This window comes from Nocardia alba NBRC 108234, assembly GCF_001612665.1.
In the GTDB taxonomy this organism is placed as follows: domain Bacteria; phylum Actinomycetota; class Actinomycetes; order Mycobacteriales; family Mycobacteriaceae; genus Nocardia; species Nocardia alba.
The window spans coordinates 1-57,671 of record NZ_BDAX01000021.1 but is presented as its reverse complement, the minus strand read 5'-3'; the positions used below and the strand labels follow the sequence as shown (position 1 = coordinate 57,671).

Annotated in this window: 52 protein-coding genes; 31 read left to right on the top strand and 21 right to left on the bottom strand. The window is 67.5% G+C overall.

Annotation, left to right across the window (positions count from 1 at the left end):
• Positions 1-78 precede the first annotated feature (78 nt).
• Together NA12_RS22795 and NA12_RS22790 are read left to right on the top strand one after the other, a co-directional pair.
• Positions 79-1,248 carry a thiolase family protein gene (locus NA12_RS22795; protein WP_067454924.1) on the top strand — a complete coding sequence of 390 codons (1,170 nt, stop codon included), beginning with the start codon at positions 79-81 and terminating at the stop codon, positions 1,246-1,248.
• Positions 1,249-1,308: 60 nt separating this feature from the next.
• Complete coding sequence (locus NA12_RS22790) at positions 1,309-2,283, top strand: o-succinylbenzoate synthase (protein WP_165914781.1); 975 nt, start codon at positions 1,309-1,311, stop codon at positions 2,281-2,283.
• 11 nt (positions 2,284-2,294) lie between these two features.
• Here the strand turns inward: NA12_RS22790 and NA12_RS22785 are convergent, their stop codons facing one another.
• Both NA12_RS22785 and NA12_RS22780 read right to left on the bottom strand, forming a co-directional pair.
• Positions 2,295-2,819 (bottom strand): TIGR04338 family metallohydrolase, encoded by a 525-nt coding sequence (locus tag NA12_RS22785; protein ID WP_067454918.1) that lies wholly within the window; start codon positions 2,817-2,819, stop codon positions 2,295-2,297.
• 69 nt (positions 2,820-2,888) lie between these two features.
• A complete protein-coding gene (locus NA12_RS22780) occupies positions 2,889-3,689 on the bottom strand; it encodes a DUF2786 domain-containing protein (RefSeq protein ID WP_067454915.1) in 801 nt (266 codons plus the stop codon).
• A gap of 269 nt (positions 3,690-3,958) precedes the next feature.
• On the opposite strand from NA12_RS22780, the gene NA12_RS22775 reads away from it, so the two are divergent.
• The 6 genes from NA12_RS22775 to NA12_RS22750 all read left to right on the top strand — a co-directional run bounded on the left by NA12_RS22775 (position 3,959) and on the right by NA12_RS22750 (position 10,642).
• Complete coding sequence (locus tag NA12_RS22775; RefSeq protein WP_067454912.1) at positions 3,959-5,236, top strand: ABC transporter substrate-binding protein; 1,278 nt, start codon at positions 3,959-3,961, stop codon at positions 5,234-5,236.
• 45 nt (positions 5,237-5,281) lie between these two features.
• Positions 5,282-6,259, top strand: coding sequence for a carbohydrate ABC transporter permease (locus tag NA12_RS22770; RefSeq protein WP_067454909.1), 978 nt, complete (start codon positions 5,282-5,284; stop codon positions 6,257-6,259).
• Complete coding sequence (locus NA12_RS22765; protein ID WP_371856015.1) at positions 6,259-7,158, top strand: carbohydrate ABC transporter permease; 900 nt, start codon at positions 6,259-6,261, stop codon at positions 7,156-7,158. Before NA12_RS22770 ends, NA12_RS22765 begins: the two co-directional genes overlap by 1 nt.
• A 98-nt stretch (positions 7,159-7,256) precedes the next feature.
• Entirely contained in the window at positions 7,257-9,578 is a 2,322-nt protein-coding gene (locus NA12_RS22760) for a transglycosylase domain-containing protein (RefSeq protein ID WP_067454907.1), read from the top strand.
• A gap of 177 nt (positions 9,579-9,755) precedes the next feature.
• Complete coding sequence (locus tag NA12_RS22755; protein ID WP_067454904.1) at positions 9,756-10,211, top strand: GyrI-like domain-containing protein; 456 nt, start codon at positions 9,756-9,758, stop codon at positions 10,209-10,211.
• Positions 10,211-10,642: a GyrI-like domain-containing protein gene (locus tag NA12_RS22750; RefSeq protein ID WP_243654778.1), complete on the top strand. Its 432-nt coding sequence runs from the start codon at positions 10,211-10,213 to the stop codon at positions 10,640-10,642. The genes NA12_RS22755 and NA12_RS22750 overlap by 1 nt, the downstream gene beginning before the upstream one ends.
• 75 nt (positions 10,643-10,717) lie before the next feature.
• Here NA12_RS22750 and NA12_RS22745 read toward each other — a convergent pair whose 3' ends face one another.
• The 4 genes from NA12_RS22745 to NA12_RS34205 form a co-directional block, all read right to left on the bottom strand.
• On the bottom strand, positions 10,718-11,827 hold the full coding sequence (locus NA12_RS22745; protein ID WP_067454901.1) for an inositol-3-phosphate synthase: 1,110 nt from the start codon (positions 11,825-11,827) through the stop codon (positions 10,718-10,720).
• Positions 11,820-12,377 (bottom strand): PadR family transcriptional regulator, encoded by a 558-nt coding sequence (locus tag NA12_RS22740; RefSeq protein WP_067454898.1) that lies wholly within the window; start codon positions 12,375-12,377, stop codon positions 11,820-11,822. Before NA12_RS22740 ends, NA12_RS22745 begins: the two co-directional genes overlap by 8 nt.
• Before the next feature lie 147 nt (positions 12,378-12,524).
• Entirely contained in the window at positions 12,525-13,301 is a 777-nt protein-coding gene (locus NA12_RS22735) for a DUF1707 SHOCT-like domain-containing protein (protein WP_067454894.1), read from the bottom strand.
• Between the two features lie 8 nt (positions 13,302-13,309).
• The gene (locus NA12_RS34205; protein WP_067454891.1) at positions 13,310-14,368 is read right to left on the bottom strand and encodes a DUF1707 SHOCT-like domain-containing protein; all 1,059 of its coding nucleotides are present in this window, start codon (positions 14,366-14,368) and stop codon (positions 13,310-13,312) included.
• Between the two features lie 123 nt (positions 14,369-14,491).
• Between NA12_RS34205 and NA12_RS22725 the strand changes: the two genes are divergently transcribed.
• From NA12_RS22725 to NA12_RS22715, 3 genes are all read left to right on the top strand, one after another.
• Positions 14,492-14,908: a DUF5318 domain-containing protein gene (locus NA12_RS22725; protein WP_165914764.1), complete on the top strand. Its 417-nt coding sequence runs from the start codon at positions 14,492-14,494 to the stop codon at positions 14,906-14,908.
• 144 nt (positions 14,909-15,052) lie between these two features.
• Positions 15,053-17,974 carry a transglycosylase domain-containing protein gene (locus tag NA12_RS22720; protein WP_424453532.1) on the top strand — a complete coding sequence of 974 codons (2,922 nt, stop codon included), beginning with the start codon at positions 15,053-15,055 and terminating at the stop codon, positions 17,972-17,974.
• Positions 17,975-17,995: 21 nt separating this feature from the next.
• Entirely contained in the window at positions 17,996-19,735 is a 1,740-nt protein-coding gene (locus NA12_RS22715) for a glycosyltransferase family 87 protein (protein WP_067454888.1), read from the top strand.
• A 41-nt stretch (positions 19,736-19,776) separates the two neighbouring features.
• Here the strand turns inward: NA12_RS22715 and NA12_RS22710 are convergent, their stop codons facing one another.
• Positions 19,777-21,321 (bottom strand): TerD family protein, encoded by a 1,545-nt coding sequence (locus tag NA12_RS22710; protein WP_067454885.1) that lies wholly within the window; start codon positions 21,319-21,321, stop codon positions 19,777-19,779.
• Between the two features lie 19 nt (positions 21,322-21,340).
• A complete protein-coding gene (locus NA12_RS22705; RefSeq protein WP_067454883.1) occupies positions 21,341-22,711 on the bottom strand; it encodes a TerD family protein in 1,371 nt (456 codons plus the stop codon).
• 174 nt (positions 22,712-22,885) lie between these two features.
• On the opposite strand from NA12_RS22705, the gene NA12_RS22700 reads away from it, so the two are divergent.
• Genes NA12_RS22700 through NA12_RS22690 form a run of 3 tightly spaced genes read left to right on the top strand, consistent with a single transcriptional unit; the run spans position 22,886 to position 24,986 of the window.
• On the top strand, positions 22,886-23,509 hold the full coding sequence (locus tag NA12_RS22700; RefSeq protein WP_067454880.1) for an AIM24 family protein: 624 nt from the start codon (positions 22,886-22,888) through the stop codon (positions 23,507-23,509).
• Positions 23,510-23,518: 9 nt separating this feature from the next.
• Positions 23,519-24,217 carry an AIM24 family protein gene (locus NA12_RS22695; protein ID WP_067454877.1) on the top strand — a complete coding sequence of 233 codons (699 nt, stop codon included), beginning with the start codon at positions 23,519-23,521 and terminating at the stop codon, positions 24,215-24,217.
• Positions 24,218-24,221: 4 nt separating this feature from the next.
• On the top strand, positions 24,222-24,986 hold the full coding sequence (locus tag NA12_RS22690; protein WP_067454874.1) for an AIM24 family protein: 765 nt from the start codon (positions 24,222-24,224) through the stop codon (positions 24,984-24,986).
• Positions 24,987-25,032: 46 nt separating this feature from the next.
• Here NA12_RS22690 and NA12_RS22685 read toward each other — a convergent pair whose 3' ends face one another.
• Genes NA12_RS22685 through NA12_RS22670 form a run of 4 tightly spaced genes read right to left on the bottom strand, consistent with a single transcriptional unit; the run spans position 25,033 to position 30,866 of the window.
• Complete coding sequence (locus NA12_RS22685) at positions 25,033-25,827, bottom strand: HAD family hydrolase (RefSeq protein ID WP_067455345.1); 795 nt, start codon at positions 25,825-25,827, stop codon at positions 25,033-25,035.
• A gap of 38 nt (positions 25,828-25,865) precedes the next feature.
• Complete coding sequence (locus NA12_RS22680; RefSeq protein ID WP_084473016.1) at positions 25,866-28,412, bottom strand: phosphoribosyltransferase; 2,547 nt, start codon at positions 28,410-28,412, stop codon at positions 25,866-25,868.
• Complete coding sequence (locus NA12_RS22675) at positions 28,409-29,620, bottom strand: HpcH/HpaI aldolase/citrate lyase family protein (RefSeq protein WP_084473015.1); 1,212 nt, start codon at positions 29,618-29,620, stop codon at positions 28,409-28,411. The genes NA12_RS22680 and NA12_RS22675 overlap by 4 nt, the downstream gene beginning before the upstream one ends.
• 34 nt (positions 29,621-29,654) lie before the next feature.
• Positions 29,655-30,866 (bottom strand): hypothetical protein, encoded by a 1,212-nt coding sequence (locus tag NA12_RS22670; RefSeq protein ID WP_243654779.1) that lies wholly within the window; start codon positions 30,864-30,866, stop codon positions 29,655-29,657.
• A 193-nt stretch (positions 30,867-31,059) separates the two neighbouring features.
• Between NA12_RS22670 and NA12_RS22665 the strand changes: the two genes are divergently transcribed.
• On the top strand, positions 31,060-31,635 hold the full coding sequence (locus NA12_RS22665) for a TerD family protein (RefSeq protein ID WP_062990541.1): 576 nt from the start codon (positions 31,060-31,062) through the stop codon (positions 31,633-31,635).
• Positions 31,636-31,704: 69 nt separating this feature from the next.
• Entirely contained in the window at positions 31,705-32,814 is a 1,110-nt protein-coding gene (locus NA12_RS22660; RefSeq protein WP_067454868.1) for a DUF475 domain-containing protein, read from the top strand.
• 60 nt (positions 32,815-32,874) lie between these two features.
• Here the strand turns inward: NA12_RS22660 and NA12_RS22655 are convergent, their stop codons facing one another.
• Complete coding sequence (locus tag NA12_RS22655; protein ID WP_132369736.1) at positions 32,875-34,251, bottom strand: glycosyltransferase family 87 protein; 1,377 nt, start codon at positions 34,249-34,251, stop codon at positions 32,875-32,877.
• Positions 34,252-34,421: 170 nt separating this feature from the next.
• Here NA12_RS22655 and rpsF point away from each other — a divergent pair, with 170 nt between their 5' ends.
• The 5 genes from rpsF to dnaB all read left to right on the top strand — a co-directional run bounded on the left by rpsF (position 34,422) and on the right by dnaB (position 38,095).
• Positions 34,422-34,709 carry a 30S ribosomal protein S6 gene (gene rpsF, locus NA12_RS22650; RefSeq protein WP_056823926.1) on the top strand — a complete coding sequence of 96 codons (288 nt, stop codon included), beginning with the start codon at positions 34,422-34,424 and terminating at the stop codon, positions 34,707-34,709.
• A 90-nt stretch (positions 34,710-34,799) separates the two neighbouring features.
• Positions 34,800-35,375, top strand: coding sequence for a single-stranded DNA-binding protein (locus NA12_RS22645; RefSeq protein WP_067454864.1), 576 nt, complete (start codon positions 34,800-34,802; stop codon positions 35,373-35,375).
• A 32-nt stretch (positions 35,376-35,407) separates the two neighbouring features.
• Complete coding sequence (gene rpsR, locus NA12_RS22640; RefSeq protein ID WP_056823934.1) at positions 35,408-35,659, top strand: 30S ribosomal protein S18; 252 nt, start codon at positions 35,408-35,410, stop codon at positions 35,657-35,659.
• 17 nt (positions 35,660-35,676) lie between these two features.
• Positions 35,677-36,129 (top strand): 50S ribosomal protein L9, encoded by a 453-nt coding sequence (gene rplI / locus NA12_RS22635; protein ID WP_067454861.1) that lies wholly within the window; start codon positions 35,677-35,679, stop codon positions 36,127-36,129.
• A gap of 583 nt (positions 36,130-36,712) precedes the next feature.
• Positions 36,713-38,095 (top strand): replicative DNA helicase, encoded by a 1,383-nt coding sequence (gene dnaB / locus NA12_RS22630; RefSeq protein WP_174551121.1) that lies wholly within the window; start codon positions 36,713-36,715, stop codon positions 38,093-38,095.
• 91 nt (positions 38,096-38,186) lie between these two features.
• Here the strand turns inward: dnaB and NA12_RS22625 are convergent, their stop codons facing one another.
• Positions 38,187-38,690 carry a hypothetical protein gene (locus NA12_RS22625; RefSeq protein WP_132369737.1) on the bottom strand — a complete coding sequence of 168 codons (504 nt, stop codon included), beginning with the start codon at positions 38,688-38,690 and terminating at the stop codon, positions 38,187-38,189.
• A 421-nt stretch (positions 38,691-39,111) separates the two neighbouring features.
• Here NA12_RS22625 and NA12_RS22620 point away from each other — a divergent pair, with 421 nt between their 5' ends.
• The 3 genes from NA12_RS22620 (at position 39,112) to NA12_RS22610 (ending at position 42,685) form a co-directional block, all read left to right on the top strand.
• A complete protein-coding gene (locus tag NA12_RS22620; protein ID WP_067455338.1) occupies positions 39,112-39,489 on the top strand; it encodes a hypothetical protein in 378 nt (125 codons plus the stop codon).
• On the top strand, positions 39,486-40,631 hold the full coding sequence (locus tag NA12_RS22615) for a cation:proton antiporter (RefSeq protein WP_067454855.1): 1,146 nt from the start codon (positions 39,486-39,488) through the stop codon (positions 40,629-40,631). The genes NA12_RS22620 and NA12_RS22615 overlap by 4 nt, the downstream gene beginning before the upstream one ends.
• A 344-nt stretch (positions 40,632-40,975) precedes the next feature.
• The gene (locus NA12_RS22610; protein WP_067454853.1) at positions 40,976-42,685 is read left to right on the top strand and encodes a cutinase family protein; all 1,710 of its coding nucleotides are present in this window, start codon (positions 40,976-40,978) and stop codon (positions 42,683-42,685) included.
• Between the two features lie 64 nt (positions 42,686-42,749).
• Here NA12_RS22610 and NA12_RS22605 read toward each other — a convergent pair whose 3' ends face one another.
• Positions 42,750-43,928 (bottom strand): MFS transporter, encoded by a 1,179-nt coding sequence (locus tag NA12_RS22605; protein ID WP_067454851.1) that lies wholly within the window; start codon positions 43,926-43,928, stop codon positions 42,750-42,752.
• A 106-nt stretch (positions 43,929-44,034) separates the two neighbouring features.
• On the opposite strand from NA12_RS22605, the gene NA12_RS22600 reads away from it, so the two are divergent.
• The 4 genes from NA12_RS22600 (at position 44,035) to NA12_RS22585 (ending at position 48,232) form a co-directional block, all read left to right on the top strand.
• Positions 44,035-44,484 (top strand): MarR family winged helix-turn-helix transcriptional regulator, encoded by a 450-nt coding sequence (locus NA12_RS22600; RefSeq protein WP_067454849.1) that lies wholly within the window; start codon positions 44,035-44,037, stop codon positions 44,482-44,484.
• Between the two features lie 67 nt (positions 44,485-44,551).
• Positions 44,552-45,430 carry a hypothetical protein gene (locus tag NA12_RS22595; RefSeq protein WP_067454847.1) on the top strand — a complete coding sequence of 293 codons (879 nt, stop codon included), beginning with the start codon at positions 44,552-44,554 and terminating at the stop codon, positions 45,428-45,430.
• A gap of 286 nt (positions 45,431-45,716) precedes the next feature.
• Positions 45,717-47,069, top strand: a complete 1,353-nt coding sequence (locus NA12_RS22590) for a WS/DGAT/MGAT family O-acyltransferase (RefSeq protein ID WP_067454843.1) — start codon at positions 45,717-45,719, stop codon at positions 47,067-47,069.
• A 44-nt stretch (positions 47,070-47,113) separates the two neighbouring features.
• Entirely contained in the window at positions 47,114-48,232 is a 1,119-nt protein-coding gene (locus NA12_RS22585) for an NAD(P)H-dependent flavin oxidoreductase (RefSeq protein ID WP_067454840.1), read from the top strand.
• A 91-nt stretch (positions 48,233-48,323) separates the two neighbouring features.
• On the opposite strand, the gene NA12_RS22580 is transcribed toward NA12_RS22585, so the two are convergent.
• The 6 genes from NA12_RS22580 to NA12_RS22555 form a co-directional block, all read right to left on the bottom strand.
• On the bottom strand, positions 48,324-49,097 hold the full coding sequence (locus NA12_RS22580) for a GntR family transcriptional regulator (protein WP_067454837.1): 774 nt from the start codon (positions 49,095-49,097) through the stop codon (positions 48,324-48,326).
• Positions 49,098-49,343: 246 nt separating this feature from the next.
• Positions 49,344-51,716 carry a lysylphosphatidylglycerol synthase transmembrane domain-containing protein gene (locus NA12_RS22575; protein WP_067454834.1) on the bottom strand — a complete coding sequence of 791 codons (2,373 nt, stop codon included), beginning with the start codon at positions 51,714-51,716 and terminating at the stop codon, positions 49,344-49,346.
• Positions 51,717-51,858: 142 nt separating this feature from the next.
• Positions 51,859-52,800 carry an MBL fold metallo-hydrolase gene (locus NA12_RS22570; protein WP_084473014.1) on the bottom strand — a complete coding sequence of 314 codons (942 nt, stop codon included), beginning with the start codon at positions 52,798-52,800 and terminating at the stop codon, positions 51,859-51,861.
• 194 nt (positions 52,801-52,994) lie between these two features.
• Positions 52,995-53,375, bottom strand: coding sequence for an RNA-binding S4 domain-containing protein (locus NA12_RS22565; RefSeq protein WP_067454831.1), 381 nt, complete (start codon positions 53,373-53,375; stop codon positions 52,995-52,997).
• A 3-nt stretch (positions 53,376-53,378) separates the two neighbouring features.
• Entirely contained in the window at positions 53,379-53,945 is a 567-nt protein-coding gene (locus tag NA12_RS22560; protein WP_067454828.1) for a C40 family peptidase, read from the bottom strand.
• A 327-nt stretch (positions 53,946-54,272) separates the two neighbouring features.
• A complete protein-coding gene (locus NA12_RS22555; RefSeq protein WP_067454825.1) occupies positions 54,273-54,545 on the bottom strand; it encodes a hypothetical protein in 273 nt (90 codons plus the stop codon).
• A gap of 108 nt (positions 54,546-54,653) precedes the next feature.
• Here NA12_RS22555 and NA12_RS22550 point away from each other — a divergent pair, with 108 nt between their 5' ends.
• The 3 genes from NA12_RS22550 to NA12_RS22540 all read left to right on the top strand — a co-directional run bounded on the left by NA12_RS22550 (position 54,654) and on the right by NA12_RS22540 (position 57,524).
• The gene (locus tag NA12_RS22550) at positions 54,654-55,835 is read left to right on the top strand and encodes an ATP-binding protein (RefSeq protein WP_067454823.1); all 1,182 of its coding nucleotides are present in this window, start codon (positions 54,654-54,656) and stop codon (positions 55,833-55,835) included.
• Between the two features lie 263 nt (positions 55,836-56,098).
• A complete protein-coding gene (locus NA12_RS22545) occupies positions 56,099-57,043 on the top strand; it encodes an alpha/beta fold hydrolase (RefSeq protein WP_067454820.1) in 945 nt (314 codons plus the stop codon).
• Positions 57,044-57,233: 190 nt separating this feature from the next.
• On the top strand, positions 57,234-57,524 hold the full coding sequence (locus tag NA12_RS22540; RefSeq protein WP_067454817.1) for an Rv0250c family protein: 291 nt from the start codon (positions 57,234-57,236) through the stop codon (positions 57,522-57,524).
• Positions 57,525-57,671 lie beyond the last annotated feature (147 nt).

The following is a 57,671-nucleotide window of genomic DNA, read 5'->3' as shown; positions in this document are numbered from 1 at the left end:
TCTGACTTGAGCCGATGATAGCTAGGGACTAGTCTGGCTATTGTCAGATAGAGCCAGCGTTGGCGAAAGAGGACTTCCATGCGAGACGCGGTCATCGTCGAAGCGGTACGCACCCCGATCGGGCGGGGCAAGCCGAACGGCGCACTTCATGACGTTCATCCGGTCGACCTGCTGGCACACAGCCTGCGGGCGGTGGTCGAGCGCAGCGGGATCGATCCGGCGCTCATCGACGACGTGATCGGCGGCATCGTCACCCAGGACGGGGAGCAGGGGGCGAATATGACGCGGCGCGCCGTGCTGGCCGCCGGATATCCGGAATCGGTGCCGGCCACGACCGTGGACCGGCAATGCGGCAGCAGTCAGCAGGCGATCCACTTCGCCGCGCAGGGAGTCATCGCCGGCGCCTACGACATCGTGGTCGCCGCGGGCGTGGAATCGATGGGACGAGTTCCCATGGGCGCCAACCTCGTCGGCACCGACGACCTGTCGGGCGTCGCCTTCGCCCAGCGGTATCCCGACGGGCTCGTCTCCCAGGGCATCAGTGCCGAGCTGATCGCCGCGAAGTGGGGTCTGACGCGGACCCAACTCGACGAATTCGCCCTCGGCAGCCACGAAAAGGCCGCCAGGGCAACCAAAGACGGTCTCTTCGCCAGCGAGATCGCACCGCTCAACGGACTGCGCGCCGACGAGGGAATCCGGGTGGGCAGCACCATCGACACCCTCGCGAAACTGAAGCCCGCCTACTACGACCCCGCCATGGCAGCGCGATTCCCGCAGATCGGCTGGGAGATCACCGCCGCGTCGGCCAGCCAGGTCAGCGACGGCAGTTCCGCGGTACTGATCATGTCCGGCGAACGCGCCGAGCAGCTCGGCCTGCGGCCGCTGGCCCGGCTACACAGCTTCTCCGTGGCGGGCGACGACCCGTTGCTGATGCTCACCGCCGTGATCCCGGCCACCGAGAAGGTACTGCGGCGGGCGGGTCTGGAGATCGGCGACATCGACCTGTTCGAGATCAACGAGGCGTTCTCGCCGGTCGTGCTGGCATGGGCGAAGGAGACCGGTGTGGATATGAGCCGGGTCAACGTCAACGGTGGGGCGATCGCGCTCGGGCACCCGCTCGGCGCTTCCGGCGCGCGCTTGATGACCACGCTGGTCCACACGATGCGGCAGCGTGGAGCGCGCTACGGGTTGCAGACCATGTGCGAAGCGGGCGGCCTGGCCAACGCCACCATCATCGAACGATTGTGAGAGGAAACGGCGGCGCTCACCGCGAGCGCCGCCGTTCGTCTCGCGCGGGCGAGACCTACGATCGGTCGGGTGAGCGCCGAACTGTTTGTCTATGCGATTCCGTTGCGAACACGGTTTCGGGGGATCACTGTGCGCGAGGGGATGTTGATCCGGGGAGAGTTGGGATGGGGCGAGTTCTGCCCTTTTCCCGAGTATGACGATCGAGAAGCCGCCGGTTGGTTGGCCACCGCTGTCGAACAGGTGACCGTAGGGTGGCCGACCCCCGTACGCGATCGAATTCCCGTGAATTGCACTGTGCCCGCCGTGGATGCCGAGCGGGCAGGCCGAATTGTTCGAGAATCCGGTTGCGCGACCGCGAAAGTGAAAGTGGCCGATCATCCCGACTCCCTGGCCGAGGATCTGGCCCGAGTGGCGGCGGTGCGCGAAGCGATCGGGGATTCGGGGGCGGTACGGGTCGACGCGAACGCGGTGTGGGATGTGGAGACCGCGGTCCGGCAGATCGCGGAGATCGACCAGGCTGCAGGCGGTGTGGAATACGTGGAACAGCCGTGCCGAACCGTAGCGGAATTGGCCGAGGTACGTCGGCGGGTTTCGGTTCCGATCGCTGCGGACGAGTCGATTCGCCGAGCCGAGGACCCGATGCGAGTAGCCGTGGCCGGGGCCGCTGATATAGCGGTGCTCAAGTGCACCCCGCTGGGTGGAGTACGACGAGCATTAGCGGTCGCCGGAGCAGCCGGCCTCCCGACCGTCGTCTCGTCTGCACTGGAGACCAGCGTCGGCCTGGCGGCGCAGCTGGCGTTGGCGGGCGCGCTGCCTGATCTCGAATTTGCTTGCGGGTTGGGCACTCTCGCCTTGTTCGACGGCGATCTGGTCGCACAGTCCGCACTGCCGGTGGACGGATGGTTACCGGTCCCGACTTCGCCACCGGAGCCCGACCCCGCATTGCTGGACAAATACCGCCACCCTGACCCCGACCGTGTCGACTGGTGGTTGCGACGCTACGAGCGAGTCAGCGCACTGCTCGAGGACCACTGAGCGCCGAACTCCTAACCGAACCGAACACCGCACCCGGCGAAGGTCGTCCGGATCAGCAAAGCGGCCTCCGGACCGATCGCCCCATCGACCAATTCGGCATAGCGGGTGCAGAATTCGGGACCATGCGGCGCTTGTTCCGGATCGGGCGCCAGGTGGTGGGCGATTTCATGAAGAACCACCAATTCACGCAGGGCCCAAGCGGTGGCGCCGGTGTGTAGCGGAACGGCCAGGACGGCGGCCGTGGGCTCGTAGTGGGCTGCCGCGGCACCACCACGGGCACGGACCCGGATCGATACGGCGGCCCGTTCCCATTGCGCACGAACCCAATTCAGCGCCAGTACCTTGTCCACATAGGTCTGCACCGACTCGACGGAGGCGAAGCGGCGCTCCACCGGCAGGGTCAGCTGAGAACCGTAGACCTCCACCGTCCGATGCCCGAACTCGTCGGCACGATCGAATGCCCCGCGCACCAACTGCTCACCGTCATAGACCTTGGCGCGCTGGCTGTCACGCCGACCCGACTCAGACCCGGACACGAATTGTTCCGATCCGACCGGCCGCCGCGTGCGACCGCGTGGTCGCTGCCCGGAGACACCGCGCGGTCGTCATCGGCCAGTGAGCTTTCCGCGGGCGGCCGGTAGCTCGGGCGAGGCGCCCAAGCGCGCGGTGCGGCCCGCGCGGTCGCCCGCGCGGCGGGCCGCGGCGGAATGACCCGTGGAAGTCTGGGGGCCACGCCAGGTGCCGCGTGCTTCGGAGGTGGCGGTGTAGAAGTCGGTGAGCGCGACCTCCTTGTCACGCAGAGCCAGGGCGGTGCCGGTCGATTCGACAACGGATTCCTCGGCGACGACTTCGGCTTTCACCTCGGCAAGGCGAGCGCCGATTCGGGCGGCGAAGGCCATCTGGAAGTTCAACCGGGCTGTCACCCCCGCCACCGGCACCTCGACGCGACGGCGGACGGTGCGGCCGAGCCTCTTCTCGGCGACGACTTTGACCACCGTGGCCTCGCGGTAGGCGCCGGATTTGATGTAGTGATCGGAGGCTCGGACCATCTGAACGAGCAGGCTCGCGTAGAGCGCTTCGCAGGTGTCGATGTCGGCGGCGAAACCGTAGGCGTAAACCTGGGCCGAGGATCGGGCGACATCGCAGCGAACATCATTGGCGGTCGCGATCGCGACGAACAGCTGGACATAGGTGCGCAGACCTTTGCGGCCCGGTTCGCCGATCGGGATGATCCGCTGCACCGGCGCGGACCTGCGCTCACGCGAGGCCACATGTGAGCGCGCCACCGCGAGATCGATCGAGGACTTCGTCGCCAGTCGCTGGGCCGCGGCGAGGAAGGCCTCGGCCTCGTGCACATTGTCGGTGGCCTCGGCCTTGCGCAGCAAACCACCGATGCGAGTGAGCATCCGATCCGGGGAGGGGTCGTTCGCAGGACTTGTCACAACAATCAACCCTAAGCCCCGCATCTGACACAGAACTGTGTAAGTCTGTGCCCGTTCTCGGCCGCCTCGATCTGGACCGACCGAAGGGTGCGACGAAGGAGTGCCCGTAGGAAGGCAAGATCGAGGCCTCGAGGCCGAGAACACGCGGGCCCCGGCCCGCCACGAATACTGTATGTTGCCTGTTGCACCGCACGGTGTGCTGCTGCTCACGTCTTGACCCTGGAGTGTCTGCGATGGCCTTGAAGTTTGTCCCCAGAGCGACGATGGCTGCTGCCTCGATCGCCTTGCTCACCGCAACGTTCGCCAGTGGTTGCTCCAGTGACGAAGGTGGCAACGCGCTCGACCAGAACCTGACGGGCCGTGGCCCGATCACCTACGTCGAGGGCAAGGACACCACCGAAACCGGTGTGGTCAAGCAGCTCATCGACCGCTGGAACGCCGCGCACCCGAACGAGCAGGTGACATTCAAGGAGCAGTCGGCCGACGGCACCCAGCAGCACGACGACCTAGCCGAGCACTTCCGCGCCAAGCAGGACGGCTACGACGTGGTCGCCCTCGACGTGCCGAACACCGCCGAATTCGCCGCCAAGGGCTGGATCCAGCCGCTCGAGGGCAACTTCGCGATCGACACCGCGCCGCTGCTCGCGCCGACCGTGGCCAGCGCCACCTACAACGGCAAGCTGTACGCGGCGCCGAAGAACACCAACGGCGGCCTGCTGTACTATCGCAAGGACCTGGTCCCCAACCCGCCGAAGACCTGGAGCGAGATGCTCGGTCAGTGCCAGGTGGCCCGGGACAACAACATCGGCTGCTACGCCGGTCAGCTGTTCCCCTACGAGGGTCTGACCGTGAACACCTCCGAGGTCATCAACGCCTTCGGTGGCAGCTTCGTCGGCGCCGACGGCAAGACCCCCACCGTGAACAGCCCGGAGTCGAAGGCGGGCCTGAAGGTCCTCGTCGACGCCTACAAGAACGGTGACATCCCCAAGGAAGCCATCACCTTCAAGGAAGGCGAGAGCGCCAGCGCGTTCGAGTCGGGCAAGCTGCTGTTCCTGCGCAACTGGCCCTACCTCTTCGCGCAGGCCTCCGCCGAGGGCTCCGCGGTGAAGGACAAGTTCGGCGTCGCCCCGCTGCCGGGCAACACCGGCGTCGGCGCCTCCACCCTCGGCGGTTACAACGCCGCGATCAGCGCGTTCTCCAAGAACAAGGCCACCGCCGCCGACTTCGTTCGCTACCTGATCAGCGAAGAGGCGCAGCAGATCATCGCCTCGGGCTCGCTGCCCTCGGTGCGCTCCTCGCTCTACGACGACCCGGCCCTGATCGCGAAGATGCCGTACCTGCCGACGCTGAAGGAATCCATCGCCAGCGCTGTGCCGCGTCCGGTGACCCCGTTCTATCCCGCGGTGTCGAAGGCCATCCAGGACAACGCCTATGCTGCCCTCAACGGCACGAAGTCTGTCGACGACGCGGTCGCCGGCATGCAAAAGGGCATCGAGACCGCCGGTTCGTAGCGGTACGCGCAGCGGACCCGACCAGACCGTAGGAGAGTAGTAACGGTGTCGGATCCTTCGGGAGCCAAGCAGCGCGGGCTAGCGCTGCAACTGCGACAATCCGGCAAGGCGTGGCTGTTCGTCGCGCCCGTGCTCGTCGCCCTGGCCGTGGTCATCGGATATCCGGTGGTCGAGGCGATCTGGATGTCCACGCAGAAGGACTCCGGCATCGACCCGGCCACCGGGATGTTCGTCGAGGGCGGCGGCGCCGGATTCAGCAACTACACGCACTGGCTGCTGCAGCAGTGTGGGTCGCTGTCGGGCACGGTGTCGTGCCCCACGGGCACCCTCGGCTCGCAGTTCTGGTCGGCGGTCGGGGTCACGCTGTTCTTCACCGTGATCACCGTGTCACTGGAGGCCCTGCTGGGGCTCGGCATGGCCATGGTGATGGGCAAGACCTTCCGCGGCCGTGCGCTGCTGCGTGCCGCCGTGCTGATCCCGTGGGCGATTCCCACCGCGGTCACAGCGCGGTTGTGGGAGTTCATGTTCCAGTACGACGGCGTCGTGAACCGCGTGCTCGGCACGCACATCCTGTGGACCTCGGAGATGTGGGCGTCACGCTTCGCGGTGATCGCGGCCGACGTGTGGAAGACCACACCGTTCATGGCGCTGCTGATTCTCGCTGGGCTGCAAGTGATTCCGGCCGATGTGTACGAGGCGGCGAAGGTCGACGGCGCGTCGGCGTGGCAGCGGTTCGTCAACATCACGCTGCCGCTGCTCAAGCCGGCGCTGCTGGTGGCGGTGCTGTTTCGCACCATGGACGCGCTGCGCATGTACGACCTGCCCGCGATCATGACCGGCGCCAATCCGTCGACGAGCACCCTGTCGATCCTGGTGGTCGAGCAGGTGCGTCAGGGTCCCAACAGCGCGGCGGCACTGTCGGTGATCACCTTCGCACTCGTCTTCGCGATCGCGTTCGTTCTGGTGAAGGTGCTGGGCGCCAACGCTGTTCGCACGCAAGAAGAACAGCGGAAGGCGAACTGATGAGCATCTCGATGACGAAAGATCCCGTCGCCGAAGCGAATCCGCTGCCGACGCAGCCGGTGTCGTGGAGCAAGCGGTTCGCCACGACGCGCACCTACCTCGGTGTCGCCATCGTGCTGGTGTGGGGCCTCGGGCCGTTCTACTGGATGACCGTGGTGGCGTTCCGCGACCCGGCCCACACCTTCGACAGCACCCCGTGGCCGACCCACGTGACGCTGGAGAACTTCCGCAACGCCTTCGATACCAGCCGCGGCAACGACTTCGGCAAGGCACTGCTCAACAGCGTGATCATCGGTTCGGCGACCACCGCCGTGGCGCTGATCCTCGGCGTCCTCGCGGCGTACGCGCTGGCCCGGATGACCTTCGCGGGCAAGTACCTGATCTCGGGGCTGATCCTGTCGGCGTCGATGTTCCCCGCTGTGGTGCTGGTGACGCCGCTGTTCCAGCTGTTCACCGATATCGGCTGGATCGGTGAGTACCAGGCGATGATCATCCCGAACATCTCCTTCGTACTGCCGATGACGGTCTACATCCTGGCCTCGTTCTTCGCCGAACTGCCGTGGGAGCTCGAAGAAGCCGCGCGCATCGACGGCGCGAGCAAGTTCCAGGCCTTCCGGTTGATCATGCTGCCACTGGCCGCGCCCGCGGTGTTCACCACCGCGATCCTGGCGTTCATCGCCTCGATCAACGAGTACCTGCTGGCCCGGTTGCTCTCGGGCGACGACACCAAGCCGGTGACGGTCGCCATCGCGAGCTTCTCCGGCAACGACCCGCTGGTGCAGCCGTACGCGGCCATCATGGCGGCGGGCGTGATCGTCACCGTGCCGCTGGTGATCATGGTGCTCATTTTCCAGCGTCGGATCATCTCCGGTCTCACCGCGGGCGGCGTCAAGAGCTGACCTGCCGGGTTCTGCCGCCATCGCCGGGTAGAGTCGCCTGCACCGATATCTACATCGGTGCAGGTGAGTTCTTCTCACTCGCTCCGAAAGGAGATGGTGTGGCCTCCCAGCGCGGGCGCGGACGTTCCGACGACGACGTTCCGTATACCTCGATCGCCGGGTTCCGCGATCCACTGGCGAAAGAGCAGAATCCGGCCAAGGGCGCGGCGCGACGGGCGCAGGCCGCGCGACTGGCCGCCACCGACCCCACAGACGACGCCAAGGGAGCAGCGCGGCGCGAAAAGGCGGCACGCCGTGGAACCGACGAGCAGCCGACCGGTCGCAAGCCGCGCACCAGGGGTCAGCGCATCCGGCGGTTGCTGCTCGCCCTGTTCGTGATCTTCGTGTGTGTGCCCGCGTTGCTGTTCGTCGCGGTGTACTGGAGTTCGGAGATTCCCGAACCGGCCGAGGTCGCGGTCGAACAGCCCGCGACCGTCCTCGCCTCCGACGGCACCACCGTGTTGACGAAATTCATTCCGCCACAGGGCAATCGGATTCCCATCCCGCTCACCGAGGTACCGATCCCGGTACGCGATGCCGTGCTGGCGGCCGAGGACCGCACCTTCTATACGAACGCCGGGTACTCGTCGAGCGGATTCCTGCGCGCGGCTCGCGACAATGTGACGGGCCAGGACAACGCGGGCGGCGGCTCGACCATCACCCAGCAGTACGTGAAGAACGCCTTCCTCAGCTCCGAACGCACCGTCACCCGCAAGATGCGGGAATTGATCATCGCGGCCAAGATGGCGCGGCAGTGGAGCAAGGACGAGATCCTGTCCGCCTATCTCAACACCATCTACTTCGGGCGTGGGGCGTACGGCATCGCGGCGGCGGCGAAAGCCTATTTCGGCAAGCCGGTGCCGGAGCTGACCCTGGCCGAAGGCGCGGTGTTGGCGGCGGTGATCCGCTCACCGTCGGTGCTCGACCCGGAGCAGCATGCCGATCAGTTGCGGGCGCGGTGGCAGTACGTGCTCGCCGGGATGGTCGAGATGAATGTGCTCGCGCCCGGCGATCGGGACGCGACGGTGTTCCCGCCGATCATCCCGCTCGACGATGTGCCCGCGGAGTCGGTCGCGCTCGGTCCGGAAGGCCATATCCGCACCCAGGTGCTGCGCGAGTTGCGGGCCGCCGGTCTCGACGACACCGACATCAACACGGGCGCATTGCAGATCACCACCACCATCGACGCCGCGGCGCAGGCGGGCGCGGTCGATTCGGTGCGCGAGCGGTTGTCGTGGCAGCCCTCGGAACTGCGTTCGGCCGTGGTGTCGATCGACCCGCGTAGCGGGGCCGTGCGGGCCTACTACGGTGGCGAGGACGGGGCCGGGTTCGATTTCGCGCAGGCGCCACTGCAAACCGGTTCCGCGTTCAAGGTTTTCGCGCTCGTGGCCGCGCAACGGCAGGGCATTCCGGTGACGCGGGCGATCGACAGTTCGCCCATCACCGACCGCGGCACCGAGATCACCAATGTGGAGGGTGACTCGTGCGGACGCTGCTCGCTCGCCGAGGCGCTCAAACGCTCACTGAATACCAGCTTCTACCGGCTCACCATGACGATGGCCGACGGCCCGCGCTCGATCGCCGAGGCCGCGCACCTGGCGGGCATCCCCGAGTACATTCCCGGCGTCGACGGCGTGAGCCTGTCGGAGCCGGACGGCTATCCGCTCAACGGGATCGTGCTCGGCCAGTATCTGGTGCGCCCCCTCGACATGGCGTCGGCGTACGCGACGCTCGCCGCCTCCGGTGTCTATCACCAGCCGTACTTCGTGCAGCGGGTGAGCACCGGCGACGGGCGGGTGTTGCTCGACCGCGGCTGGGAAACCGCGTCGGGCAAGCGGCATTCGGAGCCCGAGCGGCGGTTCTCCGCCGAGATCGCCGATGCGACGACGTCGGCGATGCTGCCGATCGCCAACTACTCCAACGGCCACGGCCTCGCCAACGGCAGGCAGTCGGCGAGCAAGACGGGAACCACCCAACTCGGCGAGACCAAGGACAACAAGGACGCGTGGATGGTGGGGTACACGCCTTCCCTGTCCACCGCGGTGTGGGTGGGCACCGAGCACCCCCAGCCGCTGCGCAGCGGTCGCGGCGGGGCGATCTGGGGCTCGGGGCTACCCGCCGACATCTGGAAGCAGTCGATGGACGCCGCGCTGGCAGGCACGCCGGTCGAACAGTTCGACGTGGCTCCGGTGCCGAGCCCGCCGCTGGTGCCGTCGCCGGGCACCGGACCGGCGCCGACGACAGGCGGCTTCGACATCTTCGGTCCGCCGACGAACTCACCGCGCCCCGCGCCGCCGCCGTTGATCATCATCCCGCCCGCACCGACGCCCGCCACACCCGGTGAGCTCTTCCCCGGACTCGGCGGCGAAGGCCCCCGCTAGATCACGAGTTGGCGCAGCCGGACCCGACTACCCTGAGGACATGGCAACATCGTTGCCCAGAGCGCGAACCGCCCGACCACGGGTCGAAAGATCCCGGCGCGGAACCTGTCGGACCGATACGGGAGGATGTGCGGTCGGTACCGACACGCGACGACACTAGACATAGGGGCTACGCAGGTGGATTTCAATGTCGTTGACCGTCCCGAGACGCTGATCGCGGGCACGGTGCTCCGCAGTCCGGCGCTCGCCGTCGAGGGGCCGCGCCGCGCCAAAGTGGTCGAGGCGTGGACGCACCTGCGAGCGAGGACGTTACCGGGGCCGGTCGCGACGGGTTACGTCGATTTCGCGCCGGAGATCAATTCCTACCTCACCCACATCGTCGGCTACGAGTGCAAAACCCTGGCCGACCTACAGACGGGTGATGTGCTCGGCCGGATTCGGGCGGGCCGCTACGCGCGATTCGTGGCCAGCGGAGACAACCTCGGCGACACCATCGTCGCGCTGTGGCGCCAGGTGTGGGACGCGGAGGCCGCGGGCGAGTTCGTGCGCGCCTATACCGGCGACTGCGAGCAGTATCCCGACGAGAACACCGTCGAGATCTTCGTTTCGCTGACAGAGGAGAAGGACAGCTGATGGCTGTGGATTTCGAAATCGTCACCCTCACCGACAGCCTGGTCGCGGGTCTCACCGTGCCCCTGGCCGGCCGCGAGGTGACCGCGCGCGATCTCGACCTGGTGAACTTCACCTGGGATCGGTACCTGTCGAGGGAGAAGACAGTGCCCCGCGCCGCCGCCTACATAGGCCAGAACGACCACGCCGTAGCCGTGCTCGGCTACGAGGTAGCCGAGCTGGACGACATCGACGAAGGCGACGTCCTCACCCGCATCCCCGCAGGCCGCTACGCCAAATTCGTAGTCTCGGACAAGCCCTACGACCTACTACGCACCGCATGGGCAGAGGTCATCAAAGCCGAGAACGCAGGCACCATAACCCGCTCCCACACAGCGGAACTGGAGCGCTACACCGGCCCGACCAGCGTAGAGGTCTACGTCTCCCTCGACTGACCCCCGCGCCACTCCCACCCCCCACGGCGAAGGCCGGGCACGCACCATGCGCACCCGGCCCTCTCACGTCAGCGACTAATCCGCCCCGATGATGAACGCCTCGAGCTGAGTACGCGCCACATCATCAGCGATCTGCACCGGCGGAGACTTCATCAGATACGCCGAAGCCGGAATGACGGGCCCGCCGATACCACGGTCCTTGGCGATCTTCGCCGCGCGAACAGCGTCGATGATGATGCCCGCCGAGTTGGGCGAGTCCCACACCTCGAGCTTGTACTCCAGGTTCAGCGGAGCGTCGCCGAACGCACGACCTTCGAGCCGCACGTAGGCCCACTTGCGGTCGTCGAGCCACTCCACGTAGTCCGAGGGACCGATGTGGACGTTGCGGTCGTGGACCTTGCCCGCGAGCGAACCGGTGAGGTTCGACGTGACGGCCTGGGTCTTGGAGACCTTCTTCGACTCCAGGCGCTCGCGCTCGAGCATGTTCTTGAAGTCCATGTTGCCGCCGACATTGAGCTGGTAGGTGCGATCGAGCACCACGCCGCGGTCTTCGAACAGCTTGGCCATCACCCGGTGGGTGATGGTCGCGCCGACCTGCGACTTGATGTCGTCACCGACGATCGGGACACCGGCGTCGACGAACTTCTGCGCCCAGACCGGGTCGGAGGCGATGAAGACCGGCAGCGCGTTGACGAAGGCGACGTTCGCGTCGATCGCGCACTGCGCGTAGAACTTGTCGGCCTCTTCGGAACCGACGGGCAGGTACGAGACCAGCACGTCGACCTTCGCGTCTTTCAGCGCCTTCACGACGTCTACCGCGGGCGCCTCGGACTGCTCGATGGTCTGCGCGTAGTACTTGCCGATACCGTCGAGAGTCGGGCCACGCAGGACCGTCACATCGGTCGGCGGCACGTCGGAGATCTTGATGGTGTTGTTCTCGCTGGCGAAGATGGCTTCGGCCAGGTCGAAGCCGACCTTCTTGGCGTCGACATCGAACGCGGCCACGAACTTCACGTCGCGGACGTGGTAGCTACCGAACTTGACGTGCATCAGGCCGGGAACGGCCTGGCTCTCGTCGGCGTCCTTGTAGTACTGCACGCCTTGTACCAGCGACGATGCGCAGTTGCCCACACCGACGATCGCGACGCGAACTTCGCCGGATCCAACCTTGTTGACATCACTCATGGCCGCTCTTTCCCTCTTTCTGTGGTGCCGCCTTCGTCGATTGCTCCGCCGCAATCAACTCGTTGAGCCAGCGCACTTCGCGCTCGCTTGATTCCAATCCGAGCTGGTGGAGCTGCTTGGTGTAGCGATCCAGTGACCCGCTGGCCTTCTTGATCGCTTCCCGCAGTCCCTCTCGGCGCTCCTCGACCTGACGACGTCTGCCCTCCAGAATCCGCATTCTCGCCTCGGCGGGAGTGCGACTGAAGAAGGCAAGGTGAACGCCGAAGCCGTCATCGGTGTAGTTCTGCGGACCGGTGTCGGCAAGGAGTTCGGAGAACCGTTCCCGGCCGACCGGCGTGAGCCGGTAGACGCGGCGCGCACGGCGCGCGAGCGCGCCGTCCGGAAGCTCCTCGGCGATCAACCCGTCGGTCTGCATTCTGCGCAGCGTCGGGTAGAGCGAACCGTAGGAGAAGGCCCGGAACGCTCCGAGCAGGCCCGTCAACCGCTTGCGCAGCTCGTAACCGTGCATGGGCGCGTCGAGGAGCAGGCCGAGAATCGCCAATTCGAGCACTGCCGACCTCACTCCCTGACTATGTCGACCCGAAGGACGAACAGACCTAACCGTGGATGCGACTTCCAACTATATCGGACCGATACATCTACGCACAGTCGGATGTGACGCATGCGTCATCGCCGCAGGTCAGTGTGGAGGCAGGGATCAGGAGGTCGGCGGGCGGATCGCGCGCGGTTCGCCATCGAGGGCGAGTTCGAGGCGGCCGGACTCGCCGTCGTCGTTCCGGACGTAGACGGTGATCACGGGCTCAGCGTCCGCCTTCGCTCCCGGCGCGAATCCGATGGCGAGGTAGGTGACGCGCCCGTGGGGCACCTTGGTCGTCTGCGGCGCGCCCGCCACGAGCGGGGCGAAGCGGGCCAGGTCGATCGCCGCGAGGTCGAGAGCGGGGGTGCCGGACGGGCGGGCGGTCGGGGTACCGCTGGTGTCGAAATCGCCCCGGTAGACATAGCTGTCCTGCTTGCCCGATACCCCTTCTCGCTCGAACGAGACGTACCCGGGATAGACCGTGGCCTCATCGAGGATGGTCGTGCCGAATTCCGCGCGGTATTCGGCGAGGAAATAAGCAAGGCCGTCGGCCGTGGTGAGGTCGGGCAGCGCTTCGTCGGCAGCGGCGCGACCGATCAGACCGGCGACCGCGCCGACGACGCCCGCGGTCAGGATCGCGAGCACAGGGATCAACCAGCGGCGCGGAGTGCGGTCGATGCCGAGTGCCGGTGTGGCGGCGGCGAACTCGTCGGTGAGCTGGAGGTCCTCGACCAGCCGGTCGAGCGCGGCGAAGGTCTCGGCGCGCATCGCCCGGGCGGAGCGGGTGGCGTGTTCGTCGGCGGCGAGTTGGCCGTCGGTCAAGGCCGCGTCGAGCACAGCGCACACGTCGGCGCGGTCGATGTCGCGGGCGCGCAGCTGATCGGGTTTCTTCGGCATCGGCGCGACTACTTCTCTGTGTAGGGGTTGGCGCGGATCAACTCACCCGACACGGCCATCGTCAGGAAGCCGGATCGGGAGTGCTCGTCGCCCACGTGGATGCTGATGACCGGCCGTTTCGTCGAACTGTCGGCCGCGATCGAGAAATGCCGGACCTTGCCGTCCGGGACGCGCAGGGTGGTGGCCGCGTCGGCCAGGGCCACGGCCAGGGCGTCGGTGTTCACGGTGGCCAGGTCGATCGCGACGGTGGCGCGGGCGCGGGCGGGCATCGCGCCGGTCGCGCGTTGGAAGCCGCCGTAATAGGTGTAGTCGGCAGTGAACGACCCCTGGCTCGCGACCTCGCGCGTGAGTTTGGCGTAGGTGGGGTAGTAGGAGATCGTGTCGACGACGGCACTGCCGAACTTCGCGTCGAGACCGTCACGGATGTGCAGGAATCCGGCGATGGTGGTCGGGGACGGGGTCGGCAGGACCAGCGGGGTGGCGGAGTTGTGGTGGGTCGCCGGCGGGGGCTCGGCCGGGTCTCGCACCGTGACGACGAAGGCGGCGACGGCGGCGACCGACGCGAGGGCGATGACGACGAGTCGTGTGCGGTCGCGTCGGGCGCGGGGCTTGGTCGGCGGGTCGGGGCGCTGGTGGAGTTCGGCCACCAAAGTGGACAAATCGCCCAATGTTCGTGATTCCGCGGCCAATTCGATCATCACGGCGTGTTCCTCGGCGTCGAGTTGGCCGTCGGCGCGTGCGGTGTCGAGCGCCGCGATCGTCGCGGTGCGGTCGCTCGATCTGGCTCTCGTGCGGGCCGGGTACTCCGTGAGTGCCCGGCGACGCGGCCGTCGGGAGGGTGAGCTGTCGCCGAAAACCGCAGGTGATTGCAGGTCGGCGGTGAGGCGCGCGAGGTCGCCGACGGTGCGGGCGATGGTCGCCGACGCGACGCGATCGTGGTACTCCCCCGCACCGAGTTGCCCCTCCGCGTAGGCCGCGTCAAGTACGGTCGACGCCTGTGCGCGATCGATGTCACGTGCGCGCAGCACCGAATCGACGGCTGCCCGCCGCTGCCCGGATTCAGCCATGGCCGTGGGTCACCTCACCTGCGAAAACACCCGGATGAACCCCGGTAGCGGGAGTTTAGTCCGACAGATCGGATCCAACGATGCCGTGGGCACGCGTTTGGGAACCCCGCTACTCTGGTGATCGTGCGAATTCAGCGGCAGGTGGTGGACTATGCGCTCCGGCGCAGGTCCTTGCTCGCCGATGTCTACGCGGGGCGGGTCGGCGTCGCCGAGGTGTGCGACGCGAACCCGTATCTGCTCCGGGCCGCGAAGTTCCACGGCCGGGGCAGTGAGGCGACCTGCCCGATCTGCCGAAAAGAGCAGCTGACGTTGGTTTCCTGGGTGTTCGGCGATGGGCTCGGCCAAGCGGCCGGGTCGGCGCGGACACCCGAGGAACTGCTGCGAATGGCCGAGTCGAACGAAGAATTCTCGGTGCATGTCGTCGAGGTATGCCGCTCGTGCAGCTGGAATCATCTGGTGCAGTCGTACGTGCTCGGCACCGCACCCGCCCCCGCCCGGCGACGGACGAGTTCGCGAGCCCGGCGCTCTGCTGCCGAATGATGGGGTGTGGAGCGACGGGGCTGTGCGGTGATCGGCGGCCCGAACAAGTGATGGTGGCCACCGCGTGATGCGCCACTGTTCGGAACGCACCTTCTCCGCGCCGGTACTCCGGCGCGGATGTCGTGTGCCCGAACCTTACAAGTTATGGAGATCTGGTCAGTGAGTTCGCCCTACGACTCCTCCCCTTACGGCGATGATCCGCGCGGCGGCCGTCCGGCTCCGGGCGCGCAATCGGGTCTCCCCCCGCAGTCGGGTGATCGCCCCGGCGGTCCCCCGCCGCGTCGGCCGATGCCGCCCGCCGGTCCCCGCCCGCAGGGTGGTCCCGCGCAGGGTGGGCGTCCGCAGGGTCCGCCGATGCCCGGCGGACGTGGTCCGCAGGGTCCGCCGCCGAATCGGCAGCAGGGTCCGCCGCCCGGTGGGCTGCCGCCGCGTCGGCCGGGTCAGCCGCCGCAGCGTCCGGGTGGACCGCAGGGCGGACCACCGCCGCAGGGTGCGCCCGGTCAGGGCAGGCCGCCGCAGGGTAGGCCGGGGCAGCCGGGTCGCGCCGCGCCGCCCGCGGCAGGCGCCACCCAGAAGCTGCCGCGTCCCGGCGGCCCCGACGAGTCGACCGTGCGCGCGAATCAGCCTGGGCGCACCGTCCGTGGTGCGAACGACGACATAGCCGCCTCGGCGCGCCCCGGCGGCGCCGCCGCGGCCGCGCGGGCCGGCGCGGGCCGACGACCCGGTGGTCCCACCTCAGGTGAGCGTCGCGCCACCGTGGCCGGTGGCCCGACGACCGGCGAACGTCGTGTCGCCGGCGGCACACCGCCGCCGACCGGTCCACGCAATCGCCGCGACGGTAGCGGGGGCGACGGCTCGGGCGGCGACGGCTCGGTGCGGAAATCCCGGTGGCGGATCGTGCGCCGGACGCTCTATGTCCTGATCGCACTGGCCATCGTCGTGCCGAGCTCGGTGTTCCTGGTCGCCTACACGGCGGTGTCGGTGCCAAAGCCCGGCGATCTCGAGACCAACCAGGTCGCGACGATCTTCGCCAGCGATGGCTCCACCGAGATCAGCAAGGTCGTTCCGCCGCAGGGCAACCGCACCGAGGTCTCGATCGATCAGATCCCGCCGCATGTGCGCAATGCCGTGATCGCCGCCGAGGACCGCGACTTCTACACCAACCCCGGCTTCTCGGTCTCGGGCTTCGCCCGCGCCGCCCGCGACAACATCCTCGGCAAGGAAAGCGCCGGTGGTGGTTCCACGATCACCCAGCAGTACGTGAAGAACGCGCTGGTCGGTGACGAACGGTCGATGACGCGCAAGATGCACGAGCTCGTGATCTCGGCCAAGATGGCGCGGCAGTGGAGCAAGGAAGACATCCTCGCCGCCTACCTGAACACCATCTACTTCGGTCGTGGCGCGTACGGCATCGACGCCGCCGCCAAGTCCTACTTCGGCAAGCCGGTGCAGGAGCTGACCGTGGCCGAGGGCGCTGTCCTGGCCGCGACCATCCAGCTGCCCTCGATGCTGGATCCGGAGAAGAACCCCGAGGGCGCCAAGACTCGCTGGGGCTATGTGCTCGACGGCATGGTGGCGGAGAACAACCTGCCCGCGACCGAACGCCAGGGCATGCAGTACCCGCAGGTGGTGACGCTGGCCTCGCTCGGCGACAAGAACAACGACGAGGGCCCGTCGGGTCTGGTGAAGAACCAGGTGCTCCAGGAGCTCTCGATCGCGGGCATCAGCGAGCAGCAGTTGAACACCGAGGGCTTGCAGATCACCACCACGATCGACCAGAAGGCGCAGGACGCCGCGATCAAGGCCGCGCAGGGCAAGTTGGAGGGCGAGCCGGAGAACCTGCGCACGGCGGTGGTCTCCATCGACCCGCGCACCGGTGCGGTACGCGCCTATTACGGCGGCAGCGACGGTCAGGGCTTCGACTTCGCCAATGCCGGTCTGCCGACGGGCTCCTCGTTCAAGGCGATCGGCCTGGCCGCGAATCTCGAGCAGGGCGTTCCGCTTTCGCAGCTCTACGACAGCTCGCCGATCACCGTCAACGGCATCAAGATCGGCAATGTCGAGGGTGAGGGCTGCGGTATGTGCACCATCGCCGAAGCACTCAAGCGCTCGCTGAACACCAGCTTCTACCGCATGCAGCTCGATATGCAGAACGGTCCGCAGAAGATCGCCGATATGGGTCACAAGCTCGGTATCGCGCCGGAACTGCCCGGCGTCGGCGCCACGCTGACCGAACCCGGCGGCGTCGGCCCCAACAACGGCATCGTGCTCGGCCAGTACCAGTCGCGCCCGCTCGACATGGCCTCGGCCTACGCCACCTTCGCGGCCTCCGGCGTCTACCACGCGCCGCACTTCGTGCAGAAGGTCGTGACCGCCAAGGGTGAGGTGCTGCTCGATCGTGGCGAGCCCGCCGGTGAGCAGCGAATCAGCGCGGCCGTGGCCGACAACGTCACCGCGGCGATGAAGCCGATCGCGGCCTACTCGCGCAACCACAACCTGGCCGGCGGTCGCGAATCCGCCGCCAAGACCGGTACCCATCAGCTCGGCGACACCGGCAACAACCGCGACGCCTGGATGGTCGGTTACACCCCGTCGCTGTCGACCGCGGTGTGGGTCGGTACCGAGCAGGGCGACGCGCTCAAGAACTACGGCGGCGGCTCCGTCTACGGTTCCGGTCTGCCGTCCGACATCTGGAAGGCGACGATGGACGGCGCGCTGTCGGGCACGTCGAACGAGGCGTTCCCCAAGCCCGCGCCGATCAAGGGCCAGGCCGGTGTGCCGGAGTGGTCGGCGCCCTACACCGCGCCGTCGACCACCGTGGCCGCGATTGTGCCGCCGGTGATCGTGCCCTCGCAGGTGGAGATCCTGCCCGGCATCCGGATTCCGGTGCCGGGGGTGCAGCAGCCCGCGGTGACGCAGTCGCCGCAGACCCCCGTCGACACCGGTCCGGGCCCGCTGCCCGGCCAGCCGACAGCGACGCCCGAGGCACCCAAACCGGGCAACGGCGCCAACGGCGACGACAACGAGAGTGGCGGCACGGGAGCCACGCCGACCCGATCCCGGTAGCCACCGGTAGCCTCGGATGTCGTGACCGATCAGCGACTCGCGGACCAGCCGGCGTCCAGTGGTAACCGGCCGAGCCGCGAGGCGGGGTACGTGGCGCCCGCCCGGCTGGCGCCCGACCTGCGCTCGATCGATGCCCGGGACCGGCCGAGCCGCAACGATTCACTGACCGCGCAGCTGTCCACGGTGATCGGCGGCCCGGTCGGCGATCACGCGCTGATCGGGCGGGTGCGGTTCTGGACGCCGCTGCGGGTGATGTTCGCCTTCACGGTGATCTTCCTGGCGCTGGGCTGGTCGACGAAGGCCGCCTGTATCCAGCAGACCGGCGACGGCGACGGCGGGCTCATGCTCGACTGGAACAACGGCCGCCAGTACGTGGCCATGTGCTACTCCGACACCGTGCCGCTCTACGGCGCCGAACGGCTCAACGAGGGCGCGTTCCCGTACAAGAAGTCCTGGACCGAATCGACGCCCGATGGCGGCACCGAGACCAGATACATGGAGTATCCGGTGCTTTCGGGCCTGTACCAGTACGCGTCGATGCAGATCGGCAACGTGTGGGATCACCTGCCGCTGCCCGGCGCGATGTCGGTGGTGGTGTACTTCAACGTCGTCGCGATCGGCCTTTCCCTCGGGTGGCTGATCACGGTGTGGGCCTCGTCGCGATTAGCGGGGCGACGGGTGTGGGACGCCGCGCTGGTGGCGGTGTCGCCGTTGGTGATCGTGCACATGTTCACGAATTTCGACGCTCTCGCAACGGCTTTCGCGGCCACCGGCTTGCTGGCGTGGGCGCGGCGCAAGCCGGTGCTCGCGGGCATTCTGCTCGGGCTCGGCGGGGCGGCGAAGCTGTATCCGCTGTTGCTGCTGGGGCCGATCGTGGTGCTGTGTCTGCGGATCGATCCGATGCGACGCCAGCCCGCCGCGCGCGCCGGGCTGCGGTTGCGCGATGTCGACAGTCTCGATTCCGCCCGCACCTGGTTGCGTGAGACACCGGCGCGGACACACCTTTTCGCGATGCGGCCACTGGGCTCGGCCACGCTGACGGTCGTCGCCGCGGTGGGCACGTGGGCGGCGGTGAACCTGCCGATCGCGGCGCTGTACCCGCAGGGCTGGCGAGAGTTCTTCCGGCTCAACACCACTCGTCACGCCGATCCCGATTCGATCTACAACGTGATCACCTCGTTCACCGGCTGGACCGGCTTCGACGGGCCGATCGGCCACGGTGAACCACCGACCATCCTGAACACGGTCTCACTGCTGGCCTTCGTGACCGCCTGCGCCGGCATCGCCTATTTGGCGCTCACCGCGCCGCGCCGCCCCCGCCTGACCCAGCTGTGCTTCCTCGTCGTCGCGGCGTTCCTGCTGACGAACAAAGTGTGGAGCCCACAGTATTCGCTGTGGCTGGTGCCGCTGGCCGTACTCGCGCTCCCACACCGGCGAATCCTGTTGGCGTGGATGACGATCGACGCGCTGGTCTGGGTCCCGCGCATGTACTACTACCTCGGCGAAGACAACAAGGGCCTGCCCGAACAGTGGTTCACCGGCACCGTCGTCCTGCGCGACCTGGCGGTCCTCGCCCTGTGCGCCCTGATCGTCTACGAGATCCTGCGCCCTCAGCACGACGTGGTCCGCCGCGACTTCGTCGACGACCCAGCAGGCGGCGTCCTCGACCGAGCCCTCGACCCCCTACTCCCCTGGCTCCCCGAATTCCTGCGCCCGAGGCAGGCCACGATCAGCGCACGACCGGTATCGGTGCTGAACTGATCGCAGCGGGCGCGATGACGAAATACCGAGGGAGTACGGCTCTACATTCGTAGGTAGCGGGCCTGGAGTTCGGGTTCGGCGGGGAGCATGTCGAGGTCGAGTTCCCAGGCGTTGCCGGTCCAGGGGTCGAACAGGGGGGTGCCGGGCAGGGTGGGGAGGTGGCGGCAGGACTGGGCGAGCAGATCCACTGGGCCGTCGCCGAATTGGCCGTTGCTGCCGACGATGACCAGGGACAGGCCGATCAGGTCGCCGCGGATCATCAGTTGACCGAGGCGCACGATGTCGGTGCCCTGATAGCCGTGCGGGAAGTCGGCGGCGACGAGGATGCGGTGTTCGGTGGGCGGTACGGCTTGGCCGCTGTTGTAGGCGATGTCGGCGAGTTCGGCCGCGTTGGCGAGTTCGGCGAGGCGGGCGGAGATGTCGCCGTGGTCGGCGATGACCGGGCCTGCCAGCAGGGGTGCGAGGGGGGCGGCGAGGGTGCGTAGGCCGCCGGTGAGGTCGATCAGGTCGACCTTGATCGACTTGTCGGGGATCGCGGCGACGAGGCGGGCAACCAGGGCGCCGATCACGCGCGAGGCCGCGGCGGTGGATTCGGTGTCGACCCAGAGCGGTCGATTCAACGGCACCGGAACGCAATACGGCACGCGCAGGCCGCCACGGTCGAGCGCGTACAGCTCGCCGAGCCGGATGCCGTCGCTGCGGACGGCGCGGGAGGTCCACGCGGGAGCCAGCCAGGAGGCCAACGCGGCGGGCATGGCGGCGTCGGCCTCGGCGATCTCGAGGCCGAGCTGGTTGCTGTCGCGGCGGTGGTCGGCGTCGGCGAGGGCCACGAGTTCGTCGTGGCGACGCTGCGCCTGCGCGCGAGCCGCGTCGGCGGCAGGCGTGTTGCGAGTCGCCGGGTCGGAAACCGCTTCGGAGAGTTCTTGATCCAGGCGTTTGGCCGCGTAGTCGCGCGCCGAGACGAGCGCGGCGGCCGAGCGGGCGGCGTCCTCGAAGATCATCCACATGCGTTGCAGGCCGTGGTCGACTTCGAGTGGGATGCCCGAGGTGGGAACGGGTCTCGCGACTGTCTCGGTGGGAGCGCTCGGCGGCGCGAGCGGAGCAGGCTGCCAGGCCTGCGCGGGTGGTGGCGGGGTGACGCCGTGCGCGGTGAGCAGCTGAGCCGAGCCGCCCGCGTAACCCTGACCGAGCGCGCGCAACTTCCAGCCACCCCCGCGCCGATACACCTCCAGGCAGATCAGCGCGCTCTCACCGGCAGTCGGCGCGATGACGAATTCCGCTGCGGGACTACCATTTTCATACAGTGAAGCAGTCACCGTGCCGAGCGCGTGCCCACCAGTGACGAACAGCAGCACAGCGTGCGCGTCGGACCTGATCTGCGACAACGTCAGATCCACCGCCGCCCCCGCGAAGCTCACGCCGGGGGCCGAGGGCCGCGACGCGCACACATGGTCGGGCGCGTCGCGGACCCGCAGATCCTCGCCGACCACCAGCGCCCCGAGTTCGACGGCGCCGGTGGTCTGCGCGGTGAAGCGCACGGAATCAGCAGTCAGGGCAGTGTTCTGCCCCGCCTTCAGGTGAATCACGGTGTCTGCCTGTCTTGGTTCAGTTACCGCCGAGGAATCGGCCCAGCTGCGGCACGGCTTCGCCGGGGTGCTTGGCGTTGAAGCCCTCGCCCAGCGCCTGCATCTTCCAGTCGCCGCCGACGCGGTACACCTTCGCCATCGCCATCGCGGTGAACGGCATGCCGCCCGCGAGGGTGTAGCGGGCCAGCTCGCCGTTGGTGGTGCCGTCGATCAGGCGGCTGAACGCGTTCTGCACCTGCTCGAAGGAGTGGCCCTTGTACGAGGTGACGATGAACAGCAGCGTGGTGATGTGCGCCGGGATCCTGGTGAGGTCGACGAGGATCATCTCGTCGTCGCCGTCGCCCTCGCCGGTGAGGTTGTCGCCCTGGTGGCGCACCGAACCGTCCTTCGACGACAGCTGGCCGTAGTAGGCCACGTCGACGAGGTTCTGGTCGGCGAACAGGCAGACCGAGGCGTCGAGGTCGATGTCGACGGTGCGGTTGCCGAACATCCCGCGCGTGCGCACGGGATCCCAGCCGAGGCCCATCTTCACGAAGGTCAGCGCGGCGCCGCCCTCCTTGCGCAGCGTGACTCGCTGCCCCTTCTGCAGGCTGACCGGGCGATCCTTGCTCAAACTGATCTCGCCTGCGGGCTGCTGCGGCGCGCCCTGCGGGTAACCCTGTCCGGGGGGCGGCGGGTAGCCACCGCCGGGCGGCTGCTGGGCCGGGCCGGGCGGCGGCGGATAACCGCCACCGGGCGGCGCGTAGGCGGTTGCGGCCTGCTGCGGGTAGTTGGGCGCGGACTGCTGCGGATAGTTCGGCGCGGACTGCGCCGGATACGCGGGCGGGGCCTGCTGCGGCGGGGGCGGCGGGGACGCGGCCTGCTGCGGGGCGGCCTGGGCGGGCGAATCATCGACCTGCACACCGTGGTCGGTGACCAGCGCGGCGAAACCACCGGCATAGCCCTGGCCGACCGCACGGACCTTCCAGCTGCCCTGACGGCGGTACAGCTCGAGCGCGATCACGATCGACTCGGAGTTCAGACCATCGATCTGGTAGCTGAACAGCTGGTTTCCCGACGCGTCGGAGACCAGCGCGGTGGGCGGGGCGAAGCGCCCGAAATTGCTGGTGGCGTCGTCGAGGGTGATCACCGCGCGGATCTGGTCGATGTCGGCGGGCACCGACGACAGCGAAACAGCAAGCGAGGCAGGCTGTCCCGCAGGCCCGGGGCGCAGATCGACGCCCGGTCCACTCGGCTGGTTGTAGAAGACGAAGTCAGCGTCGGTGCGGACCTTGCCCTGCTCGGTCACGAGCAGCGCGGAGAGGTCGGCCGGTGCGGTGACCTGGAGCGAGATCACCACGTCGCTGACGGCCAGCGGGCCGTTCTGGCCCTTGGCGAGTGTTGCAGACAAGTTCGACCCTTCTGGTGGGTGTTCCACGGCAGTGCTTGCCACTCTACGAGAAACCGGCCGCACGCGTCCGCGCTCTGTGGCGCGGGCGTACTTTCGCCTGATCGGTTAGGGTGACGTCGCAGTCGGAACGGGCGGTGGAACCGCCTTCGCAGAGGGGACGGGCAAACACCTGTCATGGCGCAATTGTTCGAACAGTCGAAAAAGGTGATCGAGGCGCACCTCGCGGGGACGAGTATCCGCGCGATCTCCGGCTCGATGGTGGCCTACGAGGGCAATGTGCAGTTCAAATCGGCCGGGTTCGGCGGCGGCGAGGGCGTGCTCAACGGCCTCAAACGCCGCGCCACCGGTGAGAAACTGTCACTGATGGAGTGCAACGGCAACGGGCGCGTGTTCCTGGCGGTGAACGGCCAGAACGTCACCGTGGTGAACCTGAACAACGACACGCTCCAGGTCGAGTCGCAGCAGCTGCTGGCTTTCGCGGGCAACCTGCGCACCGATGTGCGGTTCGCCGGGGTCGGCGGGATGTCGGCGGGCAGCGGGCTGTTCACCACCACGGTCAGCGGGCAGGGCCAGGTGGCGCTGCTGTCGGCCGGTGGGCCGCTGATCCACCTCGAGGTGTCGCCGCAGTATCCGCTGATCGTGGATCCCGACGCGTTCGTCGCCTCGCGCGGCAATCTCAACCAGTCCTTCGTCACCGACGTCTCGTGGCGGTCGATGGTCGGACAGGATGCGGGCGAGGCGTTCTCACTGCGCTTCGACGGCCAGGGTGTCGTGCTGATCCAGCCGGCGGAACGGTAGGGACGGGCGATGTTCGAGAAGGTCAACGGCAAGGTCGTGAAGGTCAACGTCGGGCAGGCCGGCGGCGTTGTCGCCCGTTCCGGTGCGATGCTGTTCTACACGGGTCAGGTCGCGTTCGCACCGCACCAGATTCCCGGCGCCGGTCAGGGCATGGGCGGCGGCGGTCTGATGCGGATGGCCGGTCAGATGATGGCCGGTGAGCACGAACGGACCATGCTGGCGCAGGGCAACGGTGAGGTCCACTACGGATTCGCCGGACTCGAGGTGCATGTGGTGCAGATGCAGCCGGGCGCGGTGCTGCGGGCCGAGGCTTCGCGACTGCTCGCGCAGTCGGCCGGTTTGCAGGCTTCCGTGGTGTCGGTAGCCAGTTCGGGCGGCGGCGGTGGTGGCGGCGGTTTGATGGGCGCGCTGCGCGGCGCCGCGGCGGGCGTCGCGACCGGGCAGGGCATGTTCACCACCCAGCTCAGCGGACAGGGTTCGGCGGTGCTGCTCGCGCACGGCGGCTTCCTGGAACTGCAAGTGGGCGGCCCGAATCCGATCATCGTCGACCCGCAGGCGTTCGTCGCCGCGTACGGCAATGTGCAGACCGAGCTGAAGTCGGCGATGAGCTGGCGCGACGCGGTGGGCCGCGGCGCGGGCGAGGCGATGCAATTGCATTGCCACGGACAGGGTGTGGTGTTTGTGCAGGCCTCCGAAGAGAAGTTGTGAACCGATGAGCGACATCCTCTCGCCGATGAATCTCGGCGCCAGCGACAACATTCCGGGCAACAGCTACGCCTACTGCATCGACCTCACCGGTCCCTGGTTCATGCGCAAGGGCGCGATGATCGCCTACTACGGCCAGATCGAGTTCCAGATGCTCACCCACGGGTTGCAGGGCGGCCTGATGCACATGGTGAGCAGCCAGTTCTCCGCGCCGCTGTTCGCGGGCGACTACGTGGTGGCGCAGGGACACGGCAAGCTGATCATCGGCGACCGCGGTTACGACATCAATTCCTATGACCTCGAAGACGGCAACCTCACGATCCGTGGCGCGAATCTGCTGGCCTTCGAGCCGGGGCTGGCGTTGAAGCAGTCGATCGTGCCCGGGTTCCTCACGCTGATCGGCACCGGCAAGTTCCTCGCGTCGTCCAACGGCCCGGTGATGTTCGCCGAACCGCCGCTGCGCGTCGACCCGGAATCCCTTGTCGGGTGGGCCGATTGCCCGTCGCCCAGCCACCACTACGACCAGGGCTGGATCAGCGGTTTCCTCGCGGCGGGCGCGGCCAGGATGGGCGCCAACTCCGGCGAGGAACGTCAGTTCGACTTCACCGGCGCCGGTACGGTGCTGATCCAGTCGACCGAGAAGATCATGAGCGACAACGCCCTGGTCCGCACCATCGAGGGTCAGCTCCAGAGCGGCGTCACGGTGGGCGGTCTACAGCGTATCCAGGGCGTGATCGCCCAGCAGTTGGCCGGTCAGCAGCAACACTACTGAGCAAGGCGAACCCGGGTGCCGTTGTGGCGCCCGGGTTTTCGTCTACCTATGCAGGCACCGTGGTGCGCTCCGCTGCCGCGTGGAACCACCCGAGAATCTCCTCGCCTGCCAGGATTCCCGACGAGGTGGTGATCGTGAGGTTGGGGGCGGTGAAGTTCAGTTCCTCGAGTTCGCCGTGGCGGGGACGGATCGCGGCGTCGGCTGCCTTCAGCATCTCGGCGTCCAGTGCGCCGTCGCCCGCGGTGAAAAGCGTCGCTACGGCGGACAATTCACCGGATTCGACCAGCCTGCGACGGACGTCGGCGACAGCGAGACTCTTACAGACCGCATCGGGCATCGTGTAGATCTTGCGGCCCTGCTGGGACGCCGACCAGCCGTTGGCGCGGCACCAGGCGTCCCATTCCGCGAGGAAACCGGCGGGGACCAGGTCCGGGTGGACCACCAGATAGCAGAACAGCTCATCGGCCTCGCGGTACTTGGTGACCCAGGAATCGTCGACGCGGGAGCGTAATTCGGCGCCCACCTCGGCGAGGGTGGCGCCGGACGCGTTGACCTGGTCGTCGATGGCCACCCGCCACGCGGGGTCGGGGATGCCGTCGACCAGGATGTTGCCGCCGTTGCTGGTGATGGCGTAGCGCCAGGGCGCGCCGGGCAGGGTGATGCGCTGGAACTGTTCGATCGTGCGAGTGGTGGTCGGGATCACCGGTGCGATGGCTGCGAGCCCGCGCAGGGCGGCGATGGCGGTGACGGTCATGTAGGAGAGTGGTTCGCCCTCGTAATACTCGACGCACTCCAACGCGGCGGCCTCGGCGTCACCGAAGCCGTTGCGGGAGAAGATCATCGTGCGATCCAGATCGGTCGCGAAGAGGGACTCGGCGCTCACCGGGGTAGCTCCTTGATCAGGCCCATGCAGGAATAGGCCAGGTCGGGGACCACTTCCACCGGGACATTGCGCGCCGCGGCGAGCAGGCGGATGTGGGCGTGCTCCGGTGCGTCCGCTTCGCGCACCAGCACTCGCCACGGTACCCGGCGCAACAGCACGCGAGTGGTCTCGCCGACGCCGGGTTTCACGTAATTGACTGTGCTGATGCCATATTCAGCACGAACCTTTTCCACCGAGGCCCACCCGGACCAGTCCGGCGTACGGTCGGAATCGCGAATCGCGGCGACCGCGGCGGGCACCTGTTCGCTGATCGCGGGGAAAGCCGCGGTGACCGTGTCGATCAGGTGATTCGAGACATCGGCGTCGATCAGGTCGCGGTAGAACTTGGCGCCGTGGAACTCACCGGGACCGATCAGCGATTCGTTGAGCACCGTGCGCGAGACGAGGCCGGACACAGTCGAATTGAGGCAGGCCGAGGCGATGAGGAAGTCGTCACGGGTGCCGTAGGTACGCACGCAGTTGGCGGGGTCGGCCAGCACCACCAGTTCGTCGTTGAACCTGGCGCCGCCTGCGGCGTGGTAGGCGTCGAGGGCTGCGGTGAGTTCGTGCGTGATCGCGCCCTTGCCGGTCCAGCCGTCGACGAAGACGATCGAGGCGGGATCGTGGTGGTGGGCGAGGTAGTCCAGCGCCACCGCGTCGATGCCGCGATCGCGCACGATCGAGACGGCGTAGTGCGGCACGGTCAGCGGCTCGCGACCGATCCCGCTGACCAGCCAACGGCGCATGAGCACGCCGACGGGCGTGCCCGCCCTGGCCAGCGAGACCAGGACGATGTCGGTACCGCGTTCGGCCACGACGAGTTCGGCCACGGTCGCCACCGCCAGCGCCAGCCGCTCGGCGCTGTCGGCCAGCACACGATCGAAGAGCTCGCGGTATTGCGCGTCCGGCTGGAACTCCACCGGCAACGACTCGGCGTAATGGGCAACCCCGGCCTGGATACGCTGCTCGCGTTCGCCGATATCGGCTTCGAGGTCGGCGTCCGAGAGATCCTTGAGCAGCCACGAGACATCCTCGGGCGCATAGGAACCGAACGCGGGGCCGTGCAGCGCGGCGGGGAGCGAGCTGTCGACGCGGTCACGAGTTCCCGACAGTGACGCGGTGGGGGCCACCCGTTCAGCCGTACGGCTCGCATGCAGGGCGCGTGGGTCCGCGCCGGGCAGGACGGCGATCAGCACATCCGCGCCCGAGGCGGTGAGGACATCGACCAGGCCGCCGGGAGCGACCAGCTCCGGGGTGTCGGCCGGCGGATCGATGACCACCAGCAGCACCGCGTCCGCGTCTGTCCACTGGGCGTTGTACAGGTAGCGCTGGGCGGTGGGATCGGGTTCGGGAGCGGTGAAGCGGAAACCGCGCCGGAGGGGATAGCCGGGTTCGTCGAGGACGTATGCCGGTGAGCGGGTGGTGGTTTGGAAGCGGGTGGGGGTGCCCGCGTCGGCCAGGTCGGCGGCCAGGCGCAGGGGGAGGTACATGAGCTCTTCATGACCGATGACGATCACCGGGCGACCGGCGAATTCGGCGTCGAGGCGGGTACTCACCTCGTCGGCGATGGATTTCACCGCGATATCGAAAGCCGCGTTGTCCGAGCGAAGCGTGCCGTGCCTGCCGCCCTCGGGAACATCGACGGGCCAGGACAATTCGATGCGACCGTGCGAACCGGGCTCGCTCGCCACCGGATTCAGCCGCGGATCGGGCAGGGCGGTGACGGTGTCGAGCAGCCCGGCGGGCAGCTCGGTGCGACCCGACGCCAGGCACACCGTATCGATGCGCGCGCCGAGTTCGGCCGCGGCGGCTTCGAATCTGCGCCGATCGGCGGGCGTGCGCATATCGACCAGCGAGGCGAGCACGTAGTGCGAACGCGGCGCGAACGCGTGCAGCGCGCGCACCGCGTCGATGGCGGTGTCGCCGGTGGAGATCTCGTCGTCGACCAGCACCAGCGGGAGATCGTTGGCGAAGATCGCGGCGGGCGCGGGCTGGAGCAGGTGCGAGGTGGCGTGTGAATGGCCCTCCTCGAAACCGGTGAGCGTGGTGGCTCGTGGCTCGTGCCTGCGGGTGGAGTGCAGGTAGCAGCCCGCGTCGATCCGCGCGGCCACGCAGTGGCCCAGACCGGTAGCGGTCTCGGCGAACCCGAGCACCACGGCTTCGCGATCGCCGAGTTTCTCGCGCACCAGCTCGGCCAGGCGGTTGCCCGCGCCGATCACCACGCGCGGGTCGGTCGGCAGGTGCTTGCCGAGCACCGTCGATACCAGCAGATGCGCCCGGCGCGGATTGCGACGCAGACCCGGCTGCACCAGCGCGCCGATCGAGAGCTCGCCGGTCAGCACGCTGTCAGCGGACAGGGCCGCGAACCGCTCGGGTACGCCGTCGGCTGACCTCACCACCCGATCGGCGCTCTCCTCGGGCACCGAGCGCGCGGCGAAGGACTCGCCGTGATGCAGCTCGATACCGAGATTCACGGTGGCCCATGGTGTTTCGAACGCGTTCATTCGGCGATCATCGCTGTCAGCAAGTCCACGAAAGACACTCCCTTGTTCGCGACCCCGAACGCGCGGGCCCGAACCAGCGTCTGGCCCGCCCAACTGCGATGCGGGCGCATCTCGTTCATCTTGTTGCGGTACTCCGAGGCCGCGACGCCACCGACATCGGCGGCCATGATGTCGAGCGCGTCGGCGTATTCCTCGTGGGTCACCACCGACAGCGCGTGCACCACGGCCACGTGCGAGGGGTGGATCACCGTTTTGCCCTGGATGCCGTTGGCGCGGTCGAGGGTGATCTCGCGCAGCAGGCCGTCGAGGTCGCGGCTCACCAGGTACTGGCGGAACTTCACGGCGTCGGATTCCTCGAACGGCGCGCTGCGCAGCTGTGGCCGGAACATTCGCTCGTGATCGGCGAAGTACTCCCACACCGGTCCCGTGATGATGAAGCCGGTGCCGTCGACGCGGCCGAGGTAGTTGACGATGTCGGCGATCACGTCGGCGACCACCCGTACGTCGTAGATCGTGAGGTCGCGGTCGCGGCGGATGCCGAAGGTGGAGCACATGTCGGTGGCGCCGATCCGCACGGCCAGCACTTGCTCACGGTGTCCGGCGAGCAGTTCGGCGATGCGCGAGAGCTGCTCGTCGCGGGACTGGCGATGCACCAGGTTCGACGACTCGAGCACCGGCATCGCGTAGACCGGGCGGCCGAGGGCGTGGTTGGCCTCGTCGAGCGCGGCCAGGTAGGCGGGCCCGCTGACGGCGTCGAACTTGGGGAAGACGAATCCGGTGAGCACCTCGGCGCCCGGCCCGAGCGCGGCGACCAGCTCGCCGACCGAGGCCGCGTCGCGGACCCGGATGAACAGCATCGGGTTCGCGGCCTCGCTGCGCGCGAGCAGATCCAGGGTGTCCACCGCGTGCTGCTTGGCAGCCTCCACCTGGTGATCGGCGACGGCGTCCTCCAGGTCGATCACCATCGAGCACACCCCGCGCGCGGCCCGTCGGCGAATCGTCGCGGCGAGATCGGGGCGGGTCGCGGGCACGTACAGGGTCGCGCCGAGCGCGGTCGCCAATAACTCCCGGTCATCGTGGCCCCGGATCGGCTCCGGTTCCACCAGGAACAACTCCCGCCGACGGGGTCCCTGCAACTGCTGGAAATGGCGCAGAGGTGCCTGTTTACGCAGGCAAACTTCCGGCGCGATGGCGTAGACCGCGGTCATTCCCCACACCTCATCTGTTGAACCAATGTCATTTCTACTTTTCGGATGCGTTTTTTCGGATGCGCTCGACCACACCGGTGATGAAGTCTGCGACGGTACCCAGCTCGGTAACATACGCCCAATAGTCTGGGTGGCGACCAGTCAGTCCAGCGGTGATGCGGTCGAGGCGTTCTGCTTGTGCATCGAGAACGGAGCCCCACTCGGCGACCAGTCCTCGGTCGACCGCGAGCATCTGCGCGTCCCGCAGCCGGAATCGTACGGTGCGGGCCTGAGCTTCGGGGTCGGTACGTACCTCACGCAACAAATCGAGGCGCCGGGTGACGGCGTCGACCAACTGCTCGGCCTCGGCGAGGTACGCGCGTGCGGTGGCGGTCAAGTCAAGGGCGGTCTCCGGATCACGATCGGCTGCCGCGACGCGCGCGCCGACCAGCGCTTCGTCGGCGGCGTCCATGCCACGACGGCTTTCCCGCTCATTGTTGGTCAAGTCCGCCGAACTCGCAGCGCTGAACTCACGCAGTAGCGCGGAGTAAGCCGGTCCGAGGGCACCGGCGCGGTTGCCGACGGCGGCGAGACGGGTGGTCACCGACGCGATCGCCTTCGCGGCGGCCGAGGCGCGAGAAGGGGCCTGCGCCAAGGCATTCGACAGTTCCGTCGTGGCCTGTGCCACGTTGTTCGCCGCCTCGCGCGCGGCCGCGACCGAGGTGCCGGGATCACTGGCGGAGGCTGTGATCAGAGCCTCATTCAGCCTCCTTGCGCCCGCGACGATCGAGGGGTAGCTCGCGAACCCGGACGACGCCGCGGCGGCCAGCGCCTGCTCGGCCTCGGCCCGCACGTGGGTCAGCAACTGCGGCACCGTCGCCCGCACGGTGGCGGCTTCGGCCAGGCCCGCGCGGTGCGTGTGGTAGAAGTCGTCGACCCCGCGTGCCGCCTCGTTCAGCTGCCGGACCAGCGCGTCCGCCCTGGCCGGACCGTCCGCGACCGGGGTGCCCGCGGCTTCGGCCGCGTCGAGCTCCTCGGTGAAGCTCAGGTACGCGCCCGCCGCGGCGTAGCACCGCGCGCGCACCGGCTCCCAGACAGTGCCGATCCGGCGGTCGGGGAAGACCTGCTCACTGGCCACCACGCCCGCCTCCGCCGCTGTCTGCCTGCGATCCATATCCAGGAAGGCGGCCGATGCCGCGGCCCGCGCCCCACTGATCCACTCATGATCCGCCGCCGATCTGAACCATCCGCGTCTGCGAGGTGTCACCGGCACATCCCCTTTCCGAACCGCGGTACGGTTCGCGCGCTCACTGCCGTCGATGGTAGGAGATTCACCCGGTTAACCTGGGCTGCAGCCGGTTCCTACGCAAGATCCGCGAAACCTATTACTGTCGTAGCGGTACCCGGCGATTCGGACATGCTGGGAAACGACACACCGGACTAATCGAAGGGATTCCCGCATGGGTGTCAGTCTGTCCAAGGGCGGCAACGTTTCGCTGAGCAAGGAGGCTCCGGGCCTGACCGCGGTCTCGGTCGGCCTCGGCTGGGACGTGCGCACTACCACCGGCACCGACTTCGACCTCGACGCGAGCGCCATCGCGACCGGCGCCGACAAGAAGGTCGTCTCCGACAAGCACTTCGTCTTCTTCAACAACCTGAAGTCCCCCGAGGGCGCCATCGAGCACAAGGGCGACAACACCACGGGTGAGGGCGAAGGCGACGACGAGGTCATCGACGTCGACCTCGCCAACACCCCGCCGACCATCGAGAGCATCTTCTTCCCGGTATCGATCTACGATGCCGAGACCCGCTCGCAGTCGTTCGGTCAGGTGCGCAACGCCTACATCCGCGTGGTCAACAAGGCCAACGGCACCGAGCTCGCCCGCTACGACCTGTCCGAGGACGCCTCGACCGAGACCGCCATGGTCTTCGGCGAGCTGTACCGCAACGGTGCAGAATGGAAGTTCCGCGCCGTCGGTCAGGGCTACGCCTCCGGCCTGTCCGGCATCGCTCGCGACTACGGCGTCAACGTCTAGTCATCCTCGCGAACAGGGGGCTCGACTCGTCGGGCCCCCTGTTCGCGCGAAACAGAAAGGTCCCTCCGCGTGATAACGCGCATCTTCGGCTTGTCCATCGCCCTCACGGTGGTCTCGCTGGTCGTGGCTTACCTCTACGGTGGCCTGACCGCACTCGCACTGTGCGCGATCCTCGGCATTCTCGAGGTGTCGCTGTCATTCGACAACGCTGTCATCAACGCCACCGTCCTGGAACGGATGAGCGAGTTCTGGCAGAAGATCTTCCTGACCATCGGCGTCCTGATCGCCGTGTTCGGTATGCGTCTGGTCTTCCCGCTGGCCATCGTGTGGGTCACCGCGGGACTGAACCCGGTCGAGGCCTTCGACCTGGCGCTGAACCCGCCGGCCGACGACGCCGCGTACTTCGCTGACGGCAGCCCGAGCTACGAGACCCTGCTCACCGACGCGCACCCGCAGATCGCGGCGTTCGGCGGCATGTTCCTGGCGCTGCTGTTCCTGAACTTCATCTTCGAGGAGCGTGACATCGTTTGGCTCGGCTGGCTGGAGAAGCCGCTGGCCAAGGCGGGCAAGCTCGACATGCTGTCGGTGGTCGTCGCCGGTACCGGTCTGGTGCTGGTCGCGGAGTTCCTCGCCGACGCCGAGGATCGCTCGACCGTGCTGGTCGCCGGTCTGCTCGGCATGATCGTCTACATCCTGGTCGACGGACTCGGTTCGATGTTCCACGTCGAGGAGTTCGAGGAGGGCGCCTCCGGTGGTCCCTCCACGCTGGTGAAGGCGACCGGTAAGGCCGCGTTCTTCCTGTTCCTGTACCTGGAAGTGCTCGACGCGTCGTTCTCCTTCGACGGCGTCATCGGCGCGTTCGCCATCACCTCCGACCCGATCATCATCGCGCTGGGCCTCGGCCTGATCGGTGCGATGTTCGTCCGGTCGATCACGGTGTACCTGGTTCGCCAGGGCACGCTGTCGGACTACGTGTACCTCGAGCACGGCGCGCACTGGGCGATCGGCGCGCTGGCGGCGATCCTGCTGATCTCGATCGGCGTGCACGTCAACGAGCTCATCACGGGTCTGGTCGGCGTGGCGTTCATCGGCGCGGCGCTCATCTCCAGCATCTTGCGCAACCGCAAGTCCGAGCCCGACGCTGTGGCGGACGCCAAGGAATCCGCTCCGGTGAGCTGATCCACGGCCGAACAGTCGCGGCGGCGGCGAGTCCCTTCCGGGATTCGCCGCCGTTGTCGTTCACGCGGGTTGCAATCGGCGGCCCGGTGCCGCGCTCGGTTCGAGGTGCCCGCCACGCACCCTCGCCCGGAGAAAGAGGAAGAACAGGGTGATCAACAGGGCGGTGCGCAACCACACGCCGAACTGGACGATCCCTTCCATCAGCTCCACGCCCTCGCCCTCGCCCATGGCGGCGAAGTACCGGAACACCCCGACGCCCACCGCCGCGTCGGCCACCAGGTAGGCGGCGACCAGCGACCATGGCACCTCGAGCAACACCAGGAACGGGATTATCCACAGGGTGTACTGGGGTGAGTGCACCTTGTGGAAGAGCATGAAGGCGGCCAGCATCGCCGCGCTCACGCCCACCCACGGGTAGGCCGAACTCGGAGTCCAGCGCCGCCAACCCAGCCACATGGCCAGCGCGAACCCGCCGAAGATCAGGGCGGGCGAGGCGATCGCGACGGCATCGTGCCAGGTCTGCGAGGTCTGCGCCGACCGGCCGAAGATCAACTGATGGCCCCAGTACCAGATCGAGTTGGTGGTGATGTCGGCCTGACGCAACTGCTGGAACGTGATCGACGCGCGCCAGCCCTCCACTCCGGCCAGCACGAACGGCAGATTCACCGCCGCCACCGTGCCCATCGCGGCCAGCAGGGTCTGCGCGGCCCCCGCCACGTCGAGTTCGCGCAGCGGGCGACGATCGCGCGGGGTGCCCTCGGTGAGCACGAACACCGCCAGCGGGAGCACGAAGATCCCCGGGTAGAGCTTCAGGCAGAACCCCAGCGCGAGCAGTACCGCGGCGGTGATTCCGCGTGTGCGCACCGACAGCCCCGTCCACATCGTCATCACGTAGACCGCCGCCACCGCCGTGCACACCACCGGCAGCTCCCAGTTGTGGAAGGCGTAGAACACCAGCGGCGGGCCGATCGCCCACAGCAACGCCGCCGGGCCCGCGAGTCTGGCCAGCATCCACGCCGTGAGCAGGGCGAACGGCGTGAGCAACAGCGCCGACTGCCACAGGAAGTCGGCGTCGTTGTCGGCCCCGATGGCGCCCACCCACATCAGTACGCCGCTGAGCACCGGGTATTCCACCGCACCGCCGGTCAGCGCGCCGTCTTCGGTGATCGCGCCGTTGATGTACGGAAAGACGTGATTGTCGATATCGCGGCCGAGCCACAGGAATTGGATATCGGAATAGCAGACATCCGAATCCTTGCGCTCGTCGAATACCAGACTGCGACCGGATTCATCGATCGCGCCGCCCGCGCACCGGGCTTTGTTGGCGTAGGCCAGCGCGAGAGTGAGGCCGCACAGCAGCATCACGAGGATGCTCAAGACCGCCGCCCACGTCGCGCCGCGTCGTGCTGCGCGCTGTCGCGGGCCTGCTGTGGTCATGGCGACCACATTATGCGGCAGCCTCACGATCACCCGGGTACACCCGCGGCGGGCATCGATTTCGCTGGTCACCACCCGCTCATGTAGCCTTGTCGGGTTGCTGACGCAACGAACCCTCCTGCCATGGAGAGTCCATGGCCGTTTCCTAGTCCACAGGAGGTGATTGGTCCGTGCGTCAATATGAAGTAATGGTCATCCTCGACCCGAGCCTGGACGAGCGCATCGTCGGGCAGTCCCTGGATACTCTGCTCACGGTCGTCAAGACCGAGGGCGGCAACGTCGACAAGGTCGACATCTGGGGCCGCCGCCGGCTCGCCTACGAAATCGCCAAGCAGGCCGAAGGCATTTACGCGATCGTCAACCTGACCGCGACCCCGGCCACCGTGAGCGAACTCGACCGCCAGCTGGGCCTGAACGAGACGGTGCTGCGCACCAAGGTTCTGCGCAACGACAAGTAGTCCGCACCCTTCTTCTCGTTTACGTCGGTGCCTATCTCTAGGCTCTAGCGCAACGAGCAGCGGACTGCACCCCGAGCAGGAGGAACCCCCATGGCAGGCGACACGGTCATTACCGTCATCGGAAACTTGACGGCAGACCCGGAGCTTCGTTTCACGCCCGCAGGCGCGGCGGTGGCTAATTTCACCGTCGCCTCGACTCCCCGTGTGTTCGATCGCAATTCGAACGAATGGAAAGACGGCGAGGCGCTGTTCCTGCGCTGCAACATCTGGCGTGAGGCAGCGGAGAACGTCGCCGAAAGTCTGACCCGAGGCGCTCGCGTCATCGTGAGTGGTCGGCTCAAGCAGCGCTCCTACGAAACCCGCGAGGGCGAGAAGCGCACTGTGGTCGAGCTCGAGGTCGACGAAGTCGGTCCCTCGCTGCGTTACGCGACGGCGAAGGTCTCCAAGGCCGGTCGCGGTGGCGGAGGCGGCGGTGGCGGCTTCAGCGGTGGTGGTTCCGGCAATGCCGGTGGTGGATCTAGCGCAGGCGGCTACAACGCCAACAATGGCGGCGGACGTCAGGCCGGCGGCAGCAATGCCGGTGGCGAAGACGATCCGTGGGGTAGCGCGCCCGCGGCCGGCTCCTTCGGGGGCGGCGGCCGCATGGATGACGAACCGCCGTTCTGATCGAACGGCACTCATAGTACGGAGAGAAAACCATGCCTAAAGCGCCCGCGCGCGAAAAGGTACTGAAGAAGAAGGCCTGTGCTTTCTGCAAGGAAGCAAAGTCCGGAATCGTCAATATCGATTACAAGGACACCACGCTGCTGCGTAAGTACGTCAGCGATCGCGGCAAGATCCGCGCTCGCCGCGTCACCGGCAACTGCGTGCAGCACCAGCGTGATATCGCTGTCGCCGTCAAGAACTCGCGTGAGGTGGCTCTGCTTCCTTACGTGTCGACCGCTCGCTGAGAAAGGGAGTCACACAGATGAAGCTCATCCTCACCGCTGATGTCGACAACCTCGGCGCCCCCGGCGACCTCGTCGAGGTCAAGGACGGCTACGGCCGTAACTTCCTGCTGCCCCGCGGTCTGGCCATCCCGGCCACCCGTGGCGCCCAGAAGCAGGTCGACGGAATCCGTCGCGCCCAGGACGCCCGCAAGGTGCGCGACCTGGATCACGCCAACGAGCTGAAGCAGGCCATCGAGGGCCTCGCCGCGGTCTCGCTGACCGTGAAGACCGCCGACAGCGGCAAGCTGTTCGGCTCGGTCACCACCACCGACGTGGCCTCGGCCATCAAGGCGGCCGGTGGCCCCGTGGTCGACAAGCGCAGCATCGAGCTGCCGAAGTCGCACATCAAGGCGACCGGCAAGCACGGCATCGTGGTGCACCTGCACCCCGATGTGGCCGCGAAGTTCAACCTCGAGGTTGCTGCGAACTGAGTTCGCCGGAAACCACCCCTGTGCGTGCATAGGGGTGGTTTCTGCTTGCCTTTTTCCCGACCCCTTGTGCGTTAACTGAACGGTAGCCGATTGCAAGGTCGGCACGGGGTGTGTTACGCGGCTCACGGTCGGTAATCGCTTGACCTCCGGTTATTCGCCCTGTGGATGACTGCGAAAACCGACCGGAAGATTTGTGACCTCGGTCATATTCGACACCATGGCTGTTAACCCAACACGCCCGGCTGTTCACCTCGGCCGACACGCGGAACTTCTTTCATCCACAGGGATGAAGTTGGACAAACCGGGTCCTATCAGGGCGTTTTTTCGTACTGACCTGGGTTTTCCCCATGTTTTCCACAGGCGGTGCACAACAACGGGTGAACTACCCCCAAGTTATCCACAGTTGTGTGCACAGGTCGGGTTGGCGAGTCCCGAAAACGTCACCTAGGTTCGTCCCATCGCCCTGCGCGTGGCCCCGGGAATCACGCAGGCAACCGATTGCTGACATCGGTGTCGGTGTCCGGGAGTACAACGAGAGCATCGATGTGAAATCCCGGTTCTGCGGGCAGAGAGGACTCCCCTGGTGACAACCACCGGTGACCGCGCGCAAACGGAATTCACGCCTGAACCCCCCGGCGAGGACTTCGGTCGGCAGCCCCCGCACGATATGGCCGCTGAGCAGTCCGTTCTCGGCGGCATGCTGCTGAGCAAGGACGCCATCGCCGATGTGGTGGAGGTGCTGCGCCCCGGCGATTTCTACCGCCCCGCGCACCAGGCCATCTACGACACGATCCTCGACCTCTACGGCCGCGGCGAACCCGCCGACCCCGTCACCGTCTCGGCGGGCCTCGACCGCCGCGGCGAACTCAAGCGCATCGGCGGCCCGCCCTACCTGGTCACCCTCACCCAGACCGTCCCCACCGCGGCCAACGCCGGTTTCTACGCCGAGATCGTCGCCGAGAAGGCCATCCTGCGCCGCCTCGTCGAAGCGGGCACCCGCATCGTCCAGTTCGGTTACGCGGGCGCCGACGGCCAAGACGTCGCCGAAGTGGTCGACCGCGCTCAAGCCGAGATCTACGAGGTCACCGAACGCCGCACCACCGAGGACTTCACCCCGCTGGAAGAACTCCTCCAGCCCACCATGGACGAAATCGACTCCATCGCCTCCCGCGGCGGCATCTCCCTCGGCGTGCCCACCGGCTTCACCGAACTCGACGAACTCACCAATGGTCTTCACCCAGGTCAGATGATTATCGTGGCCGCGCGCCCCGGCGTCGGCAAATCGACCCTGGGAATGGATTTCATGCGGAGTTGCTCGATCAAGCACGGCATGGCCAGCGTTATCTTCTCGCTGGAAATGAGCCGGACCGAGATCGTCATGCGCCTGCTCTCGGCCGAGGCGAAGATCAAGCTGGGCGATATGCGCTCCGGACGCATGAGCGATGACGACTGGACCAAACTGGCTCGCCGGATGAGCGAGATCAGTGAGGCGCCCTTGTTCGTCGACGATTCGCCCAACCTGACCATGATGGAGATTCGCGCCAAAGCTCGTCGTTTGAAGCAGCGCCACGACCTGAAACTCGTTGTGGTGGACTACCTGCAGCTGATGAGCTCGGGCAAGAAGGTCGAATCGCGTCAGCAGGAAGTCTCGGAATTCTCGCGTCATCTGAAGCTGCTGGCCAAGGAACTCGAGGTTCCGGTGATCGCGATCTCGCAGCTGAACCGTGGTCCCGAACAGCGAACCGACAAGCGGCCCATGGTGTCCGATTTGCGCGAATCTGGATCGCTCGAGCAGGATGCCGACATGGTCATTCTGCTCCACCGGCCGGATGCCATCGAACGCGACGACCCCCGTGGTGGCGAGGCCGATCTCATTGTCGGTAAGCACCGTAACGGCCCCACCGCCACGATCACCGTCGCCCATCAGCTGCATTTGAGCCGTTTCGTGGATATGGCCCGCGGCTGACCACTCTCGGCTCGGTCGACAGCGCGAGTTGGATACCCAGCCCTGGTCGAGGTTACTCCCATACATCGCGTTCGTCGTCGTCCATGTCGGGCTATCCCGCCAGCTTCCCGAAAGTCAGCGCGACGTCCCACGGCTGCGCACCCCACGTCTTGATTGCCGCTACCGCGAAGATTCCAGCCCCGGGCAGCGACTGCTCGGTCGCGGGTGCCGTCACTGTGGAGCCGCGCTGATCCTGGGGAGCGTCGGGCCAGATGCCGGTGCCACGCGGTGCGGGGGCGGCCTCGATCAGCGACACCGGACCGTCGCCCTGATCTACGACCGCGAAGAGGCAGTACGGCTCGGGAATCGCATCCCAGCCGCCCAACTCCACCACAAAGTACTCGCCACGTTCGACAGCCGACAGCGCCGCCGCTGACAGGAACTCTTTCAGATCGCCCCACGGGTTGGTTTCCGGAGGCACCGGATCACCGAGTTGGAAGACATTCGCTTCCACCTGCACCCGGTCCCCTTCACCGGCGGCGAACCGGTTCTGAACCACCAGCGTGCCGGTGTCCGCATTCAGATATGCGGCTTCGCGAAAACGATTGTCCGGCATCGGGGTTCGGCCAACCACCCCGCGACCCAGCATTCTGGACAGTCCGCCTGGATCCTCCACCGACCACAGCTGCGACCCCCGGTCGGTCCACGTTCGGATCAGTCCCCCCATAACCGGGCTCAGCATCGCTGTCGCCATCGTCGCCCCCGGTTCGATTCCCCGAAGCGCCTCATTCGTCATCATGTCGCTCCCATGCCCTCCGACACCGGGCACCGGCCCGGGGCCACCCACCACTGGGCAACACGCCAACCTAGCTGCCCCCGCGTGTAACCGTCGACACTTATCGACGCCCGGCACACGGACGTGCCGCGGGGTTCGATCTGGCGGTGCGGCCGTGGTGGATCGACCTCTGGTAGACGCGGGCGGTGACCTCCCGGGGAATCGGTGGGGTGCGGCGGATGATGGGTCGATGGCTGAACAGATTCTGCAGGTGAAGTGGAAGTCCACGCCGGAAGATCATGACTATCCCGCTGCCGCCGACTATCTCGAGCTGCTCGGCGACAAGGCGGTGGTCGATGCGATCGTGGCCGAGCTAAGGGCGGCGCCGGTGGTGGTGAAGAAGGCCAAAGACATTCTGCGCGCGTCGCAGCTCGAAGCCCTCACCCCGGACAATCCGCATGTGCGCAGGGACCTGCTCAAGGTGAACGAGGGGCGCAAGCTCTCGCCGATCCTGCTGGTGCGGGGTGACTGCCGGACGAACGTGCCGATGCTGATCGCCGACGGGTATCACCGGGTGTGCGCGCTGTACTGGGCCGATGAGAATGTCGAGATCCCCGCCAAGATCGCCGCGATGCCATGACGTTCGCAACCCTGGCGCTGGTGGTCGCGCTCGGGTTGATCGGGCCGCTGCTCGCCCTGCCGAGACAGCTGTACCTGCCGGTGCTGCTCGGTGAACTGCTCGCGGGAGTCATCTTCGGCAACACCGGTCTTCGCATTCTCGACCCCGCCGACCCGGTCTTCATGTTCCTCGCCGACATGGGCTTCGCGCTGGTGATGTTCGCCGCGGGAACCCATGTGCCGGTGCGTGATCCGCGGGTCAGGGGTGCGCTCGGGGTCGGCGTCGCGCGTGCCGTGCTGGTGGGTGTGGCGGCGGCGGTGGCGGGCTGGGCGATGGCACAGGTGTTCGGCGTGGGGCACGCGGCGGTCTACGCGGTGCTGATGGCGTCGTCGTCGGCGGCGATGGCGTTGCCGATCATCGACTCGATGCGGTTGAGCGGGCCGCCGGTGCTCGCGCTCACCGCCCAGGTGGCCATCGCCGACACTGCCTGCATCGTCGCGCTGCCGCTGGTGATCGACCCGGCGAACGCCGCGCGAGCCGCGATCGGCGCGGTGGTGGTGGCACTCTGCGCGACCGTGATGTTCTTCGTGCTGCGCTATCTCCAGCGGACGGGTGCGCAGCGGCAGGTGCACGAGGTTTCCGAGGATCGCAAGTTCACGCTGGAACTGCGGGTGAGTCTGGTCCTGGTGTTCGCGCTGTGCGGGGTTGCCAGTGCGATGCACGTCTCGATCATGCTCGGCGGGTTCGCGGCGGGGCTGGCGGTGGCGGGGGTCGGTGAACCGCGTCGGGTGGCCAAGCAGGTGTTCGCGATCAGCGATGGGTTGCTCGCTCCGCTGTTCTTCGTCTGGCTCGGCGCGCGGCTGGATCTGCGCGAGTTCGGGGAGCACCCGCGGTTCGTCCTGCTCGGGCTGGCACTCGGTGTCGGGGCCGTCGGCGTGCACTGCGCGGCGCGGCTGCTCGGCCAGCCGGTCGCCTACGGCGCGCTGGCCGCGGCACAGATCGGGGTGCCGGTCGCGGCGGTGACCGTCGGGAGTCAGCTGGGGGTGCTGGTGCCGGGTGAGGGCTCGGCGATCATGCTGGCGGCGCTGTGCACGATCGCCGCGGCGACGGTCGCGGCCGGACGACTCGCGGCGAAGGCAACCGAAACGCCGAGCGACTCGTGAGCCGCGCGTAGCGGTCGGCCGTTGTGGCGGGCTCACCGCAAATGGTGGCCGGCTGCCATGGCCGATACGACACCACGCCGAGCAACCTCCGACAGCGAGTGAGCATCGTCATGGCGGGCACCGCCCGCGTCGCTCGTGGCGACCTCGCCCGAGTCGTCCCGACGGCGCTCGCGGGCCCCGATCCGTCACCCTTCGGTGAGAGCGATTTCGCATGACCCAGGAAATAGGGGCAGGGTTTTCCCGTTTGCGTCAGTAACGATCTTGCTGGTGGCCACGACATTGTTCGTGACATGCGGCCCGTCGGGGGGCCTGCCCACCTGTAGGTCATTCGAACGGGATCACATATGAATCTGCGTGAGTTTCTTGCGAAACATCGCATTGCTTCGGCTGTCGCCGCGCCTGCGGCGTTGGGGGTCGCGGCGATCGTCGCGGCTTCGTTCGCGGTGACGTCACAGCAGCAGCCGTCATCGCCCAGTTACCAGCTGACGACCTCGGTGACGGAGTGCCGTGAGATGGTGACCATCTCGGTGGCGGGCCGCAACGACACCCCGGTCGAGGGCACCACGGCGATGCTGCTCGACGCCAACGGCAATCCACTACCCGCCGCGCTATCGGGCGACCACAGCAGTGTGTGGGTGGATCCGGTGGTCAACGCCCCGCGTGAGGCTGTCGCCGAGGGTGACTACGCGGCGGTGTACATCGCCTACCCGGCCGATCTGGCGAGCTACGAGGACGCGGTCAACCGCGGTGTCGAGAACACCCAGCAGGTGATGCGGGAGATCTCGGCGGCCTGCCCGGACACCAAGTTCTCCATCGTCGGCTACAGCGAGGGCGCCGATGTGGTGCGTCGCGTGGCCGAGGGCATCGGCAACGACGACCCCGCCGACGGGTACGCCACCGTGAACCCGGACGACGTGCTCGGCGTCGTGATGTTCGCCGATCCGGGCCGCAAGGCGGGCGACGGCACCTTCCTCGGCGCGAACGACCCGTTCGCGCGCCCCGACAACTTCGACCAGAAGTACCAGGACGGCAAGAAGGCGGTCTCGGGCCAGGGCGTCACCACGGGCGCCGGTTTCGGCGCGCTCGACGGCAAGATCGCCTCGTTCTGCTCCGAGGGCGACCTCACGTGCGCGGCACCGGACAACATCTCGCTGTTGCAGCTGGCCGCCAATGTGGGTCGGCAGATCAACATCGACGAGTTGCAGCGCGCCAACCTCGAGCGCGACGGCATCGCCGCGATCACCCCGGCGATGGGCCAGGACATGGCGTTCTCGCTGGGCCGGATCGCGATGGCCGCGTTCGCCGATATCGGGTCGAACCCGAACTGGATGGCCAGCGACGAGACCTTCCTCGACGTGCTGCTGAAGGTGTCCGACCCGGATTACAAGCCGGGACAGACCACCGCGCCCGCCAAGGCGGACGTGATCGCCGGTGAGAAGCTCTCGCCGCTGGCGTACCTGCCGCAGAAGATCTTCAACGAGATCGTCGGGCTGATCGTGACCAACCAGAACACGATTCCGGTGGTGATGAACGACCCGTACCAGCTGACCCTCGGCCCGAACGGCACCGGTCACCACTTCGACTACTGGCGTGACTCCGACGCCGCGAACGGCAAGCCGCTGACCTCGGCGGAGTACGCGGCAGCCTGGCTGACCAGCCTGGCCAAGCAGGCGCAGGCCGGCGAGACGGTGAACACCAAGGCCGCGCCGGACGACGCCTCGGTGACAGCCGCGCTGGCGGCTCCGACCAAGCCCGCGACGACCACCACCGCGCCGACCACGACGTCGAAGACCACCGCCAAGGCGACGACGACCACGCCGAAGCCGACCACCACGTCCAAGACCGGCACCAGCACCACGACAACCGCACCGGCGACGACCACGCCGGAACCGGCGACCAACCAGGCGGCCGCCCCGGCCCCGACCACCACGGTGGCGCCGACCACGACCGTGGCCCCCACCACGACCGTCGCCCCGACCACGACGGTGGCTCCCACCACCACGGTCGAGCCGACCACCACCGTTGCCCCGACCACCACCACGTCGGCCAACTAGACACGAATCACGAAATCCCCGGTGGGCAGCGTTATCCGCTGCCCACCGGGGATTTTTCGTCGAACTACACCGTGACGGGTTCGGCGACCGGGGGCCGAACAGCTCGCTCACCGCGAGTGGCGGCGATCAACACCAGCAGCCCGGTCACCGCGAATCCCATCCCCACCCAGAGCGGTGACACCCAGCCGAAGCCCGCGCTGATCGCCAGCCCGGACAGCCACACGCCGAGGAAGTTGCCCACATTGAAGGCCGCGATATTGGCCGACGAGGCGAGCGTCGGTGCGGCGCCTGCGTGGTCGAGCACCCGCATCTGGAGGCCGGGGGTGGCGCCGAAGCCGAAGAAGCCCATGGCGGGAAGCAGCAGCAGGGCCGCGATCTTGTAGTCGGCGAGCAGTGCGAAGGCCGCCAGCGCGAGCGCGAGGGCCAGCGTGAGCGTGAGCAGGGTGCGGGTGAGGGCACGGTCGGCCCAGCGGCCGCCGAGCAGGTTGCCGAAGAACAGGCCGACGCCGAACAGCACCAGCAGCCAGGGCACCATCGCGTCGGCGAACCCGGTGACGCGGGTGAGCAGCGGTTCGATGTACATGAACGCGCCGAACATCCCGCCGAACACCAGGACGGTCATGGCCAGCGAGTACCAGACCTGGGTGTTGCGGAAGACCGACAACTCGGCTCGGAGATTCGGGCGTTCGCGGGTGGCGGGTGCGTCGGGGACGAGCGCGGTGATGCCTGCCAGGGCGATCAGCCCGACGATGGTGATCACCACGAACGTGGCCCGCCAGCCCCATTGCTGCCCGACGAATGTTCCCAGTGGCACGCCGAGAACGTTCGCGATGGTGAGTCCGCCGAACATGATCGAGATGGCTCCGGCCTTCTTCTCCGGTGCGACGAGCGAGGCCGCGAGCACGGCGCCGATGCCGAAGAACGCGCCGTGGGCGAGGGCGGCGAGCACCCTCCCACCGAGCAGGGCGGCGTAGCCGGGGGCCAGCGCCGAGGCCGCGTTTCCGATGGTGAACAGGACCATGAGCAGCTGCAATGCCCGCTTGGGCTGCCACCGGTTGACGAGGGGGGTCAGCGCGAGCGCGCCGACGACGACGGCCAGCGCGTACCCGGAGATGAGGTAGCCGGCGGTGGGCACCGAGACCCCGAGGTCGGCCGCGACCGGGGAGAGCAGCCCCGCGATGACGAACTCGGTGAGTCCGATGCCGAAGCCCCCGAGCGCGAGAGCGATGAGACCGAGTGGCATGTGAACGCCTCTTTTCATCATGAGCCGATTAACCGCGTGTGCAACTAACGCTGCCCGACGATAGTTGCACACGCGCTATATTGCAACCGCCAGCTATACTCGGCGCATGGGTATAGCTGATGACGCCATCGAGGTACGGGCGACCGGCTGGCGCACCCTGGCCGCGCTGCACGGGCATATCGAGGCGGCGCTCGAACGCGAACTGGTGCGCGAACACGAACTGTCGATCGTCGAGTTCACCGTGCTCGACGCCCTGACCCGCCAGGACGGCTGGCACATGCGGATCTCCCAGCTGGCCCGCGCGGCCGCGTTGTCGGCGAGCGCGACCACCCGGCTGGTCAACCGGCTGGAAGACCGCGGCTTCCTGGTGCGCGTGCTGTGTGCCGACGACCGCCGCGGTATCTACACCGAACTCACCGAAACCGGCAGGGCCGCCTACGAGAAGGCGAAACCGACCCACGATCGAGCACTCGAGAAAGCGCTCGCCGACGCCGAGCAGATCCCGGAACTGGCACCCCTGGTCGGTTTTCTGCACCGAGTTCCAGCGCCGAGCTGACACGCGACATCGATACCAACGCGCCGATCATGGTGACTGTTGCCGATACCGGTGCAATGATCGCTGAGTGACTCAGTGGCTCCCACTCCTCGGCTCGCTCCCCGTCGCCGGCGCAGTTCTGGTCGGCGTCATCGCCAACAATCGAACCCACCGGCAAGGAATCGCGGCCGCCGACGAGCGCGGCAGGCAGGCACTCGACACCGCGCAACGCAATGTCGAACTGTCGAACATGGTGGGCGACCAGCGCGATCACGAGGCGTGGCGGCGCGAGGCGGTACTCGCCGCGGTCACCTCGATCCTGGATATCTCGGCCTCGGTGCGCACCGATCTGACCAGCTGCGGTGAATGGGATCTGGTCACCGTCGAGGAGATCGACAAACTCGGCGCGCAGATCCACAAGGTGATCTGGGATAGCCCGGGCGGCATGCTGACTCGCCTTCGGGTGGTGGCGCATCGCCGGATTCCCAACAAGTGCGAAGACCTGATGCGCACCCTCACCGCGGCCCAGCACATCACGATGCAGCGGCTGAAACTGCACATCGACGTGGAGGCCACCGTCGAGGAGCTGGAGGAGATGGCCTCGCTATGGCAGAAGGCGATGCGCCATGCCGCCGAGCAGGAGCGCGCGCTGGTCGAGACGACGCGCATCGAGCTGGGCATCGAGATCGCGACGAAGGGGACCGGGGTGGACCCGGCGCCCGCACCGCAGCCGGTGGTCACCGAAACCCGTTCGGACGAAGTCACATCCGCGGAAGTCGCCGAGGAACAACCCGCCGAGGCCGAGCAGCCGGCCGAGCCGCAACAGCCCACCGAGGCATCGCAGCCCATCGAGACACCGCAGCCCATCGAGGTACCGCAGCCCGCCGCGCAGGCCGACGAGACACCGCAGGAAGACGATCCGCGCGAGGCCGTAGACCCACGCGAGGCGCAGACCGTCAAAGTCTGACCGGAACGGAAAGCGGGCCGCGACACCAGGTGTCGCGGCCCGCTTTCGTCGAGCTCCCCGAGTCCGCGCGCCGCTGCGTCCGCTCGGCCCGAGCATCCAGTAACCTTCCGCGAGATGAACATCCAGTGAACTCCATAGAGTTCGCGATGGTCCGAGCGTTCAACTGACGCGATCCCGGGCACACGGGTAACGTGGACAGACGGCACGCAGGGGTGCCGTACCCGACAGCGTGGTCGATCGTCTGAAGACTTCTCACCGAACCACTCTCGTCAGGGGGCGATCTCTCATGGATCTCATCGCGCCGTTGGATGCGCTGTTCTTGCTCGCGGAATCTCGTGAGCACCCGATGCACGTCGGCTCACTGCAATTGTTCGAACCGCCCGAAGACGCCGGTCCGGATTACCTGCGCGAGTTCCGCGCGGCCCTGTTGGCCGACAAGACCGTTCGGGCCACATTCAGCAAACGGCCCGCCACCTGGCTGGGCGCGCCGCAGATGGCGTGGACCCAGGACGACGACGTCGACCTGGACTATCACGTGCAGCGCAGCGCCCTGCCCGGGCCCGGCCATATCGACCAGCTGCTCGATCACGCGTCGACCCTGCACAGCGCCCTGCTCGACCGGCACCGCCCGATGTGGGAGCTGCACTTCGTCGAGGGGCTGGCCGACGGGCGCTTCGCGCTCTACTCGAAGATGCATCACGCGCTGGTGGACGGTGTTTCGGCGCAGCGCCTCATGCGGCGGACGCTGACCACCGACCCGTTCGGAACCGAGCTCATGCGGCCGTGGAACCTGCCACGCAAGATCGGGCCGCCGCGTCCCGGCCGGTCCCGGCTCGGCGGACTGATCGATAGCGTCACCTCGGCGCGCTCGTCGACCACCGCGTTGATCAAGGCGGCACGCACCGGCCTGGTACGCCAGCAACTCACCCTGCCGTTCGAGGCGCCGCGCACGCTGTTCAACGTGCCGATCGGCGGCGCCCGCAAATGCGCGGTGCGCAGCTGGTCGATGGATCGGGTCAAGCAGGTGAAGAAGGCGACCGGGGCAACCGTGAACGATGTGGTGCTGACGATGTCGGCGGGCGCGTTGCGCGCCTACCTGCTCGAGCGCGACGCCTTGCCGGACAAGCCGATGATCGCGATGGTGCCGATGTCATTGCGCGAGGAAGACGATGTCGACACCCAGGGCGTGAAAATCGCGGCGCTGCTGTGCAATCTGGGCACCGATATCGCGGACCCGCTGGAGCGGCTGCGGGTGGTGAGTGAGTCGACGCGGCGCAACAAGGAGGTGTATCACTCCCTCACCCCGGCGCAGACGCTGGCGATGGCCGGGGTGATGTTGAGTCCGATGGCGGCGATGCTGCTGCCCGGTTTCGCCTCGGTGGCGACGCCGCCGTTCAATATCGTCATCTCGAATGTGCCCGGTGCGCGCGAGTCGCTGTACTGGAACGGCTCGCGTCTGGACGCCACCTATCCGCTGTCGATCCCGCTCGACGGGCAGGCCGTGAACATCACCCTCACCTCCAGCGGTGACAACCTCGATTTCGGTCTGGTCGGCTGCCGTCGCACGCTGCCCGACCTGCATCGACTGCTCGATCATCTGGAGGATTCACTGGTCGCGCTCGAGGATGCCGCACTGTAGAAATTAGGCATTCTCGACCAAATTAGAACGTGTTACAGTTCGGTATGCGTACCGAATTCTGCGAACAGCTCGGCATCGAGTTCCCCATCTTCGCCTTCACCCATTGCCGCGACGTCGTGGCTGCGGTGAGCAACGCGGGCGGATTGGGGGTACTCGGTGCCGTCGGCTTCACCGCCGAACAGCTCGAGGTCGAGCTGGCCTGGCTCGACGAGCACGTCACCGGGATCTATGGCGTCGACCTGGTGATTCCGTCGAAATACGAGGGCAAGGGCGTCGACGGACTCACCCCCGAACAGCTGGAAAAGCAGCTGGCGCAGATGGTGCCGCAGGGCCATCGCGACTTCGCCCAGCAGATCCTCACCGATCACCACGTGCCCGCGCTGCCCGACGGTGAACACCACAACGAGCTACTCGGCTGGACCGCGACCACTGCGGGACCGCAGGTCGACGTCATCCTGAACCACCCCAAGGCCAAGCTCGTGGCCAACGCGCTCGGCACCCCGCCCGATGACGTGGTCAAGCGGATCCAGGACTCCGGCCGGGTGATCGGCGCGCTGTGCGGCTCGGTCAAGCACGCGATGAACCACAAGGCGGCAGGCCTGGACTTCGTGGTGTGTCAGGGCACCGAGGGCGGCGGGCACTGCGGCGAGGTGTCCTCGCTGGTGCTGTGGCCGCAGGTGATCGACGCGATCGGCGATGTGCCGGTACTGGCCGCCGGCGGCATCGGCAACGGCGCGCAGGTCGCGGCGGCGCTGGCGATGGGCGCGGCGGGCGCGTGGACCGGGTCGCTGTGGCTCACCGTCGAGGAGGCCAATGTGCCGCCCGCCCAGATGGATACCTACCTCGAGGCGACCAGCCACGACACCGTCCGCTCGCGTTCGTGGACCGGCAAGCCGTGCCGCATGCTGAAGAACGACTGGACCGACGCCTGGGAGTCCACCGACACCCCCGACCCGCTGCCGATGCCGCTGCAGATGATGGTGGCCCTCGACGGCGTCAAGCGTGGACACCGCTACCCCGAGGCCGCCAAGGACGTGAACTTCAACCCGGTCGGCCAGGTGGTCGGCATGATGAACAAGGTCGAACGCAGCGCCGACGTGGTCAACCGCCTCGTCGAGGAGTACGTCACCGCCTACGACCGCCTCACCCGGCTCAACGGCTGAGCTGTCCCACCTCGAAGATCGGTGCCCGGCCGGCTGTCGACCGGGCCCGATCCTCGCACCGGTCGCCGAACGAATCCGGCTCGGACAGGGTTCAGACGGCCGAACTCAACGGCACGGTGTGCAGCGGTGTCTCGCCGACGAGCTGACCGAAGCGGGCGATCACCTTCTCGTGGTACAGCGCGAACAGATCACCGAACAGCGCGAGTTGTGCCTCGCTCGGCGCGGATTCGGCGTCCCACACCGCGAGTAGCGCGCGCCAGACGAGCACGTGCAGATCGGGCGCGACGGCGAAATAGGCGGCGACCGCCTCCGGCACCTCCACGACCATATCGGCGATCGAATTCAACACCGCGCGTTGCATACTCATGCCGAGCACACCGAGTAGCTTGCGCACCAGCGCGATCTCGGCGGCGATGATGTGCGCGTGGTCGGGCACGGTCTGGCGCGCCATCGCCTCCAGCTCGTCGACGGCGGCGGCGAGCTCGGCCGGATCGAGCACCTTCTCCCCCGCGGTGTAGGCGAGCAACGCCTCGCCCACGATGCCGCGTTCGACCTCGACGATGTCGGTGAACATCTCGGCCGCGACCGCGGGCGCGGTGATCGAGAACCGGAACAGATGCCGGTAGACGTCCATGCCGCCCTCGACGCGGACATCGCGGATGGTGAAGCCCTTGCCCCGCCTGGCCTCGACGAACCCGTAGGACTCGAGTCGTCCGAGGATGAGCTGGGCGGTGGCACGGTTCATCCCGAACTCGTCGGCGACCTGGCGCACCGACGGCATCAGCTCGCCCGGCCGGTACTCGCCGGTGGCTACGCGGCGTGCCAACTCATCGGCGACGTCGGCGACCACCGTCCGGGATCCCATCGAAAAAACACCTCTCGGTCATGATCCAGCTACGTCCCAGACAGTTTAGGCGCTCTGTCTTCGGAGCGCTGGCGCGCTCGGGTCGCGGCCCTTCGGGCCCCGAGAACAAGACGTTCAGCGATCGCAGCGCTATCGCGGCGCTTGGTCGATCGATCAGCGGTCTTTCCTTCTTGGGTGCCGTTCGGCTGGATCAGACAGCGGTGCGGCACCGTGCTCGGATACACCGGCAACGGGGCAGCTAAACATTCAGATCATGTCTTTCTTGTCCAGCCAGCCCATGACCGGCCAGCCGAGACCGACCGGGATCCAGCAGGTCAGCACGCGGTAGAGCAGGACGGCGGGAACCGCGATCTCGGCCGGGACGCCGAAAGCCGCGAGACCACCGATCAGCGCGGCCTCGACCGCGCCGACACCGCCGGGGGTCGGCGCGGCCGAGGCCAGCGAGCCGCCGATCATGGTGACGATGGTGACGGCCACGAAATCCGTGCCGCCGCCGAAGGCCTCGACGCTGGTCCACAGGGCGAGTGCCTGCCCGAGGGTGATCGCGCCACAACCGGCGATGATGACCACGAATCGCTTCGGGTCCTTGGCCAGGTCGGCGAGTTCGCCCAGCACTTCCTTCACCTGCGGGCGCACCGAGTGATTCACCCAGCGGCGCAGCGTCGGCACGAACATGAACGCGCCGATCAGCCCCACGCCGACGCCCGCGATCAGATACAGCACGGTCGCGTCGGGTACGAAGTGAGCCAGATTGGTCGAGGTGCCCGCCACCACGCTGAACACGACGAGCAGCACCAGGTGCGTGATCACCTGCATCGACTGCTGCATCGCCACCGCGGCGGTCGCGCGCAGGGTCGTCATGCCCGCCTTCTGCAGGAACCGCACGCTCAGCGCCAACCCGCCGACGCCCGCGGGGGTGGTCGTCGCCACGAAGGTGTTGGCCAGCTGCTCCACGAGCAGATACCGCATCTTGACCAGCCCATCCGCGCAGGCGCCGAGCGCGGCGGCGGCACCCACATAGGTCAGTCCCGAGACGGCCAGACCCGCGAGCGCCCACCACCAGTTGAGCGTGCGCAGCTGGCTGAAGAACGTCGGCACCTGGCTGAAGAACGGATAGGCCACATAGACCAGCGCCACCAGCAGGACGAGCTGGATGATCTGGTTGCGGGAGAAGCGCGTGATCTGCTGGGACTGGATCCGGTCGTGGCCCGTCTGCCTGCGCACCTCCTCGCGGGCGGTGGCCATCACTTTCGTCCACTGCGGCACCGACTTCCGGATGCCGATCGACATGGCCGATTTCGTCAGGCGCCGGGCCGCGTAGGCGACCCGGTCCTCGCCGAGCGCCTCGATCGCCGCCGAGACGGCCTCGTGTTTGCCGTACAGGGACGTGGTGGTCACCAGCAGCTGAGCGATATCGGTCTGGCGTTGCGCCTCGGCCGCACCGAATTCGGCGGCCGCGAAGCCGCCGAACAGGGTGTCGCCCTGGCTGACCCGCACGAAATCGGGTTGCAGATCGCCGAGGCTGATCTGGTTCTCGTGCAGGCGCAGCAGCGACCGCCACACACCGGGCAACACCTGCGCGGACAACGACGCGATCTGGGTACCGCGAGGCCTGGTGCGCGCGTACAGCATCCACCCGCGGTTCAGACCTGCCACCGCCACCTGATGGCTGTCGGCCATGCCGAGGTCACCGATCGCGATGCCGAGCAGCGCCCGATGTTCCACCGCCCGGTGCATCGATCCGTGCAGTGGCGCGGTCTCGCTGGAGCGGAAGGTTATCCAGCGCCACACCTGCCGGATCGCGCCGAAGCTGCGCTGGTTCTTGCCGTACAGCTCGACCATGATCTCGTCTTCCGGCCCGTCGACTTCGGTGGCGAGCAGCAGCGGCCCGCGACCGGCCGGCCGGTCGACCCGGAAGGCGCGCACGATGTGGCCGCGCTCCGCGAGCACCCGGACCGCGGCGTCGAGCGGCACCTCGAGCGCGGGCGTGCCGACCACCCACACGATCACCGCGCCGACCAACCAGCCCACCGCCAACCCGAGCATCGCCCGCGCCGGCACCACCGAGCTCACCACCAGATGGATCGGCGCGAACATCAGCAGCAGAAACCACATCCAGCGTCGCGGCCGCACCGGCAGCCACGGACTCGACACGGTGAGCATCGCCGCGAGCATCGCGATCCAGCGCGGATCGTCGAGGAATTGGGAGAGGAACGTGTCGAAGCGGTCCGGCACCGGCAGGTGCCATTTCGGTGTGGAGATACCCGCACCGGTGATCGACAGGGCGAGTACCGCGAGCAGGCCCGCCGCCCCGTACCCGAACAGCAGCTTCCACTGCCTACGCACGACCAGTTCGATGAAGATGGCGAACGGCAGGGCAAGGATGAGCATGCCGTAGATCAGGTAGACCATCGTCGCCTGGTCCTGGCTGAGGAATCCGACGATATTGGCGACCGAGCGTTCCAGCGCCAGCCACTCCGGGCGGGTGATCAGTGAGCCCGCGACCACCACGGCAACGCCGATGACCGCCAGTACAACCCGGACGATGTCGCTGGTGCGCCGGATCATCGGCTGCAGGAGTTTCCCCGTGACCGGGATCTCCCGACCGTCGACTCGCATGAGCCGCACGATACACACCGACACGCCGCGGACCCGCCGTGACATCACCCAACCGTTACAGTCGTACCCGCGTGAGGTGAGCCGTCACCGGTCGTCACCGACACCGGCGTCACCCCTGAGGCGGCGCGCGACTACCGGGTGATCAGCGTGCGGTTCGGGCAGTGACCGCGGCGTGGTCGTGGCCGGGGATCACCTCGATCTCGGCGGGTAGGGCGTGCAGGCGGTGGATGGCCTCGAACGCCCGGTTGCGGTCGGTGTCGACGAGTTCACCCAGCAGCGGTGATTTCTCGCGCAGGAGGTCGATCTGCAGGGTGCTCCACACCGCGTCGCCCGCGAGCAGAACGCGGGACCCGTCGTCGACCGCCAGCAGGACGCCGACGCTGCCGGGTGTGTGGCCCGCCAGATCGACGATCAGGACAGATCCGTCGCCGAACAGGTCGTGGCTGCGCGCGAAGGTCAGGACCGGCGGACCGTCGAGTTCGTAGAGGTCGAACGCACGGCCGCGCAAGGGCCCACGGGCGACGCCGAGCGGGGCACGCGAACCGGTCATGGCCCAGTTGTATTCGACGGCGGGCACCCGGATCGGAACCAGGCCGGGCAGTTCGTACAGTCCGGCGACGTGGTCCCAGTGCAGATGCGTGGGCAGCACGAAGTCGATGTCGTTTCCGGTGAGATCGTGCGCGGCCAGTACCTCGCTCAGCCCGCGCACCGGACTGTCGGGGCCGACCACCAGCGGCAGCGGGAAGGGTAGCTCGGGCAGCACCCGCTGGTGCACGCCCGCGCAGATCGCCGGGTCGACCAGGAAGGTGGCGTCGGGGTGCCGGATCAGGAACGTCGACATGGTCAGACGGGTAGACCGCAGGGTACATACGCCCTCGGCGACGATGGTCGTCGGTGCGGACAGTTCGGCCTGCGTGAGTGCGGTCAGGGCGACGGTGTTGCGCGCGCGGGGAACAGGAGCGCACTCCAGTCCGTCGAGAAACGTGGTGTCGGCGCCTCGCGGCCAGAGCAGCCGTGGGCCCGTGGTGGCGACAGCGATACAGCAGGCGAGAACAGTCGATAACATCGTCGTTCGCTCGCCCATATCTGCCACCGTAGGCGATCGCCCACACCGCAGCCACCGAACCAGCCTCGGCCACGGTGTTAGCCGGCACCGATCGGCTAACACAGAACAACATCTTCTATCGGGGGCATACGAGGGTTGCCTGGCCCGGACGGTGCGCCTCGGGTCGCGATATACGGGGGCTACCGAGTGCTGAGCGCGCCGGCGCTTCGGAATTACCGGCCCATCAGCCGATCTGTTTCGCGCCGTTCACGTTTCGTCGGGCGGCCTGCGCCACGCTCACGCTGCGGCAGCGTCGCGAGGACTTCCTTCGGCGGTGGTGGGGGGCTGCGATCGATCAGGCACTGGGCGGCCACCGGGGGGCCGACTCGCTTGTGGATGATCCGCTGGACCACGACGATGCGCTCTAGGCCTGCGTGGCGCACCCTGACCTCGTCACCGAGCCGGACGGTCAGCGCCGGTTTCGCGGCAACCCCATTAACGCGCACATGCCCGGCGCGACAGGCTTCTGCCGCGGCCGAGCGTGTTTTGAAAAGGCGCACCGCCCAGGTCCACGCGTCGACGCGGGCCTGGGTGTCGGAGTGCTGGGGGGTCACCCCTTAGACGATACGGCGAGCCGTGACGACGTCGTCTGCGCTGAGGTGGGTGTAGGACACCGGGGTGCCCGACTGCACAGCGTTGAGGAGCTGACCGTTGCCCGCGTAGATACCGACGTGGCCGCCACCGTTGGTGATGACGATGTCACCGGCCTGCAGGTTGTCGAACGAGACGGGCGCGCCGACATGCGACTGCTCGAAGCTGGTGCGCGGCAGTTCGACACCGGCCTGGCGGTATGCCCACTGCACGAGGCCGGAGCAGTCGAAGCTCTGCGGGCCCGCGGCGCCCCAGTTGTACTGGGCACCCAGCTTGCCGCGGGCGGCGTCGAGGGCGATGTTGCCGGCGGTCTGCTGCTGCGGCTGAACGAACGGGTTGTCGAAGTTCACGCTCGGGAGCTGCGGTGCGGCCTGGCCCTGCGGGGCGACCATCGCCTGGAGCTGCTTCTCGACCTGCTGTGCCGGCTGCTCGAGCTCTGGCGGCAGATCGAAGTTACCGAGACCGGGGATGTTGATCGTGGCGGCCTGCGAAATCGCGGGCATCGCACCGGTTGTAGCGGCCACCGCACCCATGACGAGGGCACCCTTGACGGAATTCGGCAGTCGAGAATCCCGCTGCAAGCTGTGTTTACCCACCGAGACGAGTCTCCGATCTTGCTACTCTCCCGCCGCTTCGCGAATCGCTTGGCGACCACGACTTCTCGGCGGTGACCCAGTGGCGCCGCTCCTCTGACGAACCGACAGACTCCACTAAGTCACGAGAAGATTACGGCCTGTGATGAGCGCTGTCCAGCGAAGCACGCAAGTTGTTTTCTTCCGGCCGGAAAAGCCCAGAACAACGGATACGGCACCGGCGTGTCGGCGTGCGTAACGTTTTCATCGCTCACGCCGAGGGGCCCGTTATCGCGGGCGCCGGTCGAGCAGCGCGCGTTCGAGTTCGTCGATGCGCGTCCGGGCGTCGGCCAGGTCGACCTCGAGTCTGCCCAGCACGATGAGCAGCGGCGCGAGAGCCAGGGGCGCGAGAGCCTCCGGCGCGAGTTCGCCATCGCCCTGCTCGGCGGTCGCCTCGAGCGTTGCCAGCAGTTGCCGCCGGACCGCGTCGGCCAGATGAGCCCCCGGCGGCAAGGGCCACGCGGCGACCATTTCGGCAACGGACAGCGGTTGCTCGGACATCGCCCTCCTTCTCGGATTCACAGACCGTCTCATGTTCGCTAGCAGTATCTAGGACTCAGCCCAGAGTTACCGAGATTCTCCCGTGCGCAAAGGCTACGGTTATCCGGCATGGACCCCGTGCGCAATCCGTATGCACCCGGCGCCGGCCAGCGTCCGCCCGAATTGGCCGGGCGCGACAAACAACTCATGGCGTTCGACATCGTGCTGGAGCGCATCGCCCGCGGTCGACCGGAACGCAGTGTGATGCTCACCGGCCTGCGCGGCGTCGGGAAGACCGTGCTGCTCAACCAGTTTCGCAGCGCCGCTGTCTCACGCGGCTGGGGCACCGGCAAGATCGAAGCGCGGCCCGACCAGGATCTGCGCCGACCGCTGTCCTCCGCCCTGCATATGGCGGTGCGCGCGATCGCGATGTCGGCCCGCAATGCCGAACAGGTCGACGATTTCCTCGGCATCCTCAAAGCGTTCGCCTTGCGCGCCACCGCGGACAAGGGCATGCGCGAACGCTGGCAGCCCGGTATCGACGTACCCGCGGTGACCGGCCGCGCCGACTCGGGCGATATCGAGATCGATCTGATCGAACTGTTCAAGGAGGCCGCGGCGCTCGCCGCCGACATCGGTGTCGGCATTGCCATTTTCATCGATGAAATGCAAGACCTCGGCCCCGCCGACGTGTCCGCGATCTGCGGAGCCTGCCACGAACTGAGCCAGGACGGCGCCCCGCTGATCGTCGTCGGCGCCGGCCTCCCCCATCTCCCCGCCGTGCTCTCCGCCTCGAAAAGCTACTCGGAGCGATTGTTCAGCTACCACCGCATCGATCGCCTCGATCGCGAATCCGCCGACCGCGCGCTCATCGCGCCCGCCGAACGCGAAGAGGTGAAGTTCACCGAGACAGCACTCGATTCGCTCTACCGAAGAGCCGACGGCTACCCCTATTTCGTGCAGGCCTATGGCAAGGCGGCCTGGGACCAGGCACCCGACACTCCGATCACCGCCGAAGACGTCGCGGTGGCCTCCCCCGCCGCCGAGGAAGAACTCGCGGTCGGCTTCTTCGGCTCCCGCTACGAACGCGCGACTCCCGCCGAACGCGAGTACATGCGCGCGATGGCCGACCTGGCGGGCGACGACGCCCCGGTCGCCACCTCGGCGGTGGCCGCCGAACTCGGCCGCAAGCCCGCCTCGGTATCCCCCGCGCGCGACGGCCTGATCAAGAAGGGCCTCATCTACTCGGCCGAGCGTGGCACCATCGGCTTCACGGTCCCCCACTTCGGCCGCTATCTCCGCAACGTATAGAAATCTTCGGATATCTAGGGAATCACCTAGAGAGTTGCAGAGAGTTCTGACGAGCCGCTCTTCGATGGCTATCTGAGGTGTTCTAGCCAAAGTCCTAGATGACCCAATATTTTCCTGGATAACAGCGGGGACCCGCCCGGGATCGGTTGCGCATCAGGTGGATAACGCGAGGGTTCACCGGCTAACACGCTGGAAACCTTCTCCGAAACACCAGCAGGACCCGCCGCTGACGGCGCGTCCCGCCGGAGGCGGAGGAGGCTCCAATGTCGAAGACCTTCCCTATCACCGACGGTCGCCGCTGCACCGTCGTCGCCGATGACGGTGTCCCGATCGCGGTCCGCAGCTTCGGCGCCGCGGACGCCGCCCTGACCGTGGTTTTCGTGCACGGCCACTGTCTGCACACCGAATCCTGGTCGTTGCTGCGCGCACACCTGCTGCGCGAGTGGGACGCCGACGCCCGCATGGTCTTCTACGATCACCGCGGCCACGGCGAATCCGGGCACGCCCACCACACCACCTACACGATCGACCAGCTCGCCGGCGATCTCGACGCGGTGCTGCGCGCACTCGCGCCGACCGGGCCGGTGGTGCTCATCGGTCATTCCATGGGCGCGATGGTGGTACTCGCCTACGCCCGCCTCCACCCGGCGGCCATCGGTCACCGGGTCGCCGGGATCGGTCTGATCGCCGGAGCCGCGGGCGGCATCGCCGAGATCGGCCTCGGCAGACTGCTCAACCGGCACGCCGTGGCCTCGCTGCAGCGCGCCGTCGTGCATGCGCCGCGGGTGATGCAGGCGTCGAAACAGCTCTCCCGCTGGGTCTTCGCGCCGCTGATCCGCGAGGCGAGCACGGGTACCGGGCGGTTGAATCCACGCGTGGCGGCGATCGCCACCGCGGTACTCAACGAGACCGCGCTCCTGACCACGTCCAGCTTCCTGAGCTCACTGCTCGACTTCGACGAGGCACCCACCCTGCCCCGCTTCGGCGATCTGCCCGCCCTCGTGCTGGCGGGCTCGGCCGACCTCATGATGCCGTTCGCGCACTCGGTCGTGCTGGCCTCACAGCTGGCGGGAGCCGAACTGGTGCGGATCGAGGGCGCGGGGCACAGCGTGATCCTCGAACGCGCGGAAGAGGTCGCTCACTCGATCATCGCGCTCGCCGAGCGGGCGAGCAACGGCGCCCGCTCGCGCTACGCCGCGGCAGGGTGATCGCCACGGTTATCGGATGGCAATCCTGTGATCCCCGACAACATCGGGCGTAAACCGAAAAGATCCGTTATTGTGGTGGAGATCACGTTGTGTGGTGAGTCACACAGCTCGGTGCAGTGCGGCCCGAGGTTTTCGGGCGTGCCCGTGATCCGGCGAGTCGGTATGCCCGCCATATACACAGGAGGTAACGATGACACGCAGCGATATCGCGGAACTGCGCTACGCGGTCGGCCAACTCCGGCAATCGATAGGCGCACTGCGCTCCAACTACGGCGACGCGGCCACCATCCGTCGTCTGGAGAACGACCTCGAGCGGATCGTCATCGACGCCGAGGACTTCGAGCAGGCACCACCGCCGGAACTCGCTGTCCCCCGGCGGTCCGAGCCGATCTACGTACCGGACAGCAAGTCCGACGAAGCGGCATGGATGGGGGCGCAGGACGAAGGGCTGGGGTTTCATTCGCGGCCCAGGACGAAGTAAGGCCTGATCACCGGCGCGACGGCTCTGTGTACAGGGTCGTCGCGCCGACCTGTGTTTTTGGAGCGCTGGCGCGCTCGAGCGGGGCGCTTGGGTACAGGCATACGGGGGTTAGCCGGCTCGGGTGGTGAACCTTGGGTAGAGACATAA

What these genes read in the sequence shown, in the direction of transcription:
- NA12_RS22795 (WP_067454924.1), top strand. Translation starts at nt 79, where the DNA reads ATGCGAGACGCGGTCATCGTCGAAGCGGTACGCACCCCGATCGGGCGG.
- NA12_RS22780 (WP_067454915.1), bottom strand. Translation starts at nt 3,689, where the DNA reads ATGCTCACTCGCATCGGTGGTTTGCTGCGCAAGGCCGAGGCCACCGAC.
- NA12_RS22775 (WP_067454912.1), top strand. Translation starts at nt 3,959, where the DNA reads ATGGCCTTGAAGTTTGTCCCCAGAGCGACGATGGCTGCTGCCTCGATC.
- NA12_RS22765 (WP_371856015.1), top strand. Translation starts at nt 6,259, where the DNA reads ATGAGCATCTCGATGACGAAAGATCCCGTCGCCGAAGCGAATCCGCTG.
- NA12_RS22750 (WP_243654778.1), top strand. Translation starts at nt 10,211, where the DNA reads ATGGCTGTGGATTTCGAAATCGTCACCCTCACCGACAGCCTGGTCGCG.
- NA12_RS22745 (WP_067454901.1), bottom strand. Translation starts at nt 11,827, where the DNA reads ATGAGTGATGTCAACAAGGTTGGATCCGGCGAAGTTCGCGTCGCGATC.
- NA12_RS22735 (WP_067454894.1), bottom strand. Translation starts at nt 13,301, where the DNA reads ATGCCGAAGAAACCCGATCAGCTGCGCGCCCGCGACATCGACCGCGCC.
- NA12_RS34205 (WP_067454891.1), bottom strand. Translation starts at nt 14,368, where the DNA reads ATGGCTGAATCCGGGCAGCGGCGGGCAGCCGTCGATTCGGTGCTGCGC.
- NA12_RS22720 (WP_424453532.1), top strand. Translation starts at nt 15,053, where the DNA reads ATGGAGATCTGGTCAGTGAGTTCGCCCTACGACTCCTCCCCTTACGGC.
- NA12_RS22700 (WP_067454880.1), top strand. Translation starts at nt 22,886, where the DNA reads ATGGCGCAATTGTTCGAACAGTCGAAAAAGGTGATCGAGGCGCACCTC.
- NA12_RS22695 (WP_067454877.1), top strand. Translation starts at nt 23,519, where the DNA reads ATGTTCGAGAAGGTCAACGGCAAGGTCGTGAAGGTCAACGTCGGGCAG.
- NA12_RS22690 (WP_067454874.1), top strand. Translation starts at nt 24,222, where the DNA reads ATGAGCGACATCCTCTCGCCGATGAATCTCGGCGCCAGCGACAACATT.
- NA12_RS22685 (WP_067455345.1), bottom strand. Translation starts at nt 25,827, where the DNA reads ATGATCTTCTCCCGCAACGGCTTCGGTGACGCCGAGGCCGCCGCGTTG.
- NA12_RS22680 (WP_084473016.1), bottom strand. Translation starts at nt 28,412, where the DNA reads ATGAACGCGTTCGAAACACCATGGGCCACCGTGAATCTCGGTATCGAG.
- NA12_RS22675 (WP_084473015.1), bottom strand. Translation starts at nt 29,620, where the DNA reads ATGACCGCGGTCTACGCCATCGCGCCGGAAGTTTGCCTGCGTAAACAG.
- NA12_RS22665 (WP_062990541.1), top strand. Translation starts at nt 31,060, where the DNA reads ATGGGTGTCAGTCTGTCCAAGGGCGGCAACGTTTCGCTGAGCAAGGAG.
- NA12_RS22655 (WP_132369736.1), bottom strand. Translation starts at nt 34,251, where the DNA reads ATGACCACAGCAGGCCCGCGACAGCGCGCAGCACGACGCGGCGCGACG.
- NA12_RS22645 (WP_067454864.1), top strand. Translation starts at nt 34,800, where the DNA reads ATGGCAGGCGACACGGTCATTACCGTCATCGGAAACTTGACGGCAGAC.
- rpsR (WP_056823934.1), top strand. Translation starts at nt 35,408, where the DNA reads ATGCCTAAAGCGCCCGCGCGCGAAAAGGTACTGAAGAAGAAGGCCTGT.
- rplI (WP_067454861.1), top strand. Translation starts at nt 35,677, where the DNA reads ATGAAGCTCATCCTCACCGCTGATGTCGACAACCTCGGCGCCCCCGGC.
- NA12_RS22625 (WP_132369737.1), bottom strand. Translation starts at nt 38,690, where the DNA reads ATGCCGGACAATCGTTTTCGCGAAGCCGCATATCTGAATGCGGACACC.
- NA12_RS22615 (WP_067454855.1), top strand. Translation starts at nt 39,486, where the DNA reads ATGACGTTCGCAACCCTGGCGCTGGTGGTCGCGCTCGGGTTGATCGGG.
- NA12_RS22610 (WP_067454853.1), top strand. Translation starts at nt 40,976, where the DNA reads ATGAATCTGCGTGAGTTTCTTGCGAAACATCGCATTGCTTCGGCTGTC.
- NA12_RS22605 (WP_067454851.1), bottom strand. Translation starts at nt 43,928, where the DNA reads ATGCCACTCGGTCTCATCGCTCTCGCGCTCGGGGGCTTCGGCATCGGA.
- NA12_RS22600 (WP_067454849.1), top strand. Translation starts at nt 44,035, where the DNA reads ATGGGTATAGCTGATGACGCCATCGAGGTACGGGCGACCGGCTGGCGC.
- NA12_RS22590 (WP_067454843.1), top strand. Translation starts at nt 45,717, where the DNA reads ATGGATCTCATCGCGCCGTTGGATGCGCTGTTCTTGCTCGCGGAATCT.
- NA12_RS22585 (WP_067454840.1), top strand. Translation starts at nt 47,114, where the DNA reads ATGCGTACCGAATTCTGCGAACAGCTCGGCATCGAGTTCCCCATCTTC.
- NA12_RS22580 (WP_067454837.1), bottom strand. Translation starts at nt 49,097, where the DNA reads ATGGGATCCCGGACGGTGGTCGCCGACGTCGCCGATGAGTTGGCACGC.
- NA12_RS22575 (WP_067454834.1), bottom strand. Translation starts at nt 51,716, where the DNA reads ATGCGAGTCGACGGTCGGGAGATCCCGGTCACGGGGAAACTCCTGCAG.
- NA12_RS22570 (WP_084473014.1), bottom strand. Translation starts at nt 52,800, where the DNA reads ATGGGCGAGCGAACGACGATGTTATCGACTGTTCTCGCCTGCTGTATC.
- NA12_RS22560 (WP_067454828.1), bottom strand. Translation starts at nt 53,945, where the DNA reads ATGGGTGCGGTGGCCGCTACAACCGGTGCGATGCCCGCGATTTCGCAG.
- NA12_RS22555 (WP_067454825.1), bottom strand. Translation starts at nt 54,545, where the DNA reads ATGTCCGAGCAACCGCTGTCCGTTGCCGAAATGGTCGCCGCGTGGCCC.
- NA12_RS22550 (WP_067454823.1), top strand. Translation starts at nt 54,654, where the DNA reads ATGGACCCCGTGCGCAATCCGTATGCACCCGGCGCCGGCCAGCGTCCG.
- NA12_RS22545 (WP_067454820.1), top strand. Translation starts at nt 56,099, where the DNA reads ATGTCGAAGACCTTCCCTATCACCGACGGTCGCCGCTGCACCGTCGTC.
- NA12_RS22540 (WP_067454817.1), top strand. Translation starts at nt 57,234, where the DNA reads ATGACACGCAGCGATATCGCGGAACTGCGCTACGCGGTCGGCCAACTC.